Source organism: Acidovorax sp. Root70 (assembly GCF_001428225.1).
In the GTDB taxonomy this organism is placed as follows: Bacteria; Pseudomonadota; Gammaproteobacteria; order Burkholderiales; family Burkholderiaceae_C; genus Acidovorax.
Genome location: NZ_LMHQ01000005.1, coordinates 56269 through 104501, shown reverse-complemented (window position 1 = coordinate 104501; position 48233 = coordinate 56269). Strand labels below are relative to the sequence as shown.

The window sequence follows — 48233 nt, the reverse complement described above, 5'->3', positions numbered from 1 at the left end:
GAACAGGACAGTGAAACGACTTTGCGCCGATGATAGTGCGGGTTCCCGTGTGAAAGTAGGTCATCGTCAGGCTCTTACAGCCCAGAAAACCCCAGTCTCCAAAGGACTGGGGTTTTTTGCTTTGGAGCGCCAGATTCGCCACCGGGCTAGCTCTCAACGCACGCATCGGTTCCTAGCCCTTATCCCTCGCTTGGCACCTCTACTCGCCGCGAGACAATTGAGGCTGGCGAGAAGGCCTTGGCGTCACAATGCAGTCACCTCTCAGTGCTGACGCAAAGCTGCAGCGGAACTTGCCCGGCCGTGATCAAAAGACGACGGCTCCTTCGTCTGATTCATACTCCGCCCGGCACGCGAAATCTTTGAACCCCGGCATGATCAAGAAGCCGCTCCAATTTCCCCTCCATCCACAGATAGTGCAGATGCGCGAGAGCCTCGCCCATGGCGAACGTTATCTGGTGCGTGTCCAGCGCGCGCTGAAACAGGATCGGCAAGGCGTCGGCAGCGCTGAGGGCTTGGTTTTGGGCGGCTTGCATGATTTCCTCAAGGCGCTCGCGGTGATGGGTCTGCAATTGAGCGATGCGCGTGGCCAGGCCCGTAAAGGGTTTTCCGTGCGACGGCAGCACCAGCGTGTTTTCTGGCAACTCCAGATAGCGCAACAGCGAAGTCAGGAAAAGTTGCAGCGGATTGGCTTCTGGCTCACTGGCATGAACGCTGACATTGGTAGAGATGCGCGGAAGCACCATGTCGCCGCTGATGAGCGTGCTCAACTCCGTGCTGAACAAAGCGATGTGTTCGGGGGCGTGGCCGTAGCCACCGATGCAACGCCACGCTCGTCCTCCGATGTCCAAGGTGTCTCCGTCCATCATCCTGCGAAAGCGAGTTGGCAACGCGGGAACCAGGGTCGGGAAATAGGAGGATCGGCCTCGGACATGGGCTAAAAAGGCGGCATCTTGTGCCCCGTGCAGGGCATAAAAGTCGGCCCCCGCTTCTCCGCCAAACCCTTGTGGGTCGTACACGGCGACCCGTGCCACGTTGTAGTCGGTGGCACTGATCCACAAGCGCACGTCCCAGCGCTCGCACAGCCAGTGCGCCAGACCAATGTGGTCTGGATGCATGTGGGTCACGATGACCCGCAGGATAGGCAAGCCCCCTAGGCAATTGACGAATACCTGCTCCCACTGCGCACGGGTGGTAGCGCTGTCGATGCAGCAGTCCACCACGGTCCACCCGTCCACCAGCACACCGCTGGCATCAGTTTGCCGGTCGCGCAGCAACCACAGATTGATGTGATCGAGCGCGAAGGGAAGGCCCATGCGTACCCAGTAAACACCGGGCGCGACCTCGATGGCGTCGCCCTCGGGAGGGAGCGTGTCACCCAGTGGATAGTGGATCTGATGTTCTAGTGGGTTCATGGCAACGATTGGATGGGTTAGCATTGACGTTAACGTAAACGTCATGCGCTCAATGCATTGTAGAGAGCAGCCGCCACCGGGCTGTCTCCTGCGCGAAACCGACTCTGCTGTGTGCAGCACCCACTATGGCCAATACCTACACCATCAGCGATCTCGCCAAAGAGTTCGATCTCACCACCCGGGCAATCCGTTTCTACGAAGACATGGGCTTGTTGCAGCCTGAGCGCACTGGGTCTGCGGGCCGCAACCGGGTGTATAGCGCGCGCGACCGCACGCGGCTGCGCCTGACGCTGCGGGCCAAGCGCCTCGGGCTGTCCCTGACGGAAGCCAAGGAGATCATCGATCTCTATGACAGTCCCCGCGATACGGGCGTGCAACTGCGCAAATTCCTGGACGTGCTGGTCGTTCATCGCAAGCAGCTCGAAGAGCAAATGGCCGATCTCCAGGCCAACCTGGAAGAGGTGCGCGAGCACGAAGAAGAGGCGCGAACGCTGTTGGTCAAGGTGGAAAAGCAAAAGTGATTCATAATTGACGTTTACGTAAACGTAAATCAGGAGAGCACTGTGAGTCTGGCCCCTTTTGAGCCGCGTTGCCTCGACTATGCCGACCGTGTGCGCCACAGCTTTGCGCGCCAGGGGGCCATGCAGACCTTGGGCGCTGCGCTGGGTCTGGTGGCGCCGGGCGCGGTAGATATTGAGTTGCCATGGGCTGCTGCACTGACACAGCAACACGGCTTCCTCCATGCCGGCATGGTCGCTACAGCACTGGATTCGGCGTGCGGATATGCCGGTTTCACCCTGATGGCGGCCGATGCTGCGGTGCTCACCATTGAATTCAAGATCAACTTGCTGGCCCCGGCCAAGGGCGAGCGGTTTCGCATGGAAGGGCGGGTGCTGAAGCCCGGCCGCACCATCACCGTGTGCGAAGGCCGCGCCTTCGCCATCGAGGGCTCCCAAGAAAAACTGGTCGCCACCATGGGTTGCACACTCATGGCAGTGACCGGACGCGACCACATCCAGGGCTGAAGCCCGTCCATTTCATTACCCGTTACGAGGAGACATTCACCATGAGCATTCCCGCCAACCTTCCAGGCCTCAATTTCCAGCTGGGCGAAGACATCGACGCCCTGCGCGATGCCGTGCGCGACTTCGCGCAGTCCGAGATTGCTCCCCGCGCGGCAGAGATCGACCGCAATGACCAGTTCCCCATGGACCTGTGGCGCAAGATGGGTGATCTGGGTGTACTGGGCATCACGGTGCCCGAGCAATATGGTGGCGCCGCCATGGGCTACCTGGCCCACATGGTGGCCATGGAAGAAATCTCGCGCGCCAGCGCCTCGGTGGGCCTGTCCTATGGCGCGCACAGCAACCTGTGCGTGAACCAGATCAACCGCAACGGCAATGAGGCACAAAAGGCCAAGTATCTGTCCAAGCTCATCAGCGGTGAGCACGTGGGCGCGCTGGCCATGAGCGAACCCGGCGCGGGCTCGGACGTGATCAGCATGAAGCTCAAGGCTGAGGACAAGGGCGGCTACTACCTGCTCAATGGCAGCAAGATGTGGATCACCAACGGCCCCGATGCCGACACGCTCGTGGTCTACGCCAAGACCGAGCCTGAAATGGGCGCACGCGGCGTCACGGCCTTCCTCATCGAGAAGGGCATGAAGGGTTTTTCCATCGCGCAAAAACTCGACAAGCTGGGCATGCGCGGCAGCCACACGGGCGAACTGGTGTTCCAGGACGTCGAAGTGCCCGCAGAGAACGTGCTGGGTGGTCTCAACATGGGCGCCAAGGTGCTGATGAGCGGCCTGGACTACGAACGTGCGGTGCTGACCGGCGGCCCGCTGGGCATCATGCAGTCGGTCATGGACAACGTGATCCCTTACATTCACGACCGCAAGCAGTTCGGCCAGAGCATTGGCGAGTTCCAGCTCATCCAGGGCAAGGTGGCCGACATGTACACCGTGCTGCAGGCGGGGCGCTCGTTTGCCTACACTGTGGCCAAGAACCTCGACATGCTGGGCACCGACCATGTGCGCCAGGTTCGCAAGGACTGCGCCAGTGTGATCCTGTGGTGTGCCGAAAAGGCCACCTGGATGGCGGGCGAAGGCGTGCAGATCTATGGTGGCAACGGCTACATCAACGAATACCCGCTGGGCCGCCTGTGGCGCGATGCCAAGTTGTATGAAATCGGCGCGGGCACCAGCGAGATTCGCCGCATGCTGATTGGCCGCGAGCTGTTTGCTGAGACCTGCTGACCTGCCCTTACTGAAAACCTCACAGACCAAAACACCATGCCTTCCTCGATCGACGACCTGTTTGTTCACAATCGCGCCTGGGCAGCCCGGATGGAGAGCGAGCGGCCAGGCTTCTTCACCAACCTGCTGGCGCAGCAGAAGCCCAAGTACATGTGGATCGGCTGCTCCGACAGCCGGGTGCCTGCCAACCAGATCACCGGGTTGGAGCCAGGTGAAGTGTTCGTGCACCGCAATGTGGCCAACGTGGTGGTGCCCACCGACCTCAACTGCCTGTCCACCATCCAGTACGCGGTGGACCAGCTGCGGGTGGAGCACCTGATGGTGGTGGGCCACTACGGCTGCGGCGGTGTGCTGGCTGCGCTGGAGGGCACCCGCGTCGGTTTGGCAGACAACTGGATCCGCCACGTGACCGATGTGCGCGACCGTCACCGCGACCTGATCGCTGCCACCGCGCCTGAATGGCGCCACGACGTGCTGTGCGAGCTCAACGCCATCGAGCAGGTGGTGAACATCGCCCAGACCACCGTGATGCTCGACGCCTGGGGGCGGGGCCAGAAGGTCACGCTGCATGGTTGGTGCTACGGGCTCAAGGACGGGCTCATCAACAACCTGCACATGTCGGTGGACAGCACCGAAGGCCTGGAATCGCTGTACAAGGCAGCGATTGCCGGCGTGGCTGCCACCCGGCGGCAGTAAGTAGGGCGCCCCTGCCCACGCTTGCGACGGTTGCGCTGACAAGGATGCCTGCCACCATGTTCCCGCAACGCCTGGATGCCCCTCAGGCCTATGGCATTGCCAAGGCCATGATGGACGGCTTCAACCGCCACTACCGGCTGTTTCGCACCGAGTCCGCGCGGGCCAAGCACCGCTTTGAAACCGCCGACTGGCATGGCCAGCAGCGGGCGCAGCGCGAGCGCATCGAGTTCTACGACCTGCGGGTGAAGGAATGCGTGCGCCGCCTGGAGAAAGAGTTTGAGGCGGGCGCGCAGCCCATGGACGTGTGGCACCAGGTCAAGCTGCACTACATCGGGCTGCTGGTCAACCACCACCAGCCCGAGCTGGCCGAGACCTTCTTCAACTCGGTCACCACCAAGATCCTGCACCGCACGCATTTCCACAACGACTTCATCTTTGTGCGGCCTGCGGTCAGCACCGAATACATCGAGAACGACGAACCTGCCGCGCGGCCCACCTACCGCGCCTACTACCCGACGCGCGACACGCTGGGAGAAACGTTCCAGGCCATCATCGAGAACTTCCAGCTCCAGCGCGAATTTGCCGACCTGCAGCGCGACACGGCCTGCGTGGTGGCCGCCATGCGTGGGCGCCTCGACAAGGTGCGGCTGCGCACCAACTTCCAGATCCAGGTGCTCACCAGCCTGTTCTTCCGCAACAAGGGCGCCTATGTGGTGGGCAAGATCATCAACGGCTTCCACGAGGTGCCGTTTGCGCTGCCCATTCTGCATGACGACAGCGGCAAGCTGACCATCGACGCGGCCCTGTTTGGCGAAGACGACATGCAGATGCTGTTCAGCTTTGCCCGCGCCTACTTCATGGTGGACATGGAGGTGCCCAGCGCCTATGTGCAGTTTTTGCGCAGCCTCATGCCCCGCAAACCGCGCGCCGAGATCTACAACGCCCTGGGCCTGGCCAAGCAGGGCAAGACGCTGTTCTACCGCGACTTTCTGTACCACCTCAAGCACTCCAGCGACCAGTTCCGCATCGCGCCGGGCATCAAGGGCATGGTGATGCTGGTGTTCGATCTGCCGAGCTTTCCGTTCGTCTTCAAGCTCATCAAGGACTACTTTCCGCACCAGAAGGAAACCACGCGCGAGCAGATCAAGGCCAAGTACCTGCTCGTCAAGCAGCACGACCGCGTGGGCCGCATGGCCGATACGCTGGAGTACAGCGAGGTCGCCTTTCCGCGCGACCGGTTCGACGATGCGCTCATCGCCGAGATCGAGAAGTTCGCCCCCAGTCAGCTCGAAATCAGCGACCGCGACGGCGATGGCCAGACCGAGGTGATCATCAAGCACCTGTACATCGAGCGGCGCATGATCCCGCTCAACATCTACCTTCAAGAGGCTTTTGATACCGGCCTCGCCGACCCGCGCGCGCGCCAACAGATGGAGCACAGCGTCATCGAATACGGCAACGCCATCAAGGACCTCGTGGCCGCCAACATCTTCCCTGGTGACATGCTCTGGAAGAACTTTGGCGTCACGCGCAACGGCAAGGTCGTGTTCTACGACTACGACGAGATCGAATACCTCACCGACTGCAACTTCCGCCGCGTGCCGACGCCGCGCAACGAGGAAGAAGAGATGAGCGGTGAGGTCTGGTACAGCGTGGGCCCGCGCGATGTGTTCCCCGAAACCTTTGGTCCCTTCCTGCTGGGCAACGACGCGGTGCGCGAGGTCTTCATGCAGCACCACGCCGATTTGCTCGACGCCGCGTTCTGGCAGTCGCACAAGGAACGGATTCAGGCGGGCCACATGTTCGATGTGTTCCCTTACGACACGGAGCGGCGCTTTGTGCACGGCGCTGCGGCGGGCTGACCGCTCGCCAAACCCAGGCTTTCACCTCCCACTTTTTCCCTGAACACTTTTCCTCTGACCCTTACCCAGGAGACCTTCCCCATGTCCATCCAAGACCCCATCGTCATCGTCGGCGCCGCACGCACCCCCATGGGCTCGCTGCAGGGCGACTTCTCCAGCCTGGCTGCGCACGACCTGGGCGGCGCAGCGATCAAGGCCGCCATCGAGCGCGCTGGCGTTTCGCCCGACGCCGTGGGCGAAGTGCTGTTCGGCAACTGCCTGATGGCCGGGCAGGGCCAGGCACCCGCACGCCAGGCGGCGTTCAAGGGCGGCCTGCCCAAGGGGGCAGGCGCGGTCACGCTCAGCAAGATGTGCGGCTCCGGCATGAAGGCCGCGATGATGGCGCACGACATGCTGCTGGCGGGCACGCACGACGTGATGGTGGCGGGCGGCATGGAGAGCATGACCAACGCCCCCTACCTGCTGCAAAAAGGCCGGGGCGGTTACCGCCTGGGCCATGACCGCATCTTCGACCACATGATGCTCGACGGCCTGGAAGACGCCTACGAAGCAGGCCGCAGCATGGGCACCTTTGGTGAAGACTGCGCTGCCAAATACAGCTTCACGCGCGAACAGCAGGACGCGTTTGCCACGGCCAGCGTGCAGCGCGCCAAGGCTGCTACCGAATCCGGCGCGTTTGCGGCCGAGATCGTGCCCGTGACCGTCAAGACCCGCGCGGGTGAAACCATGGTCTCGGTGGACGAAGGCCCCGGCAAGGTCAAGCTCGAAAAAATCGCCACCTTAAAGCCAGCGTTCAAGAAGGACGGCACCATCACCGCCGCCTCCAGCTCCAGCATCAACGACGGCGCCGCCGCGCTGGTGATGATGCGCGAGTCCACCGCCAAGAAGCTGGGTGCCAAGCCCCTGGCCCGCATCGTGAGCCACGCCACCCACGCGCAAGAGCCAGAATGGTTTGCCACCGCCCCGCTGGGCGCCACGCAGAAGGCGCTGGCCAAGGCCGGCTGGCAAGTGGGCGACGTGCAGTTGTGGGAGATCAACGAAGCCTTTGCCGTGGTGCCCATGGCGCTGATGAAGGAGCTGGATCTGCCCCACGACAAGGTCAACGTGAACGGCGGCGCCTGCGCGCTGGGCCACCCCATCGGCGCCAGCGGCGCGCGCATCATGGTCACGCTGATGTACGCACTCAAGGCACGCGGCCTGAACAAGGGCCTGGCCACGCTGTGTATCGGCGGGGGCGAGGCCACGGCCGTGGCGCTGGAACTCGTCTGAGGCCGCTGGCTGGAGATGGGATGATCCCCGACTTTGTACAAGGACCGCGATGACCACTCCCTCTCCCGCCATCGGCGCCTTCTGGCGCGCGTTTTCTGATGCCCAGGCATCGCTCCAGGCCCTGCCGCTGCGCGAGCGCGTGGGAGCGGCCAATGTGCTGATGGAGCAGCACCTGGACGGTCTGGCGCTGGAGATGTCTGGTGGCGACGCCGACGCCGTGGTGGACCTCATCGTCACGGCCCATGGCAGCATCGAGAGTTTTCCGCTGCTGGCACAGGTGGTGGCGGCCGCACCCGCGCTGCCGCACTACCGCGTGCGCGCGTTTCGCGAGCGCACAACGCAGCCAGACTTTCCCATCGGCATGGAAGGCTTTGAGCTGGCCACGTCCGACGTGCTGGTGGCGCTGGAGCAGGATGGCGGGCAGGCGGCGCTGGAAATCCGCTTTGGCCGCGAGATCCCCAGCGACTACCAGGACCACGCGCGCAACATGGCGTTCATCATGCTTGACCATGTGCTGGGCGAATACGACTTTGCCGTGAAGGTGGGCGCGGTGGACTTCGTGGGCGACCCGGACGACGCTCACACCCCCTGGGTGCCGCTGAGCCAGCTGCCCCCGGTGTTCGACCGCTACTGGACCGAAACCCTGGGCCACACTGGCCACTTCCCCACGGGCGAGGCCGAGTGGGACGGACTGGAGCTGCAGTTTGACTGCCCCATCGACGAAGACGGCAACGAGCTGCCCGCCGACGACGTGGACGGCGGCGACGCGCCCGAGACCGGCGTGGTCATGGTCAACACCAGCGCCAACGCGGTGGCCATGCGCGCCGACCTGGCCTACGCCCTGACGGTGGACCTGGCGGTGCCCGACAGCGGCACCCTGAGCGCCGTGCAAGACCTGCAGGGCCAGGCCGCCACCGTGCTGCAAGTGCTGCAGCTGGGCATTCTGGTGCTGACGCTGATGCGCGCGGGGCGCCGGCAGGCGCTGTACTACGTGAGCGACGAACAGCTGGCCAAGCAGGCGCTGGCACCCCTGCTGCTGCGCGACGAGGCGGCATCGCTGGAGCTGAAGGTGGCGTACGACCCTGCGTGGTCGGGTTATTTCGAGTACGCCGGCTACCTGTCTGCCTGAGCGTGCGATGTCGCTTTGATTACTCCTGAATTGATAGCTGCTAACGCATGATTTACTAGCGCTTGCGGCACATTGGGCTTGAAAATGAACTCCATACTCGTGATCGGCGCGTCCCGGGGCATCGGCTTGGAGCTGGTGCGCCAGTACACCGACGCCGGGCGCCGCGTGATCGCCACCGTGCGCGACGATGCCGGCCGTGAACGCGTGCTGGCGCTGGGCGCCGAGGCACTCACCGTGGATGTGGCCAACCCCGCCAGCGTGAGCGGCCTGGCATGGCAGCTCGACGGCGAAAAGCTGGACCTGGCGCTCTATGTGGCCGGCGTCATCCGCCGCCCCAACGCGCTCACCCCGCCCACGCAGCAAGACTTTGATGCCGTCATGCACACCAACGTGCTGGGCGCCATGCAGGCCATTCCACAGGTGGCGCCCCTGGTGGCGGACGCGGGCGGCGTGTTTGCGTTTCTGTCGTCCTCCATGTCGCAGATCGGCAGCGTGCCCAACAGCGGCTCGTGGCTGTACCGCACCAGCAAGGCCGCGCTGAACATGGCCGTGGCCGCCGCGCAGCACGATTACCCCGGCGCCACGCTGGTCACCATCGACCCTGGCTGGGTGCAGACCGACATGGGCGGCGGCGGTGCCCCGCTCACGGTGGAGGACAGCGTGCGGGGCCTGCGCAGCACGCTGGCCAGCGTGACCGCTGCCGACAAGGGCCGCCTGCTGCACCACGACGGCCGCCGCGCTGCCCATTGGTAGGCCGCAAGCCGGTAGGCCCCCGAATTTCTGAACAACGACTCTGGAGACACTCCCATGCTGCTGACCCAAGACCAGGAAATGATCCGCGACGCGGTGCGCGACTTTGCACAGACCGAGCTGTGGCCCCACGCCGCGCGCTGGGACAAGGAACACCACTTCCCCAAGGAGGCCCATCAGGGCCTCGCCGCGCTGGGCGCCTACGGCATCTGCGTGCCCGAAGAGTTCGGCGGTGCCAACTTGGACTACGTGACGCTGGCCCTGGTGCTCGAAGAGATCGCTGCTGGGGACGGCGGCACCAGCACCGCCATCAGCGTGACCAACTGCCCCGTCAACGCCATCCTCATGCGCTACGGCAACGCGCAGCAAAAGCGCGACTGGCTCACGCCGCTGGCGCGTGGCGAGATGCTGGGCGCGTTCTGCCTGACCGAGCCGCATGTGGGCTCCGACGCCTCCGCACTGCGCACCACGGCGGTCAAGCAGGGCGACGAATACGTGATCAACGGCGTCAAGCAGTTCATCACCAGCGGCAAGAACGGCCATGTGGCCATCGTCATTGCCGTCACCGACAAGGGCGCGGGCAAGAAGGGCATGAGTGCCTTCCTCGTACCGACCAGCAACCCCGGCTATGTGGTCGCTCGGCTGGAAGACAAGCTGGGCCAGCACAGCAGCGACACGGCACAGATCAACTTTGACAACTGCCGCATCCCGGCCGAGAACCTCATCGGCGCCGAAGGTGAGGGTTACAAGATCGCCCTGGGCGCACTCGAAGGCGGGCGCATCGGCATCGCCGCGCAGAGCGTGGGCATGGCGCGCAGCGCGTTCGATGCAGCGCTGGCGTATTCCAAAGAGCGCGAGAGCTTCGGCACCGCCATCTTCAACCACCAGGCCGTGGGCTTTCGCCTGGCCGACTGCGCCACGCAGATCGAGGCCGCACGCCAGCTCATCTGGCATGCCGCCGCGCTGCGCGATGCGGGCAAGCCCTGCCTGAAGGAAGCCGCCATGGCCAAGCTGTTTGCCAGCGAGATAGCCGAGCGCGTGTGCAGCGCTGCCATCCAGACGCTGGGCGGCTATGGCGTGGTCAACGACTTTCCGGTAGAGCGCATCTACCGCGACGTGCGCGTGTGCCAGATCTACGAAGGCACGAGCGACGTGCAGAAGATCATCATCCAGCGCGCGTTGGCGTAGGACGTCTTTCGGCGCCTCGCTCAGGCGCCCTTGCGCAACTCGCGCTCCAGCAGCGCCAGCCGCTCGGGCTCGGCATGGTGCCGGGCCACAGGCTGCACTGTGGCAAACACGGTGCGCCCCATTTCGGCGCGCCCGCTCCAGGCCAGGGCCAGGCGCCCGGGGCTTTGCGCACCAGCCCCAGAAATTGCTCACACGCCTTGCCCAGGTGGCTGGCGGCTTCGCCCGCGCGGGCCGGGTCACGCAGCGCAATCATGCCCCGCACCCAGTCGATGAATGCTTGCCCGTGGGGTGGCAGCATGGCGGGCTGTAGCATGTCCACGAGGCGCTGCGCTTCGTCGGTGTGGCCCGCGCGGGCCTCACCCAGGGCCAGGTCCATCTGCAGCGTAGGCTCTCCTGGCCGCTGCGCCATCAGGTCGCGCAGGCTGGCGGTAAAGCCCGCATGGTCGCCCGTGGCCAGGGGCAGGGTGTAGATGCGGGCCAAGAATTCGCCTTCGTCCGCCGGGCGCATGGGGTGGATGCGCAGGCGCAGGATGGCGGCGTCCACCCCTTCGGCGCGCGCCTCGAACCAGGCCATGCGCACGGCGGCATCCCAGGCGGGCTGTCGCAAGAACGCATGCCGTTCGGCCGCACGGGCCAGCCGCTGGGCCAGCACGTCCAGACGGGGCAGGTCGCCCGTGGCGTGCGCGTGCAGCATCTGCTGGTACATGCGCTGAAACCGGTGCATGTAGGCAAACACCCCCAGCGGCGCCAGCATGGCCAGTACCAGAATCCCTTGCACCCACGGGCTCCACTGGCGCCACACGGCCAGCGCCACCAGGGCCGCGCACACCAGCAGCCAGGTGCGGTTGTTGCGCAGCAGCTGGCGCAGCGTGGTCCACAGGCCGGGGTTCTCCTGGGCTTCGATCTGGTCGCGCGCCAGCTGGCGCAGCGCCTTCACGTCCAGGGTGCCCAGTGCGTCGTCCGCCATCTCGGTCATCGCACGGGCATACAGCCCCGAGGTGTGCAGCTGCACCTGGGTGAGCGGCGGCTGCTGCAGCGCAGCAATGGCCTGCATGGCTTCTTCGGCCGTCTGGGCATGCACGAAGCCCTCGGTGGGGCGGCCCTGGGCGTCCTGCGCCTGGTACAGCCAGCGGGGCGGCTGGGGCTGGTGGGTGGTCATGGTGTGGCTCCCTCGTGGTGTGGCTTGCCAGCGCGCGCAAGGCGCCGGTCTGTGGCTGCGCATCGTAGGGGGCCGAGCGCTTGCGGCCTGCGACGGCTGGACGGGCGGTGTACCGCGGGCAGACGACCGGTGCCGTGGTGGTGCCCCATGTGGCGGGCCGCGCACCAGCCCGCGTCGCCGCAGCGATCAGCCAGCGCTTTGCAACTGCGCCAGCGTCACAAATTCCAGCGCGCGGGCGTGGGTGCACTCCAGGATCACCGGAGGCGCCACGCCCGCCTCGTAGGCCTCCTTCCAGCGCAGGGCGCACAGGCACCAGCGGTTGTTGGGCCGCAGCCCCGCAAACCGATGCTCCGGCCGGGGCGTGATGAGGTCATTGCCCCGCGCGAGCGAGAAGTCCAGAAACGCCTGCGTCATGCGGGCGCAGATCACGTGCGTGCCGTGGTCATGCTCATCGGTGTTGCAGCAGCCGTCGCGGAAGTAGCCTGTCAGTGGGTCGTAGGAGCAGGGCATCAGCAAGGTGCCCAGAACGTTCAGTGCAGTCATATCGGGTTGCGGTTGGCAGGTGGCAGAAAGCAGATGGATCGATGTTTGTGAAGGGGGTGCTTTGGCAGGGCGTACGGTGGACCGTCGCTCAGTCTCCACCGCCCCGGCGGCGCAGCACCACGGTGATCTGCCCGTTGGTCTCGATGGTGGCGCGCTCCACCTCATGGGCGTGCAGGCAGCCCCCGGCGCGCAGCGCGGCCTCCACGTCCTCGCGGGTCAGCAGCTCCTTGCGCATCAGCGTCTGGTTCAGCTCGCCCTGGTGGATCAGCACCTGGGCCTTGCCGTCCACCCAGCGTCCAATGCGCGGGAAGTGGAACGCCAGCCGCGCCAGCACCACATGCATCAGCATCAGCGTGCTGGCCGAGATCAGCCCGCCCACCAGCGAGTTGTCGCCCGCGTTCATCGAGTTTTGCACGGCGTTCGACAGGATCAGCAGCAGGATCAGATCAAACGGCTCGTACTGCCCCGTCTGCCGTTTGCCCGACAGGCGCATGAACACCAGCAAGAACAGATACACCACCACGCCGCGCAGCACAAACTCCCACCACGGCACGCTCATTTGCCACATTGCAAGGTTCCTTGTTGGATGCTTGGGTAGGAGGCAGTCTACGGCCTGCGGCGCGCCGTCGATTCCCTGAGCGAAAATCCCGCACAGTCCCCCGTGCAGTCCGTCCGCACCGCAGTGGCCGCCCGCGGGCGCCATCTGCCGTCCCCAACGAAAGAACCGATCCATGCAACGCCGCCAATTCACCCAAGCCAGCCTCGCCGGGGCTCTGCTGTGCGCCACTGCGCAACACGCCTGGGCCCTGTCGCTGGGAGACCTGAGCAACGCCGATGCCTCCAGCGGACTCAAGGCGGCGCTGGCCCAGGGCGCGCAAGCGGCGGTGTCGCTGCTGGGCCGCAACGACGGCTTTCTGAGCAACCCCAAGGTGCGCATTGGCCTGCCCGGCTATCTGGACGACGCTGCCAAGGTGATGAAGTCCCTGGGCCAGGGCAAGCGCATCGATGAGCTGGTGGTGTCCATCAACCGTGCCGCCGAGGCGGCCGTTCCCATGGGCAAGGATTTGCTGGTCGGCGCCGTGCAGAGCATGACGGTGACCGACGCCAAGAACATCCTCACCGGGGGCGACAACTCGGTGACGGCCTTTTTTGCCGACAAGACCCGGGCGCCGCTGGGCCAGCGCTTCTTGCCGGTGGTGAACCAGGCCACGGAAAAGGTCGGCCTCACGCAAAAGTACAACGCCTTCGCGGGCAAGGCTGCGAGCTTTGGCCTGCTGAAGGCCGAGGACGCCAACCTGGCGCACTACGTCACCGGCAAGACGCTGGATGGCCTGTACTTCATGATCGGTGAGGAAGAACGCCGCATCCGCCAGGACCCGGCAGGCGCCGGCAGCGCCATCGCACGCAAGGTGTTTGGCGCCTTGCGCTGAGGGGCTGCCGCGATGTCTTTGCCACGGCCCACCGACCCTTGCCCCTGCGGGCGCCTGGCGCCTGCGGGCCCTGGCGGCAGCAAGGGCAAAAGCGCTGCCCCCTTGCCATTCGCCCGCTGTTGCGGCCGTTACCTGGCCGCACCTGGGGTGGATGCCATCGCTGCCCCGGATGCAGAAAGCCTCATGCGGTCGCGCTACACCGCCTTTGTGTGCGAGCGGGCCGACTACCTGCAGACCACCTGGCATGCCAGCACGCGCCCGGCAGCACTCGACTTCGACGCTGGTGCCAGATGGCTGGGCCTGGACGTGCGCCGCCACGTCATCACCGATGCCGACCATGCCGTGGTCGAGTTCGTGGCCCGCTACCGTGTGGGCGGCCGTGCCGTGCGCCTGCACGAGACCAGCCGCTTTGTGCGCGAGGGCGGGCAGTGGTTTTACGTCGATGGAGACCAGCAGGGCTGAAATCCAAGCCAAAACTGCTCCATACGCTAGATAAATATGCCTTGATAGCTATGAAATTTGAAGCAATCCTGTTTGACTGCGATGGTGTGCTGGTGGACAGCGAGCCCATCACCAACGGCGTTCTGCGCGACATGCTGGCCGAGGCCGGGTGGGTGCTGACGCCCGAAGAGTGCATGCGCCTCTTCATCGGCAAGATGGTGCGCAGCGAGGCCGCGCGCATTGAGCACCACACGGGCCGCCCGCTGACCGACGAATGGATGTCGGCCTTCTACGCGCGCCGCAATGCCGCGCTGGAGGCGCAGCTCACCGCCATCGAGCACATCCACGGTGCGGTCGAGCGTGTGCACGCCCACCACGATGGGCGCATTGCCTGCGCCTCGGGGGCTGATCGTTTCAAGGTCGAGATGCAGCTGGCCAAGGTGGGCCTGGCGCCGTACTTCGCGGGCCGCATCTTCAGCGGCCACGAGATGCCCGCCACCAAGCCCGCGCCCGACGTGTACCTGGCCGCTGCTGCTGCGCTGCAGGCCGCGCCCACGCGCTGTGCGGTGGTCGAAGACACGGTGACCGGCGTGACTGCGGGCGTGGCCGCCGGGGCCACCGTGTTTGCCTACGCGCCGCTGGACGATGGCGCCGCGCTGCGGGCCGCGGGAGCGCAGCATGTGTTTTGCAGCATGGCCGAGCTGCCGGGCCTGCTGGGCTGCTGAGCCGGACCGCCATGACCCGCCGCGTCGATGCCTACAGCCTGCGCTTGTTCGCCGCTGTGGCGCAAGAGGGCTCCATCGTGCGAGCTGCGGCGCGCGAGCACATTGCGCCGTCGGCGCTGAGCCGTCGCCTGACGGACCTGGAGCATGCGTTTGGTACGCCGCTGCTGGTGCGCTCGCCGCGCGGCGTGCAGCTGACGGAGGCGGGGCTCCTGGTGTTTGAGCGTGGGCAGCAGATCGACCAGGGGCTGCAGCAGCTCGCACGCGAGGTGCAGTCGCTCGATGGCCGCGTGGCGGGCACGGTGCGTGTGGCGGCCAACACCTCAGCGGTGGTCGGCTTCCTGCCAGAACGGCTCAAGACCCTGCTGGCCCGGCATCCGGCCCTGCATGTTTCGCTCAAGGAGCTGGATACGCCCGAGGTGGTGCGCAGCTGTCTGGACGACCATGCCGACGTGGGCGTTGGGGTGTGCATGGATGTGCCCGCAGGCATGGAGCGCTGGCATTTCGCCAGCGACCCGCTGCTGGTGGTGCTGCCGCGTGGCCACGTGCTGGCCCGGCGCAGTGCCGTGGGTTTTGCCCAGGCCCTCGAGTGGCCACTGATCGGCGTGCGGGCCGGGGGCTCGCTGGACCGCTTCGTGCATGCCCAGGCCCTGGCCGCTGGGCGCAGCCTGCAGATGGCCGTCTCCGTGGGCAGCTTCGACGCCGTGTGCCGCATGGTCGAAGCGGGCCTGGGCATTGCCATCGTGCCCCAGAGCGCGGCGGCCGCCTATGCGGGCAGCCGCCATTTTGTGCGCCGTCCGCTGCAGGAGGACTGGGCCGCCCGTGAGCTGTGCCTGTATGCGCTGCGCAAGACGCCGCGCCTGCGCTCGGTGCAGGCCGTCATCGACAGCTGGAGTGGGCCCGCGGGATAACCCGGATCGCGATTTTTGCGAGACCCCCTGTGCTGCATTGGCGCTTGGCCTGCGTTGGGCGTCGGCCGATCATGCAGGCATGCAAGCCCATGCCAGCTCGGTCCGCTTTGACGGCCGCATCCTTTTTCTCAGCCAGTCCGCCGATGTGATGCAACGGCAGATGGGCGGCGCAGCGCTCACCCCGGGGGCGGCCGGCGCGCTGCGCGACGATGTCTCCACCGACGAGATCACGCCGCTGCCCATCCTCACCCACTACGACGCGCAGCTGGGCCGGTACCCGTACACGGGCTTCAGGGCGGGCGACGGCCTGCCCATCGTGGCCGATGCGGTGCGTCAGGGGGGCTTTCAGGTCACGGTGGCAGGCAAACGTTATGGAAAGGGCTCCTCGCGCGAGCACAGCCCCGCCGCAGAAAAACTGGCGGGCATCCGCCTGGTGGTGGCCGAGAGCTTTGAGCGCATCTACCGCCAGAACGCCGACAACATCGGCCTGTTCACCTCCACCGACTTTGGCCTCATCGAGCGCATCCAGCGTGGCGAGGCCATCGCCATCGACGAACTGGTGGCGGGCCGCGATGCGCTGGCGGCCGCCATCCTGCGCAGTGGCGGGCTGCTGCGTTTTGGCCAGCGCTTCATGCAGGGCGTGGCGCCCGTGGCCGAGGCGGGACAGGGCGGCGCTGCGCCGCGCACGCTGTTCGAGAAGATCATCGCCCGCCACGCATTGGCCACCGAACTGACCGCTGCGCATGCCGCGCCCGGCGACGGCGCCTTTGTGCAGGCCGACTGGCGCTTCATCCACGAGTACTACACCGGCATGGCCGCCCACATGCTGGGCGCGGAGTTCGGTGCATCGCTGGCACTGAACGGGCCCGAGTCCATCGTGGTGTTCGAGGACCACACCTCCTACGTGCACGAAAGCGCGACCCACGTGCGGGCCGGCCTGGTGCCCAACGTGCTCGCCATGTGTGCAGCGCAGCGCGCCTTTGCCCGGCGCTTTGGCCTGCGCATGCACCGCACCCTCACCGAGGACGAGGCCCGCAGGGACGATGGCAGCAACGTCGCAGGCATCTCGCACGCGATGATGGCCGAGCACTACGCGCTGCCCGGCCAGGTGGTGGTGGGCACCGATTCGCACACCCCGCAAAGCGGCGCGCTTGGCTGCGTGGCCTTTGGTGTGGGCACGACGGACATGGCCAATGCCTTTGTGACGGGCGCGGTGCGGCTCACGGTGCCCGAGCAACTGCGCATCGTGCTCGATGGTGCGGTGCCCGCTGGCGTGACGGCCAAGGACATCGTGCTGCACCTGCTGGCGCTGCCGGCCATCCGTGCGGGTGCCGGGTTGGGCAAGGTGTTCGAGTTCTGTGGCCCGGCCGTGGCGGCACTGTCCACTGACGAGCGTGCCACCCTGACCAACATGACGGCCGAGCTGGGTGGCTTTACCGGCATCGTGGCGCCCGATGCCGAAACGGTGCACTTTTTGCGCGAGCGGCGCGGGGTGGATTTCACGATCGAGCCCTGGATGCACAGCGACGCCGGGGCCCGGTACGCGCAAACCATTACGGTGGACTGCACGGCGCTCACGCCCATGCTGGCGCGCCCCGGCGACCCGGGCAATGGTCTGCCGCTGGCCGATCTGGCCGGGGCCGTTACGGTGCACATCGCCTACGGGGGCTCGTGCACGGCGGGCAAGCGCGAGGACTTCGACCTGTACCACGGCGTGCTGCAGTGGGCCGCGCAGCGCGGCCTGCGCGTGGCGCCGCATGTGCAGCTGTTTTTGCAGTTCGGCACCACGGCCGTGCGCGACTACTGTGTGGCGCGCGGTTACATGCCGGTGTTCGAGCAGGTCGGCGCGCGCATGCTTCAGCCGTCTTGCGGGGCGTGCGGCAACTGCGGGCCGGGCTCGTCCACCACCGCCGACCAGGTCACGGTGAGCGCCATCAACCGCAACTTTCCGGGCCGGGGCGGCCCGGGCCCCGTCTGGCTGGCCAGCCCGCCCACGGTGGTGGCCAGCGCAATTGCGGGCGAACTGCTGTCCTTTGCCGATCTGCAGGCCAGGCACCCATGAACAACGACAGGAGACAAACGATGAACCTTTTTCCATTGGCAACCCTGGGTCGACGGGCCCTGCTGCTGACCGCGCTGGCGGCGGCTGGCACCCTGGCCCATGCGCAGGGCGACAAGCCCGTGCGGGTGATCGTTCCGCTCACCACGGGCTCGACCGTGGACACGCTGGCCCGAGCGCTGTCACCGCCGCTGGCGCGTGCGCTGGGCCAGCCGGTGGTGGTGGAGAACATTGCAGGTGCGGGCGGCGTCTCGGGGACGGCCCAGCTGGTGCGCGCGCCCAAGGACGGGCAGACCCTGGCGCTGGTCTCGTCCAACCACGTGATCAACCCGGCCATCTACAAAAGCATGCCCTTCGACACGCTCAAGGACATCACGCCCATCACCGTGGTCGGCACGGTGCCGCTGGTGCTGGTGGCCACCAATGCGCTGCCGGTCAAAAGCCTCAAGGACCTGGTGGCCTATGCCAAAGCCAATCCCGGCAAGGTGGACTACGGCTCGGCTGGCAATGGCAGCGTGCTGCACCTGGCGGCCGAGCTGCTCAAGAGCGAGGGCGGCATCTTCCTCACCCACATCCCCTACAAGGGCACGGGCCCGCTGACCACGGACCTCATTGGCGGGCAGATCCACCTGGCTTTTCTGTCGGTGACGGCCGCCGCACCCCACGTGAAGGCCGGGCGGCTGAAGGCGCTGGGCGTGTCCACCACCCAGCGCTCGCAGGTGCTGCCCGAGGTGCCCACTTTGGCCGAGGCAGGGCTGCCGGGCTACAGCTTTGATGCATGGATCGCCTTGATCGGCCCGGCCGGCCTGCCCAAGGCCCAGGTGCAAAAGCTCTACCAGGACGTGAAGGCCACGCTGGCGCAGAAGGAGGTGCAGGACATCATGGCCGCGCAGGGCATCGCTCCGGTGGGCTCCCCGCCGGAGAGCGCCGAGCCCTTCTTCAAGGCTGAGCTGGCCAAACACGCCGACCTGGTGCGCCGGTCCGGCGCAGTGAAAGACTGACCCGCCGTGCACCGCATCGCCTTCCTGCCCGGCGAGGGCATCGGGCCCGAGGTGCTGGCGCAGGCCCGGCGTGTGCTGGAGGCCCTGCGCGGGCCGGATTTTGACTTTGACGCCGTGGAAGCCCCTGTGGGCGCGGTGGCCTGCGATGCCCACGGCCATCCCTTGCCGCCCCACACGCTGGCAGCAGCCTGCGCGGCCGATGCCGTGCTGTTTGGCGCCGTGGGCGACCCGCACCACGACCATCTGCCGCGCGCGCTGCGGCCCGAGCAGGCCATCCTGGGGCTGCGGCGCGGCATGGGCCTGTATGCCAGTCTGCGCCATATCCAGATCGACGCCACGGTTGCGATGCTGTCGCCGCTCAAGACGCAGCGGGTGCAAGGCGTGGATGTGCTCATCGTGCGCGAACTGGACGGCGACGTGTACACGGCCCTGCCCAAGGGCCAACGGGTGGCCGCCATCGGCCCTTTTGCGGGCGATGCCGAGGGTTTTGACTCCATGCGCTATGCGGCGGGCGAGGTGCGGCGCGTGGCGCATGTGGCCTTTGGTGCGGCACGCGCCCGGCGCGGGCAACTGGCCAGCGTGGACAAGGCCAATGTGCTGGAAACCTCGCGCCTGTGGCGTGAGGTCGTGACCGAAGTGGGCCGCACGCACTACCCGGATGTGCAGCTGCGCCACCTGTACGCCGACAACGCCGCCATGGCCCTGGTGGCCAGCCCCCAGGATTTTGATGTGGTGCTGACGGGCAACCTGTTTGGCGACATCCTCAGCGACCTGGCCTCGGTGCTTACTGGCTCCATCGGCCTACCCGCGTCTGCGCTGCTGGGGGATGGTGAGCCGGGTCGCACCCGGGGGCTCTTTGAGGCGGGGCATGGCACGGCGCTGGACATCGCGGGTACAGACCGCGCCAACCCCATCGGCTGCATCCGCGCGGCCGCCCTGCTGCTGCGGCACGCCTTGGCGCGGCCAGACCTGGCAGACCGGGTGGAGCAGGCTGTTCGCCGGGCGCTCGCCAGCGGGTGGCGTACGGCCGACATTGCAGATGCTGCAACACCAGAAAACCTGCGCGTTGGCACCCGCGCCATGGGCTCTGCCGTACTGCAGCACCTGCGCGAAAGCGCCGAGGTGCCGGGCACCTCCCTGTCATTGCTCTGAGCCTAGTTCGCAGCCCGGCAAGGTCCACGCGTGCGTTCAGGGCTGCGTATCGGGCGCGGGGGTGGTGGGCACCCCTTGCTCCTCTGCCGCCCTTACCTGCACCTCCATGGCTCGCTGGTAGGCAGGCCGTGACTGCAGCCGCTGCCAATAGGCCTGGGTGGCCAGCCCAAACTGTGTGTTCAAGCCCAGGTGCTGCGCGAGCAGCAGTGCATACCCGACAGCCACGTCTGCGGCCGTGAATCGGCCTGCGCACAGGTATTCGCTGTGCGCCACCGCCGCTTCCACGGCCCGCAGCCGTGCCAGAAACCAGCGGCTGTAGTCCTCCACCACCTGCGGTTGCTTGCGCGCATCGGGCTCAAAGCGCCCATAGCGCAGCACCAGCGTCTGCGGAAAGGTCAGCGTGGCATCGCTCATGTGCAGCCAGTTCAGGTAAGCGCCGTACGCCGGGTGCGTAGGTGCCACGTCCAGCCCCGCGTCGGGGTGTGTGCCCGCGAGGTACTGGCACATCGCGGCCGATTCGGTCATGCGCACCTCGTTCGGTGCAGTGCCCTGCACCAGCAGCGGCACCGTGCCCAGCGGGTTCTCATCCAGAAACCACCGGGCCTTGGCGCGCGGTGGGAAGGGCAGCATGTGGAGCTGGTAAGGCAGCTGCAGCTCTTCGAGCATCCACAGAGGGCGGAAGGAACGGGCGCTGACGCAGTGGTGCAGATGGAGCATGGGGAGGGTTTGAACGGTTGAGGGCTGCCCGCAGCTTAGCCGGTAACAAGGTGCTGCCCAGACGGCGCGTCACCCGGCGGCTGGCCGGCGTGCAGCTCATCGAGGCAATAGTGGATTTCAATGGTCGAGTGGACGATTTCCTCGTGCACCGACAAGCGTTCGCGCACCCCTGCCGGTGTGAGCTGGTGATCGTGGGTGACCACAGTCATCGCGCATGAATACACCTGCTTGCCCACCCGCCAGACATGCAGGTCGGTGATCTTTGTGTCGCCCGAATCCGGCGCTGTTTCCACCACCTCGCGAATCTCGTCGACCACTGGGTGGTCCATCTCGCGGTCCAGCAGCACCTTGCCTGTATCGGCGATGAGGCCCTTGGCCCAGACCGCGACCAGCACCGCGCCGACCACGCCCATCACGGGGTCGAGCCACGACCAGCCGAAGATCCAGCCGCCTACAAGCGCTGCGATTGCCAGCACCGATGTCGCGGCGTCGGCGATCACATGGAGATAGGCCGACTTGAGGTTGAGGTCGTGGTGGTGGCCACCGTGGCTGTGTCCATGGTCGTGCCCGTGGTGGTCATGTGCATGCCCGTGTTGGTGGCCGTGCCCATGGTGATGCGCCTTGCCCAGAATCAGTGCGCAGACCACGTTGACCACCAGCCCGAGAAGGGCGATCACGATGGCCTCCTTGTACCGGATCGGCTGCGGCGAGACGATGCGCTCCACCGAACCGACCAGCATCATGGCTGCCACACCCAGCAGGAAAATGGCGCTGGCAAAGCCGCTCAGGATCTCGATCTTCCAGGTGCCAAAGGCAAAGCGCGGATCTCGCGCATATCGCCGGGCGGTCCCATAAGCCACGGCCGACAGGCCAATCGCCACTGCGTGGGAGCTCATGTGCCAGCCGTCTGCCAGCAGCGCCATCGAGTTGAACCACCATCCGGCGGCTATCTCGATCACCATGGTGACGGCGGTGATCCACATCACCACGCGCGTGCTGCGTTCAGCGGCGTCGTTGCCGGTGTCGAACACATGGTCGTGGACCCAGCGGGAAAGATTTTCGGTATGCACAGTCGTTCTCACTTGATGTAGGCACGCAAAACATCGACCAATTCATGGGCGCCCTGCGCGCGCTCGGCGTCGCTGGCGATCTCTGGACTGGCGATATGGGTGTACACATGCTGTTCAAGCACCTCCGTCATCAGCCCACCCATGGCGCCGCGCACGGCTGCAATCTGGTGAAGGATGTCTGCGCACCCTTTTTCTGCATCGAGCGCGCGCTCCAGGGCTTCGACCTGCCCCCGGATGCGACGCACCCGAGCCAGCAGTTTGGATTTTTGTTGGATGGTGTGACTCATCGGGGTTCGAAAAATGACATAGGGGGGTAGGGTATTATAAATGCAGCTTTGCGAGTATCCCGAAATGGGGGGATGCCGGAGATGGCGGCGTTCTGGAGCAAAGCCCCCCTGCTTTTTGCCCCTACACCCGCACCGCCCTCCGAAACTCCGCTGGCGATTGTCCCGTCCACCCCCGGAACGCCCGGATAAAACTTTTCTCGTTCTCAAACCCCGCGGCCTCGGCCACCTGCTTGATGGGCCGCTGCGTGCGGTGCAGCAGCTCCACCGCGCGGGTGCGGCGCACCTCGTCTTTCAGGCCCTGCAGCGTGGCGCCTTCTTCCTTCAACTGCCGGTGCAGCGTGCGCGGCGACACGTGCAGCAGCGCGGCCAGTGATTCGGCGCTGTGCTGGGGCAGGGCGTGGGCGGGCTGGCCGAGCAGGGGCGCGGCCAGCAACTGGCGCACGCGCTGCACCAGCAGGCGGTCCCGGCGGTAGTGCAGCACCGTCAGGGGCAGGGCGTGCTGCAGCATCTGGCGCAGGGCCTGTTCGTCGCGGCGCAGGGGCAGGTGCAGGTAGCGGGCGTCGAAGTGAATGGCGGTGCGCGGTGCATGGAAGGTGACGGGGCCACGGAACAGCACGGCATACGCATCGGCATGCGGCGGGGCATCAAACGCAAATTCGGCAGCGATGAGGGGGATGCGCGAGTCCACCATCCAGCAGGCCAGGCCATGGGCATTGCGCAGCACCGACACCAGGCAGAACTCGCGCAGTGCACCCAGGTCGCGGGCTTCGGTGATGGCCAGGGTGGCGGTGTCGCCGCTGGTGGTGAGGTGCAGCGCAATGTCGTCCGCCAGCAAACCGTGGTGGCGGCACCAGCGGGCCAGGGCCACCTGCAGCGTGGGCGAGCTGATGCTCGCGCGCGCCAGCATGCCGTAGCTGCCCCAGGGCAGTCGGCGGCTGAACCAGCCCAGGGCTTCGTCGTCCAGCTCTTGCATGGCGGCGTCGGAGATCTGCTCCATCTGCCAGGCGGTGATGTGTGCCCTGTCATCTTGCAGCAGTTGCGGCGCAATCTGTGCCTGGGCCAGGGCGCGTTCGGGGCTCATGCCGCGCCGTTCATAGGCCAGAGCGATGGCCCGCACGAAGGCGATGGGCGTGGCGGCAGGGGCTGTGGCGGGCGCGGACAAGTGGTTGGCGGGTTGGATGGACGGTTTCACGCTGCAGAGTGTGCCAGCCGTGGCACGATTTGCAACCATTGTGGCAACCCGGCCGGGGCGTGGGCTCCTATGCTTGCACATCGCCCGCCATGCGCGCAGGGCCGGATGACAGAGGAGACAACCCCGTGACGAGTGCAGCCGCAACACAATCCGCACCGCTGGTAGACAGCTACGCCCGTGGCGCTACCGATGTTCCCCTGATCGAGCAGACCATCGGCGCCTTCTTTGCCGACATGGTGGCCCGCCAGCCCGAGCGCGAGGCGCTGGTCAGCGTGCACCAGGGCCGCCGCTACACCTACGCCCAGTTGCAGACCGAAGCCCATCGCCTGGCCAGCGCGCTGCTGGGCATGGGACTCACCCCCGGCGACCGCGTGGGCATCTGGTCGCACAACAATGCCGAATGGGTGTTGATGCAGCTGGCCACCGCACAGGTGGGCCTGGTGCTGGTCAACATCAACCCGGCCTACCGTACGTCCGAAGTCGAATACGCGCTCAACAAGGTGGGCTGCAAGCTGCTGGTGACCATGGCCCGCTTCAAGACCAGCGACTACCTGGGCATGCTGCGCGAGTTGGCGCCCGAATGGCACCACCAGCAGCCGGGGCAACTGGGCTCTGTGAAGCTGCCCCATCTGAACACGGTGGTGTGGATCGATGAGGCGGGGCAGGGCGCCGACGAGCCCGGCCTGATGCGCTTTACCGACCTGCTGGCACGCGGCAACGCGGCCGACCCGCGCCTTGCACCCATTGCAGCGACGCTGAAGGCCACCGACCCCATCAACATCCAGTTCACCAGCGGCACCACGGGTTTCCCCAAGGGGGCCACGCTCACGCACCGCAACATTTTGAACAACGGCTTTTTCATTGGCGAGTGCATGAAGCTCACGCCCGAAGACCGTTTGTGCATCCCCGTGCCGCTGTACCACTGCTTTGGCATGGTGCTGGGCAATCTGGCCTGCCTCACGCATGGCTCTGCCATCGTGTATCCCAACGACGGGTTTGACCCGATCACGGTGCTGCAGACGGTGCAGGACGAGCGCTGCACCGGCCTGCATGGCGTGCCCACCATGTTCATTGCCGAGCTGGACCATCCGCGTTTTGCCGAGTTCAACCTGAGCACGCTGCGCACCGGCATCATGGCGGGCTCGCCGTGCCCCACCGAGGTGATGAAACGCGTGGTGGAGCAGATGAACCTGCGCGAGATCACCATTGCCTACGGCATGACCGAGACCAGCCCCGTGAGCTGCCAGAGCAGCACCGATACGCCGCTGGACAAGCGCGTATCGACCGTGGGTCAGGTGCAACCGCACCTAGAGGTGAAGATCGTGGACCCCGACACCGGCGCCATCGTTTCCGTCGGCCAGCGCGGCGAGTTCTGCACCAAGGGCTACTCCGTCATGCACGGCTACTGGGGCGACGATGCCAAGACCCGCGAGGCGATTGATGAAGGCGGCTGGATGCACACCGGCGATCTGGCCACCATGGACGCCGAGGGCTATGTGAACATCGTCGGCCGCATCAAGGACATGGTGATCCGTGGCGGCGAGAACATCTACCCGCGCGAGATTGAAGAGTTTTTGTACCGCCACCCCCAGGTGCAGGACGTGCAGGTGGTGGGCGTGCCCGACCAGAAGTACGGCGAAGAACTCTGCGCCTGGATCATCGCCAAGCCCGGCACCCAGCCCACCGAAGACGACATCCGTGCCTTCTGCAAGGGCCAGATTGCGCACTACAAGGTGCCGCGCTACATCCGCTTTGTCACCAGCTTCCCGATGACGGTGACGGGCAAGATCCAGAAGTTCAAGATCCGCGACGAGATGAAGGACCAGCTGGGTCTGGAAGAACAGAAAACCGCTTGAAAGAGCAAGACCGTATGACCATTCTCGACACCCAACTCAACGCCCGCTCGGCGGACTTTCTGGCCAATGCCGCCGCCATGCGCACGCTGGTGGATGACCTGCGCGCCCAGCTCAACAAGGTCGCTCAGGGCGGTGGGGAAGCCGCCCGCGCCAAGCACACTGCACGCGGCAAGCTGCTGCCGCGTGAGCGCGTGCAGATGCTGCTGGACCCCGGCACGCCGTTCCTCGAACTCGCGCCGCTGGCCGCGCTGAACATGTACAACAACGATGCGCCTTGCTCGGGGCTCATCGCGGGCATTGGCCGCGTGAGTGGCGTGGACTGCATGATCGTGTGCAACGACGCCACGGTGAAGGGCGGCACCTACTACCCGCTCACCGTCAAGAAGCACCTGCGCGCACAAGAGGTGGCGCAGCAGAACCATCTGCCCTGCATCTACCTGGTGGACTCGGGCGGTGCCAACCTGCCGAACCAGGACGAGGTCTTTCCTGACCGCGATCACTTCGGCCGCATCTTCTTCAACCAGGCCAACATGAGCGCCATGGGCATCAGCCAGATCGCGGTGGTCATGGGCAGTTGCACTGCGGGCGGCGCCTATGTGCCCGCAATGAGCGACGAGTCCATCATCGTGAAGAACCAGGGCACCATCTTTTTGGGCGGTCCGCCGCTGGTGAAAGCCGCCACCGGCGAGGTGGTGACGGCCGAGGACCTGGGCGGCGGCGATGTGCACACCCGCCTGTCGGGTGTGGCCGACCATCTGGCGCAGAACGACATGCATGCGCTGCAGCTGGCACGCAATGCCGTGCGCAATTTGAATAAAAACAAGCCGCAGGCGCCCGCAGATCATGCGCCAACAGCTCCTAAATTTGCAGCAGAAGAGCTGTATGGTGTGATCCCGGTGGACACGCGCAAGCCGTTTGATGTGCGCGAGATCATTGCGCGCATCGTGGACGGCAGCGAGTTCGATGAGTTCAAGGCGCGCTACGGCACTACGCTGGTCACGGGCTTCGCGCGCATCGAAGGCATGGCCGTGGGCATCATCGCCAACAACGGCATCCTGTTCAGCGAGTCGGCCCTCAAGGGCGCGCACTTCATCGAGCTGTGCTGCCAGCGCAAGATTCCGCTGGTGTTCCTGCAGAACATCACCGGCTTCATGGTGGGCCGCAAGTACGAGAACGAAGGCATTGCCCGCAACGGCGCCAAGATGGTGACGGCCGTGGCCACGGCGAGCGTGCCCAAGTTCACCATCATCATCGGCGGCAGCTTTGGCGCAGGCAACTACGGTATGTGCGGCCGTGCGTACAGCCCCCGCTTCTTGTGGATGTGGCCCAACGCACGCATCAGCGTGATGGGCGGCGAGCAGGCCGCTGGCGTGCTGGCCACGGTGAAGCGCGACGGCATCGAAGCCAAGGGCGGGCAGTGGACCATGGAGGAGGAAGAAGCCTTCAAGGCCCCCATCCGCCGCCAGTACGAAGACCAGGGCCACCCCTACTACGCCACGGCACGCCTGTGGGACGACGGCGTGATCGACCCCGCCGACACCCGCCGCGTGCTGGCGCTGGGGCTGGCCGCCACGCGCAATGCACCCATCGAAGACACCAAGTTCGGCCTGTTCCGGATGTAACCCGCCAGAGCCAGAACCAGGAGCTGCGATGGACGCTGTTGCCCACTTCACCCAGCTGGCACGCTACAACGTGTGGGCCACGGCGCGCGTGCTTGATGCCGTGCGGGCGCTGCCGGACGGTGACTACCGGCGCGATGTGGGCCTGTTTTTCAAAAGCATCCACGGCACGCTCAACCACCTGCTGGTGGGCGAGCACCATCTGTGGTTCGTGCGCTTTGCCGAAGGCATCTCGCCCAAGGTGGCGCTGGACGCCGAACTGGAGAGCGACCGTGCGCGGCTGGATGCCCGACTGCGGGAAGGGGCCGCCCGCTGGGCACCGCTGATCGCGTCGTTCTCTCCTGACCGCTGGAACGACAACCTCGACTACACCACGATGCGTGGCACCGCGGCATCGCTGCCGTTTGCGGCCACGCTGGCCCATGTTTTCAACCACGGTACGCACCACCGGGGCCAGATCACCGCCGCATTGACCGCGCTGGGCCAGCCTTGCCCCGAGCTGGACCTCGTCTACTTTCTGCAAAACCCGTCCAAGCCATGAGCAGCCAGAATCTTTCCATCACCCATACCGGCGCGGTGGCGCGCATCACGCTCACGCAGCCCGAGATTCGTAACGCGTTCAGCGACGAGGTCATTGCCGAGATCACCGCCGCCTTCATCGATGTGGGCGGGCGCGCCGATGTGCGCGCTGTGGTGCTGGCGGCCGAGGGGCCTGCTTTCTGTGCAGGCGCCAACCTCAACTGGATGCGCCGCATGGCCGACTACACGCAGGGCGAAAACATCGCCGACGCGGACAAGCTGGCCGAGATGCTGCGCGTGATCTATGAATGCCCCAAGCCCACCATCGCCCGCGTGCAGGGCGACGTGTACGCCGGCGGCATGGGCCTGGTGGCCGCGTGTGACATGGCGGTGGCGGTGGACACGGCGGGCTTCTGCCTCAGCGAAGTGAAGTTGGGGCTCATCCCCGCCACCATCAGCCCTTATGTGATCCGCGCCATGGGCGCGCGCGCTGCGCACCGTTACTTCCTCACCGCCGAGCGTTTTGGCGCGGCTGAGGCGCTGCGCATTGGCTTTGTGCACGAGGTGGTGGCTGCCGACCAGCTCGATGCCAAGATGGATGAACTGCTCAAGGCCCTCACCAGCGCCAGCCCCAACGCCGTGCGCGTTTGCAAGAAGCTGGTGATGGATGTGGCCGAGCGCGAGATCAACGCGGGCCTGATCGCCGCCACGGTGCAGGGCATTGCCGACATCCGCGCCAGCGATGAAGGCAAGGAAGGCGTGCAGTCGTTCCTCAACAAGCGCAAGCCGAACTGGCTGGGCTGACCGGTACCAGTAGGCCATGGACACCCTCTGGTTCAACATCGTGCAGTGGCTCCACACGCTGGGGTTGCATGTCGATGGCGGCACCGCGCGGGCCGTGGGTGATGCGGCGGCAACGGCCACTGCGCGGCTCGACATGCCCAGCCTGCTGGCCCTGGCGGCCGCCTTGGGCTGGGCCAGCGGGTTCCGGCTGTATGCCGTGGTGTTTCTGGTCGGCATGATGGGGGTGCTGGGCTGGATGCCCCTGCCGCCCGGCCTGGCCATGTTGCAGCACCCGCTGGTGCTGATGGTCAGCGGCTGCATGCTGATGGTGGAGTTTTTTGCCGACAAGGTGCCCTGGGTGGACAGCGCCTGGGATGCGGTGCATGCCTTCATCCGCGTACCCGCAGGGGCCGCATTGGCGTACGGCGTCTTTGGCGCCGACAACGCCACGATGGCGGTGGTGGCGGGGCTGCTGGGGGGCTCTCTCTCTGCCACCGCTCTGGCCACCAAGATGACCACGCGGGCTGCGGTCAACACCTCGCCCGAGCCGTTTTCCAACTGGGGCCTGTCGTTCTTTGAAGACGGCCTGGTGGTGGCCGTGGTGTGGATGGCCACGCAGCACCCGGTGGCCTTTGGCATCGCGCTGGTGGTGATGGTGGCGGTGTCGGTGCTGCTGCTGGTGGTGCTGTTCAAGTTTCTGCGCGCCGTGGTGCGGCGCTTGTCTTCTTTCTTTTCTGGTTCTGCCAAGGTGGCTTAAACATGTTCAAAAAGATCCTCATTGCAAACCGTGGCGAGATAGCTTGCCGTGTCGCGGCCACCGCCAAACGCCTGGGCGTAAAGACCGTCGCCGTGTACTCCGATGCCGACGCCAGCGCCAAGCATGTCGCCGTGTGCGACGAGGCCGTGCACATCGGCGGTAGTGCACCCAAGGACAGCTACCTGCGCTGGGAGCGCATCATCGACGCGGCCAAGGCCACGGGCGCGCAGGCCATCCACCCGGGCTACGGCTTTCTGAGCGAGAACGAAGACTTCGCCAAGGCCTGTGCCGACGCGGGCCTGGTCTTCATCGGCCCGCCCGCCAGTGCGATCAATGCGATGGGGCTCAAGGCCGAGTCCAAGCGCCTCATGGAGCAGGCCCAGGTGCCCCTGGTGCCCGGCTACCACGGTGCGGACCAGGACCCAGCCATGTTGCAACGCGAGGCCGACCGCATTGGTTACCCCGTGCTCATCAAGGCCAGCGCAGGCGGCGGCGGCAAGGGCATGCGCGCGGTGGACAAGGCCGAGGACTTCGCTGCGGCACTCGACTCCTGCAAGCGCGAAGCCATCAACAGCTTTGGCGACGACGCGGTGCTGGTGGAGAAATACGTGCAGCGTCCCCGCCACATCGAGATCCAGGTGTTTGGCGACACGCACGGCAACTGCGTGTACCTGTTCGAGCGCGACTGCTCGGTGCAGCGCCGCCACCAGAAGGTGCTGGAGGAAGCCCCCGCCCCCGGCATGACACCCGAGCTGCGCGCCCGCATGGGCGAGGCCGCTGTGGCTGCCGCACGCGCCGTAAATTACGTGGGCGCGGGCACGGTGGAGTTCATCGTCGAGCAGCCCGGCGGCTACGACGCGCCCGAGCAGATGAAGTTCTACTTCATGGAGATGAACACCCGCCTGCAGGTGGAGCACCCCGTGACCGAGGCCATCACCGGCCTGGACCTGGTGGAGTGGCAGCTGCGCGTGGCTTCCGGCGAGCCGCTGCCTTTGAGGCAGGAAGACCTGCGCATCACCGGCCATGCCATCGAGGCGCGTATCTGCGCCGAAAACCCCGACAACAACTTCCTGCCCGCCACGGGCGCGCTCAATGTGTACGCTCTGCCGGAGTGCGTGACGTTTGAAAGAGCGAATGTGAGCGACACAGGTGTCGCGGTCCGCGTCGATTCCGGCGTGCGCCAGGGCGACGCGATCAGCCCGTTCTACGACTCCATGGTGGCCAAGCTCATCGTGCATGGCGACACGCGCGAGCAAGCCCTGGCGCGCTTGGACGAAGCGCTGGCCCAGACCCATATCGTGGGTCTGGCGACCAACGTGCAGTTCCTGCGCCGCGTGGCGAAGACGGCTGCATTCGCGCAGGCCAAGCTCGACACCGCGCTGATCCCGCGCGAGCAGGCTGTGCTGTTCCACCAGGAGCCGGTCGGCCTGCCGCTGGCTGCGGCTGCCGCCATTGCCCAGACCCTGTTGCAAGAGCGTGCCAGCGAAGCCGCCGACCCGTTCAGCCGCCGCGATGGCTTCCACACCCATGGTGTGGTGCAGCGCCGGTTCGAGTTCGATTTTGGTGGTGCACATGCCAAGGCCTGGCTGACGTACGAGCGTGGTGGCAGCCTGCATTTGGCAGTCGGAGAGGGCGACGCTGCCGTGGCCGGTCCGCTGGTGTTTGCGGCCATTCCCGGCGGCATTGAGCTGCAGTTTGCCGGCCAGCGCACACGCGCCGCCGTGTATGCGCAGGGCGAGGTGGACCATGTCTTCACCCCGCTAGGCGCCACGCAGATCACTTCCATCGACCTGCTGGCCCACGCGGGAGAGGCAGCGGCCGAAGGCGGGCGCCTGACTGCCCCGATGCCCGGCAAGGTCGTGTCGTTTGCCGTGAAGGCGGGCGATGCCGTGACCAAGGGCCAGCCGCTGGCGGTGATGGAAGCCATGAAGATGGAGCACACGATTGCAGCGCCCGCTGATGGCGTGGTGCAGGAGCTGCTGTACGCACCCGGCGACCAGGTGACCGAAGGGGCAGAGCTGCTCAAGCTCGTGGTGGCCGAGAAGGCGTAAGCCCCATCGGGGCACCCCGTGGGTGACAGCACGGGGTGCCCAATGCGGCTACGCTCAGGGCCCATGAAAATCACCTTTTGTTGTACCGATGCCAAGCCTGAGCCCTGGCTCCAGGGCTTTTCCGCCGCGCTGCCCAGCGCTGAGATTTCTGTGTGGCAGCCTGGCGCTCCCCAAGCCGACTACGCCGTGGTCTGGGCCCCGCCCCAGCAGTTCATGGACGAGCAGCCCGCGCTGAAGGCCCTGTTCAACATCGGTGCGGGGGTGGATGCCCTGCTCAAGCTGCGCCTGCCGCCCCAGGCCTTGGTGGTGCGGCTGGACGATGCGGGCATGGCCGTGCAGATGGCCGAATATGTGTGCCATGCGGTCATCCGCTACTTCCGCGAGTTTGACGGCTACGAGGCCGACACGGCCGCCGGGCGCTGGGGCTACCGCAAGCCGCGCCTGCGCAGCGACTACCCCATCGGCGTGATGGGCCTGGGCGTGCTGGGCGAGCGTGTGGCCCAGGCGCTGGCACAGTTTGACTTTCCGATCAACGGCTGGAGCCGCAGCCCCAAGGCCATCGAGGGTGTGCGCGCGTTTGCGGGGGCGAGCCAGTTCAACGATTTTCTGGCTGCGAGCCGCGTGCTGGTCAATCTGCTGCCCCTCACGCCCGACACCACCGACGTGATCAACAAGGACACGCTGGCCCGGCTGCAGCCCGGCGCCTACGTCATCAACGTGGCGCGCGGAGCGCATCTGGTGGACGAGGATTTGCTGGCCGCCATCGACAGCGGCCATGTGGCGGGCGCGACACTCGATGTGTTCCGCACCGAGCCGCTGCCTGCGGGTCACCCGTTCTGGACGCACCCCCGCATCACCGTCACGCCGCACACCTCGGCGCGCACGTTGCGCGATGAAAGCATCGCCCAGATCGCACGCAAGATGGTGGCACTGGAGCGGGGCGAGGCCGTGGCCGGGGTGGTGAACCCAGGGCGCGGCTACTAAGAGGCTGAGAGTCTTTTATCCATGCCTGCCTTGCACGCCAAAACGCCCCGGTTCTTCGTTGCAAATGCTCGCCATAGCCCGAGCTATGGCTGTGCTTTGCGCCTCGATCCGAGGCGTTTTCGCGCGTCTTTCGGGCTTGGCTAAAAAACTCTCAGCCTCTGAGCCGCGCCAGCGCGCTGTTGCACGGTGTGGCGGTCAGTCCACCGTCACGCCCGCATCGCGCACCAGCTTACCCAGGCGCTGCGCGTCGGCCTTGATCAGTGCGCCAAAGTCGGCGGCGTTGCCCGCCACCACCGGCGTACCGATGGCTTCCCATTTGGTGCGGAAGGCGGGGTCCTTGAAGATCGCGTTGACCGTGGCATTGAGCTTGTCGATGGTGGCTTGCGGGGTGCCCGCGCGCACGGCAATGCCGTGCCAGCCGGTGATCTGGTAACCCGCAATGCCGGCCTCGGCCATCGTGGGTACGTTGGGCAGGACCTTGGCGCGCTCGCTGGACGTGACCGCCAGCGGGATCAGCTTGCCCGCCTGGATGTGGGGCAGCGAGCTGCCGACGATGTCGAACATCACGTTCACCTGCCCGCCGATCAGGTCGTTGAGCGCGGGGCCTGCGCCGCGGTAAGGGATGTGTCCCATCTTCACGCCTGCCATGGTGTTGAACAGCTCGCCCGCCAGGTGCTGCGGTGTGCCGTTACCGGCCGACGCAAAGCTCAGCACCGGATTGCCCGCCTTGGCCAGCGCCAGGAATTCGGCCAGGGTCTTGACGCCGAGCGAGGGGTGCACTTCCAGCACCAGCGGAAAGGCCGACAGCTGGATCACTGGCGCCAGATCGGTCAGCGGGTTGAACGGCATGCTCGCGTAGAGCGAGGGGTTGACAGCCATCGGCCCGCTGGCCGCCAGCAGCAGCGTGTGCCCGTCAGCAGGGGCCTGCTTGGCCACCTCGGCACTGCCGGTGTTGCCACCAGCGCCGCCTTTGTTGTCCACCACCACGGGCACGCCCAGGCGGCTTTGCAGCTCGGGCTGGAGCATGCGGGCCATCAGGTCGGTGGGGCCGCCGGGCGGGTAGGGCACCACAAAGCGGATGGTCTTGCTGGGGAATGCGGTAGCGGCCGACTGTGCCGCGGCCTGCCCCGCCAGGCCCAGGGCCAGGGGGACGGCCAAGGCTGCGTGCAGCACGGTGCGCCGGTTGGTGCGGGGCGTGGACGAAGAAATGGGGCGGTGGTGCATGTCTGTCTCCTGTGGGGATGGATAAGGCCCGTCTGCTGCGGGTTGATGTCGATGGCTGAGGTGAAATGGGGCTCTCAGGGCGCGCCAAAGCGCTGCCGAATGTCGGCGGCGGAGGCCAGCGGGCGGCCCAGTGCCTGAGCCGCTTCTATCGCTTGGCGCACCAGTGCGGCGTTGTCGGGCGCAACGCTGCCGTCCTTGCACAGCAGGTTGTTTTCAAACCCCACACGTGCGTGGCCACCAAACACTGCGGCGGCTGCTACGCAGGCGTTCTCGGTGGCCCCAAAGGCGCACACCGCCCAGGGCTCGTTCCCCTCATGGGCGTTCAGAAACGGCAGCAGGTCGCGCGGGCTGGAGGTCTGGCCCGCGCTGTAGCGACCCAGCACAAACAGCAGGAACCACGGTGCATCCGGCACCACGCCACTGGCGCGCAAGGCCTGCCAGCGGCGCAGGTCGGCCACGTCGTACAGGATGACCTGCACCATGGTCTGGCGCTGGGCCAGGCCGGTGAAAAAGCGCTGCAGCCCGGCTTCGCCGACCTCGGGTTTGTCCACCTCGCGCAGGCCGATGGAGACGGCCTCGGGCTGCAGCGCTTCGACCATGGCGATCTGCGCCGGGGCCTGGTAAACGCCAGCGGCTTCGCTGGTGATCTGGATGACCATGGCATCGCCCACAGCCTGGCGCACCACGCGCTGGGCCTCGCGGTAGCCCTCCACATCCAGACTGTGGCGGCCTTGTGCGTCGCGGATGTGCATGTGCAGCATGGCCGCGCCCGCATCCAGGCAGGCCTTGGCCGTGGTCGCCAGCGTGGCGGGGGTGATGGGCACGGCCGGGTGGTCAGCGGGCTGTTTGTACGCGCCGTTGGGGGCCACGGTCACGATCAGTGAGTCGGCCCACTGGCTGGCAATAGCAGGTGAGGCGGGCGATGCAGTCATGAACGATCTCCGGTATGGGGGGCGGCGTCGATAGGGGGCTCGATGGTGGGCAGCTCGCTGGCCAGCAACGCCAGGCCCTCGCGCAGCAGCGTGTCGTAGCGCGTGCGTTCGGCTTGCTTGCGGTCTTCGGGCCAGTCAAAAAAGCCCTTGCCGGTCTTCATGCCGAGCTGGCCTTGGGCCACCTTGTCGCGCAGGGCCTGAGCGGGTACATCGGTGTTGGACAGCGTGGGGTACATGGTGGCGGCAGCGGCGGTGTGCACCTCAATGCCCGCATGGTCACGCTGCAGCACCGGCCCCGCCGCCAGAAAGCGGAACCCAAAGCCAAAGCGCACGGCGGCGTCCACGTCCTCCGGCGAGGCAATGCCTTCGTCGATGAGCGCAAACGCCTCGCGCGACAGCGCATGCTGCATGCGGTTGGCCAGAAAGCCCGGCTTGTCCTTTTTGACCAGCACCGGCACGCTGCCGCAGCCGCGCATGAAGGCATGCAGCCAGGTGCCCAGGGCCGGGTCGCTGCGCTCGCCCAGCACCACCTCCACCAGCGGCACCAAGTGGGCGGGCATGAAGAAGTGCAGCCCCAGCATGCGCTGCGCCGTGGCCAGGCCCTGGGCAATGGCGCTGATGGGAAAGCCCGAGCTGTTGCTGGCCAGCACGGCGTTGGCGGGCGCTATGGCTTCCAGCTCCGCAAACAGTTGCTGCTTGGCGGCCAGCTGCTCGGTGATGCATTCAACCACCAGCACCACGCCGGTCCAGTCCACCTCCTGCAGCGAGGCGCACACCTGCACCGGGCCTGCATGGTGGGCCTGGCCTGCGGCGGCCAGCTCCTGGGCGATGTGGGGCAGCAGCCGGTTGCGGCGCTCGGTGTGCGGGTCTACCACCGTAACGTTGGCGCCCCCGCGCGACAGGACCACGGCCACATCGGCCCCCATGGTGCCTCCACCCACCACCACGGTGCGTGCGTTGCGAGGCGAACTTGTTTCCATCGTGTCTCCTGTTTCTTGCTGAGCGTGCTTGCGTGCAATGCAGTCTAGGGAGTCTGCATTGCGCGGTCCAGACGTCTTTTTCGATAGACTGATCGGCTATGAAGATCAATTGGTCCGCCCGCGAGGTGGATGTGTTCCTGTCGCTGGCCGAGACGCTGAGCTTTCGGCGCACAGCCTTGCAGATGCACCTGTCGCAATCGGCGGTGTCCGGCACGGTGGCGCGGCTGGAGGAGATGCTGGACGTGCGCCTGTTCGAGCGCACTACGCGCACCGTGCAGCTCACGCTGGCGGGTGAGGTGTTTGCAGAGCAGGCGCGTTTTCTGCGCCACCAGATGGATGAAACCGTGCGCCGCGTGCAGGAGGTGGCGCAGCTGCAGGTGGGCCGCGTGGCGCTGGCGGCGCTGCCGTCGCTGGCCGCCGGGGCGGTGCCACGGGCCTTTGCCCGGTTTGCCGCGCAGCACCCGGGCGTGCAGATGGAGCTGATCGACAGCTTGGCGGGCCCTGCGTTTGACATGGTGCGCGCCGGGCGTGTGGACTTCGCCCTCACGGCCGCCAACCCCGCCTATGCCGACCTGGACTACACCCCGCTGGTGTCCGACCGGTTCGTGCTGCTGATGCCGCGCACGCACCCGCTGGCCCGTGGGCGGGGCGCCGTAGCGTGGGCCGACGTGGCCGAGTTGCCCCACATCTCGATGCCCGCAGGCACCAGCGTGCGGCAGTACGCGCAAGAGGCGTTGCTGACGCACCGCATCCGTTTTGAACCCCGCTACGAGGTGGAGCACCTGGCCACCATTGCGGCCATGGTGGCGGCGGGGCTGGGGGTGAGCGCGCTGCCCGAGCTGGCCGCCCAGGTGGTGCGCAGGCCCGAGGTGGTGACGCGCGCGCTCAAGGCCCCCGTGCTGCACCGGCCCATCGGGCTGATCACGCTGCGCGGGCGGCCGCTGTCGCTGGCGGCGCAGGCCATGGTGGCCCTGCTGCGGCAAGAGGTGGAAAACGCCGAGGAGCAGAGCGGCTGATGGCGCGTCCGGCGAGTGGTCTGGCACGATATGGGGTGGCCCTGCAGCGGCGCTGGCGAGACAATGGCGGAATTCCTTGATTCACCCTTGGTAGCCCCATGAGCATTCCCTCCCGCGTCCGCCTCATCGACGTTGGTCCCCGCGACGGCCTGCAGAACGAAAAGACCCCGGTGCCCGCCGCCGTCAAGATCGAGCTGGTGCACCGCCTGCAGCAGGCGGGCCTGCAAGAGATCGAAGTCACCAGCTACGTCAGCCCCAAGTGGGTGCCGCAGATGGCCGACAACCACGAGGTGATGAGCGGCATCACCCGCCAGGGCGGTGTGGCGTATTCGGTGCTCACGCCCAACCTCAAGGGCTTTGAGGCGGCCGTGTTGGACAAGCCCGACGAGATCGTCGTCTTCGGATCGGCCAGCGAGGCCTTCAGCCAGCGCAACATCAACTGCAGCATTGCCGAGAGCATTGAGCGCTTTGCCCCGGTGGTAGAGGCCGCATTGGCCGCAGGCATCCGTGTGCGCGGCGCCATGAGCTGCACCGTGGGCTGCCCGTACGAAGGCGATATCGCCCCCGAACGCGTGGCGTACCTGGCGGGCCTGCTCAAGGGCATTGGCGTGCAGCGCGTGGATGTAGCCGACACCATTGGCGTGGGCACGCCGCGCAAGGTGCAGAAGGCGCTGGAGGCCACGTTGCAGCACTTTGGCATCGACGAAGTCTCTGGCCACTTCCACGACACCTACGGCCAGGCGCTGTCGAACACGCTGGCCGCGCTGGAGCTGGGCGTGTGGAACTTCCAGTCATCCGTGGCTGGGCTGGGCGGCTGCCCCTATGCCAAGGGCGCTACGGGCAATGTGGCCACCGAGGACGTGGTGTACATGCTGCAGGGCATGGGCATCGAGACCGGCATCGATCTGGACCTGCTCATCGATGCAGGGGCCTACATCAGTGGTTTTCTGGACCGCAAGCCCAACTCGCGTGCGGCCAATGCCTTGTTGACCAAGCGCGCGGGCTGACCGTTGATCTAGGGCCCGTTAGCAGGCCCTAGCTCCACCCGGCCGCCGTCAACCGGCGTCCGGGGTGCCGCCCAGCACCTTCCAGAGCGTCACGCGGTTGACCTGCTCGGCCTGGCGCAGGCCGATCAGGGTCTGCTGCGCCGCATACAGGCTGCGCTGTGCATCCAGCACCGTAAGGTAGTTATCCACCCCGGCCTTGAAACGCGCCTCCGACAGGTCGAACGCCTTTTGGGTGGAGGCCACCAGCCGCGTCTGCGCGGCGATGCGCTCGTCCCATTGCGCGCGGTCGGCCAGCACATCGGCGGTCTCGCGGAACGCGGTCTGCACGGCTTTCTCGTACTGGGCCACCGCGATGCGCTGGTTGGCCTCGGCCACCTGCACATTGGCCCGATTGCGGCCTGCGTCGAAGATCGGGAGTCTGACCAGGGGCACAAAGCTCCAGGTGCCGCTGCCTGCGCCAAACAAACCGTCCAGCTCGCGGCTGCCGGTGCCCAGGTTGGCCGTGAGGCTGATGGTGGGGAACAGGGCCGCCCGTGCTGCGCCGATGTTCGCCTCGGTGGCGCGCAGGGCGTTTTCGGCGGCCTGCACATCGGGGCGGGCGAGCAGCACGCTGGAGGCCAGCGGCACGGGCACGGGCTGCAAGGCCGCCGGGGCCTGCGCCTCTGCGCGTAGCGTGCTGGCAGTGGGCCAGAGGGCGGCGGGCACCGGGCCTCCCACCAGCAATTGCAGGGCGTTGCGGTCGCGCTCCACCTGCGCCAGGTAGGTCGCCACGTCGCCCCGCGCCGAGTCCACCGTGGTCTGCGCCTGGGCCAGCACCAGGCCCGACGTTGAGCCAATGGCATGGATGCGTTGGGTCAGCGCATAGGCTTTTTCTCGGCTGGCCAGGGTGTCGCGCGCCAATTGCAGCCGGGCCTCATCGGCGGCCAGCGTGAGCCAGGCGTTGGCCACATCCGCGACTAGGCCCGTCTGAATGTTGCGCTGGTTCTGCTGGCTCTGCAGGAACTGCTGCATCGCTGCCTCGTTGAGGTTGCGCACGCGGCCCCAGAAGTCGATCTCATAACTGGCAAACCCTAGTTGCGCCGTGTACTGCGTGGCGACCTGTGCGGGCGCGGTGGCGCTGCTCATGCCGGCGGCGGTGCGTGCGCGGCTGGCCTGAGCCTGCGCCGTGACGCTGGGCAACAGGTCGGCGCGGGTGATGCCGTACTGTGCTCGGGCCCGTTCGATGGTCTCGACGGCCACCCGCAGGTCGCGGTTGTTAGATAGCGCCAGAGCGATGACATCACGCAGCGGCTGGGCCTGGACCCAGCCCAGCGCTGCTGCCGCCTGCAGGCTCGCGTCGCTGGCTACGGCGGGCGGGCCGCTGGTGGCGCCCACGGTGTCCGGCACCGGCAGGGCGGGGGTCTGGTGTGTGGGCGCCAGGTTACAGCCTGCGAGCAGTGCGGCAGCGGCCAGGGCCGCCGTCATGGCGGCAAGGGTGGTGGGCCGACGCTCGCGGCCAGGCGACAAGGGTGGGCGCGTCATGCTGAGGCCTCCTGTGTGGGGTGCGGTGGGGTGGTGGCTGGGGGCGGCGGGGCGTTGTCCTCGCTGCGCGACCGGCTCTTGAACCAGCGGCGAATCAGCAGGAAGAACACCGGCACCAGGAAGATGCCCAGCACGGTGGAAGCCAGCATGCCGCCCAGCACGGCGGTGCCGATGGCCACCCGCCCGCCAGCGCCCGCGCCCGTGCCGATGGCCAGCGGAATCACCCCGAAGCCAAACGCAAGGGAGGTCATCAGGATGGGCCGCAGCCGCAGGCGCACGGCCGCCACGATGGCATCGAACAGGTTCTTGCCCTGCTCCTGCAGCTGCACCGCAAACTCGACGATCAGGATCGCGTTTTTCGACGCCAGCCCCACCGTGGTCAACAGCCCCACCTGAAAGTACACGTCGTTGGTCAGGCCCCGGGTGTAGGTGGCTGCCAGGGCCCCCACCACGCCCAGCGGCACGGCGAGGATCACCGACAGGGGTACCGTCCAGCTCTCATACAGGGCGGCCAGGCACAGGAACACGAACAGGATCGAGATCGCGTACAGCATGGGGGCCTGGGCACCCGACTGGCGCTCTTGCAGCGAAGCGCCCGTCCATTCGTAGCCGATGCCCGGGGGCAGCGTGCGCAGGATGTCTTCCACGATCCGCATGGCATCGCCGGAGCTTACGCCCGGTGCCGCGCGGCCTTCAAGTTCGTAGGCCGGGTTGCCGTTGTAGCGCATCAGCTGGGGCGAGCCGTAGGCCCAGTAGCTGGTCGAGAACGCGCCGAACGGCACCATCTCGCCCTTGCTGTTGCGCACGCTCCAGCGGGCCACGTCCTGCGGCAGCATGCGCGCAGGGGCGTCGCCCTGGATGTACACGCGCTTGACCCGCTCGTTGTTCAGGAAGTCGTTCACGTAGGTGCCGCCGATGGCGCTGGACAGCACGCTGTTGATGTCGTTGTAGGACAGCCCGAGCGCGGCAGCCTTGCGGTCGTCGATCTCCAGGCGCAGCTCGCTGGCATCCTCCAGGTTGGTCATGCGCAGATTGGTCAGCTCGGACCGCTTGCGCGCTTCGGTCAGGAAGGTGTTGGTCGCCGCCAGCAGCGCCTGGTGGCCCAGGCCGTTCATGTCCTTGATCACAAAGTTGAAGCCCGAGCTGGAGCCCAGCCCCCGCACGGCCGGTGGCATGACGACCAGCACCCGCGCATCGCGAATGGAGGCCAGGTCGCGCGTGGCCTTGTAGGCGATCTGCGCGGCCGCCTGGTTGGCCAGTGGGCGGTCGCCCCAGGGCTTCAGGCGCACAAAGCCGCGTGCCGAGGCCTGGTCGCCGTTGATGCCCGAGACCTGGTAGAAGCTCAGCACATCGGGTTGCTGCGAGAAGTAGTCGCGCACCTGGTCCAGCACGCTCTGCAGCCGCGCGTCGGCGGCGCCTGAGGGCAGGTTCACGTTCACATACAGAAAGCCCTGATCTTCGTCGGGAAGGAACGAAGTGGGCAGGCGTGCCATGAGCAGCCACACCACGCCACACACCGCCAGGAAGATCAGCACCATGCGCTTGGTGCGGCGCAGCGTGTAGGCCACCGTGCCTTGGTAACGCGAGGCGGTGGCGTCGAAATGGTGATTGAACCAGCGGAAGAACCGATCGTTCAGACCCAGCAGGCCGCGGCGGATGGGCCGGTCGTGCCCGGCCGAGGCAGCCGCAGGCTTGAGCAGCGTGGCGCACAGCGCCGGCGTCAGTGTGAGCGCCACGAACACCGACAGCGCCATGGCTGCCACGATGGTGATGGAAAACTGCCGGTAAATCACGCCGGTCGAGCCGCCAAAGAACGCCATGGGCACAAACACCGCAGACAGCGTGACCCCGATGCCCACCAGGGCGGGCGTGATTTCGCGCATGGACTGGCGGGTGGCCTCCTTGGCCGACTGGCCGGTCTCGTGCATCACCCGCTCGACGTTCTCGACCACCACGATCGCATCGTCCACCAGCAGGCCAATGGCCAGCACCATGGCAAACATGGTCAGCGTGTTGATCGAGTAGCCCGCCAGCGACAGCACGCCGAAGGTGCCCAGCAGCACGACCGGCACGGCAATGGCTGGGATCAGGGTGGCGCGGAAGTTCTGCAAGAACACGAACATCACGATCACCACCAGGAGCATGGCTTCGGCCAGGGCGCTGACCACTTCCTTGATCGAGGCGCGCACGAAGGGCGTGGAGTCCGAGCTCACGAAGTAGTCGATCTGGTTGGGGAAGTAGGGTTTGAGCTCGGCCAGCTTGGCAGCGATGGCGTCGGCCACCTGCATGGCGTTGGCGCCGTCGGCCAGCACGATGCCCATGCCCGCACCGGGCATGCCGTTGAGCTTGGCCTTCACAGTCAGGTTCTCTGCACCCAGCTCCACGCGCGCCACGTCCTTGACGGTGACCACCGACCCGTCCAGCGCCGACTTGAGCACGATGGCCTCGAACTGCGCCACGGTCTTGAGCTTGGTGCGGGCCGTAATGGTGGCGTTCAGCTGCTGGTCGTTCACCGCCGGCAGAGCACCCAGCTGGCCGGCAGACACCTGGGCGTTCTGGGCATTGAGCGCGTTGACCAGGTCCGACGGCATCAGCGCGTACTTCTCCATCTTGGCCGGGTCCATCCAGATGCGCATGGCGTAGTTGGTGCCGAACACCGTGACATCACCGACCCCGTCGATGCGGCCGATCACGTCCACCAGGCTGCTGGTCAGGAAGTCGCCGATGTCCACGGCGCTCATCGACGGGTCCTTGGAGAAGAAGCTGTAGGTGACCAAGAAGTCCTGCCCGCCCTTGTTCACGAACACGCCCCGGCTCTTGACCGCGTCGGGCAGGCGGTTGGTGGCGGCCTGCAGCTTGTTCTGCACCTGCACCTGCGCCACGTCGATGTTGGTGCCAGGCGCGAAGGTCAGCGTGGTGCGCGAGCGGCCCGAGGCGTCCGAGGTCGAACTCATGTAGAGCATGTTGTCGATGCCCTTGAGCTGCTGCTCGATGATCTGCGTCACCGAGTTCTCGACCGTCTCGGCCGATGCCCCGGTGTACTGCGAGCCGATGGTCACGCGCGGTGGGGCGATGTTGGGGTATTGCTCCAGTGGCAGCGTGACGATGGACAGCGCGCCGCCCAGCATGATGATGATGGCGATGACCCAGGCAAAGATGGGCCGGTTGATGAAGAACTGAGCCATGTGCCGCGTCCTTCGTGCTCAGCGGGAGGCCGCTGGGGCGGGGGTCGAGGCGGGTGAGGCCGCTGCGGTGGGCGGTGCGTCAGCGCCCTGCGGGGCCTTGCGGCCCTTGGCCGGGGCTTTGAGGTCCACTTCCGCCGGGCGTACCTTGTCGCCGGGCTTGACCCGCTGGAAGCCCTCGACCACCACGCGTTCTCCTGCAGCCAGTCCGCCCTGCAGCAGCCATTGGTTGCCCACGGCGCGGTCGATGCTCACGGGACGCTTCTCCACCACATCGCCCTCTTTGACCACCAGCACGCTGGGCTTGCCGGTGAGGTCGCGGGTCACTGCCTGCTGGGGCACCAGCAGGGCTTCGGGCGCCAGACCGGTGGGCAGCAGCGCCTGCACGTACATGCCGGGCATCAGCGTGCCCTTGGGGTTGGGTACGACGGCCCGCAGCGTGACGGTGCCGGTGGTGGCGTTGACGATCACGCCCGCAAATTGCAGCTGGCCGCGCTGTGGGTATTCGGTGCCGTCATCCAGGCGGATGCGCACCGGGATCTTGTCGCCCCCGACCTTCTGGAAGCGTCCTGCGTCCCAGTCGCGCTGCAACTGCATCAACTCGGTCGTGGACTGGGTGAAGTCCACATACATCGGGTCGAGCTGGACGATGGAGGTCAGCGCGTCGGCCTGGTTGGCCGTGACCAGCGCCCCGGGCGTTATGGTGGACAGGCTGATGCGCCCGCTGATCGGGGCCTCGATGCGGCTGTACTTGAGGTTGATGCGCGCCGTGGCCAGGTTGGCCTGGGCCACGGCCACGTCGGAGCGCGACTGGGCGGCGGCGGCCTGGCTTTCTTCAAAAGCCTGCTGGCTGATGGCGTCGATCTTCACCAGCTCGGCGTTGCGCCGGGCCGTGGCCTCCTGGGTGCGCGCGGTGGCCTCGGCCTTGGCGAGGGCAGCCTGGGTGCTGGCCTCTGTGGCCCGCAGCGAGGCGTCGTCGATCTGGTACAGCGGCTGGCCCTGGCGCACCAGCGCCCCTTCGGTGAACAGGCGCTTTTGCAGGATGCCCGACACCTGGGGCCGCACCTCGGCCGTGAGCGACGCGCGGGTGCGGCCTGGCAGGGTGGCTTCAAGTTGCTGGCTTTGCTGCTGGAGCGTGACCACGCCCACTTCGGGAGCAGCCTTGGCCGGCGCGGGCGCTTCGCTCGGTTTGCTGCAGCCCGCCAGGGTGCCTGCAATCAGCAGCAGTCCCAGCAACGCGCCCCGGTGCCGCAGAGCCCCGAGGGTGGGGTGGGCGGCGCGGCCTGGAACCGTATCGGCAGGGGAGGGTGCAGGCAGGCTCGGGCACAGCGGGGGCAACGCGGCATCGTTCATGGGCGTGAGGGGCGTGGGGTTGGGGATGTTTGGAGCATTGTGGGGGCCGCACATTTCCTGTTTGTAAAGTGGCTTGTTTTGGCCCGTGTGCCGGAGCGTAGCGCAGGGACATGCCGACCCCGGCCCGGCGGGGGCCCCAACGCGCGGCAAAATGGAGGGAGACCCGACCGAATCACGTCCCCTTGTGGACCCGCTGGAGACCAATGCGCATGTGTGGAGCCGAACTGAAGAACCTGCCCGAGGGCGTACAGCGTGTGGCCGCCGAGCTGCTGCGGCGCGGGCACCCGCACACGCCGCAGATGCTGGACGACGCCGCACGCACCGCGCAGCAGGCCGCCGACGCGCTGGGCATTCTGGTGGGGCAGGTGGCCAAGAGCATCATCTTTCGGCGCAAGAGCGACGATGCAGCGGTGCTGGTGGTCACCTCGGGCGACCGCCGCGTGGACGAAAAGAAGGTGGAAGCCCATGTGGGCGGCAAGATCGGCCGTGCCGATGCCGAGTTCGTCAAGTCGCGCACCGGCTTCTCGATTGGCGGCGTGTCGCCCGTGGCGCATGCCACACCGCCCGTCACGCTCATCGACCAGGACCTGCTCCGCTTTGACGTGGTGTGGGCCGCAGCAGGCCACCCGCATGGCGTGTTCCCCCTGCACCCCACCGACCTGCAGCGCCTGACGGGCGCACCCGTGGTGGACGTGGTGCAAGCGCCTGTGGCGGATGCCTCAGTGCCCCAGGTGGTCGCATGAATGCTATTGATTTGCTAGCTGCCAAGGCAATAGACACTGGCACTACCGGCCAATTTGACCCCAAAAGCACGGAGCCGGTGCCCTCGCCCTGCATTTCGGTGTGCCGCATGACGCCCGACCGCAGCCACTGTGAAGGCTGCTTTCGCACGCTGGATGAAATCCGCGCCTGGTCGCGCGCCGACGCCCCGCAGCGTCGCGCCATCTGGGCACAGCTGCTGCAACGTGCGGGCATTGCCTGGCCCGTGCCGGAGACTGAAGCATGAAGCGCATCACGTTCTACCTGGACTTCATTTCGCCCTATGCCTGGTTGGCGTTCGAGCGCTTGCCCGAGGTGCTCGAAGGGCTGACCTACAGCGTGACCTACCAGCCCGTGCTGCTGGGCGCCCTGTTGCAGCAGCACGGCAACCCCGGCCCCGCGGGCATTGCCCCCAAGCGCGACTGGACCTACCGCCACGTGACGTGGCTGGGCCATGCGCAGGGCACGCCGCTGCAGATGCCTGCGCGCCACCCGTTCAACCCGCTGCCCCTGCTGCGCCAGGCCCTGGCCTGCAGTGACGACGGCAGCATCAACCGCTACGTGGCGGGCACGGTGCTGCGCCATGTGTGGCAGGGCGGTGGTGACGCGCTGGACCCGACGCGTCTGGCCGCGCTGGCCGAGGCGTTGGCGGAACAGGTGCGCCCCGGGCAGGACGTGAACAGCGACGGCCCCAAGGCCCTGCTGCGCGCCAACACCGAGGCCGCGCAGGCAGCCGGCGTGTTCGGCGTGCCCGCGTTCGGGGTGGACGGCAAGCTCTTCTGGGGGCTCGACGGCCTGCCCATGCTGCGCGCCTACCTCGATGGCGATGCCTGGTTCGACGGCCCGGCCTGGGATGCTGTCAGCCAGCTCCCATCGGGTTTACCCGGCAAGCCTTGAGCAATTTCCGGATGCTGAAAGGGGTGCTGCGGGTTTCACCCTAAGTTGTCAGAGAGCGGTCAGTTTGATGAAAGCTCTTGTTGGTTTCGTGTCAGAGGGTGGTCAGTGCCATCCAAAACAATGGCCTCAGCCCGCCGCAGTGCGGTCTGTAACACCAATAGGAGACACACACCATGGCAACTGTTCATCCCGCACCGCGGCCGATGTCGCCCGAAGAGAGGAAGGTCATCTTCGCTTCGTCGCTCGGCACCGTTTTCGAGTGGTACGACTTTTACCTGTACGGCTCGCTCGCAGCCATCATCGCCAAGCAGTTCTTCAGCGGTCTGGATGCCGGCTCGGCGTTCATCTTCGCGCTGCTGGCGTTTGCGGCGGGTTTCATTGTTCGACCCTTCGGCGCCATCTTCTTCGGCCGCCTGGGCGACATGATCGGTCGCAAGTACACGTTCCTGGTCACCATCCTGATCATGGGCCTGTCCACGTTCATCGTGGGTATCTTGCCGACGTACGCATCCATCGGTGTGGCCGCTCCCGTCATCCTGATTGCGCTGCGCCTGCTGCAAGGCCTGGCACTGGGCGGTGAGTACGGCGGTGCCGCCACCTATGTGGCCGAGCACGCTCCGCACGGCAAGCGCGGTGCCTACACCGCCTGGATCCAGACCACGGCCACGCTGGGTCTGTTCCTGTCGCTGATGGTGATTCTGGGCACCCGTACCATCCTGGGCGAAGAAGCCTTTGCCGACTGGGGCTGGCGTGTTCCGTTCATCGTGTCGATCCTGTTGCTGGCCATCTCGGTCTGGATCCGCCTGTCGATGAACGAATCGCCTGCCTTCCAGAAGATGAAGGCCGAGGGCAAGACCTCCAAGGCACCGCTGACAGAATCCTTCGGCCAGTGGAAGAACCTGAAGATCGTGATCCTGGCGCTGGTGGGCCTCACGGCCGGCCAGGCTGTGGTGTGGTACTCGGGCCAGTTCTATGCGCTGTTCTTCCTGACGCAGGCGCTGAAGGTCGATGGCGCCACCGCCAACATCTTTGTGGCCGTTTCGCTGCTGATCGGCACGCCCTTTTTCATCGTGTTCGGTTCGCTGTCGGACAAGATCGGCCGCAAGCCCATCATCCTGGCGGGCTGCCTGCTGGCCGCACTGACGTACTTCCCCGTGTTCGGTGCACTGACCAAGGCGGCCAACCCCGCCCTGGCTGAAGCCCAGGCCAAGAACAAGGTGGTGATCACCGCCGACCCTGCCGAATGCTCGTTCCAGTTCAACCCCACGGGCACCACCAAGTTCACCAGCTCGTGCGACATCGCCAAGCAGGTGCTGGCTGGCGCTTCGGTGAGCTATGAAAACGCTGTGGCTCCCGCCGGTACGGTGGCAACCATCAAGATTGGCGAAACCGCGATCCCCTCGTACACCAGCAAGGGCCTGAGCGCTGACGAAGCCAAGAAGAAAGACGCCGAGTTCAAGAAGCTCGTGGCCGACGACCTGAAGGCCGCTGGCTACCCCACCAAGGCAGACCCAGCCCGCATCGACAAGGTGATGGTCACCATCATCCTGACCTACCTGGTGCTGCTGGTGACCATGGTGTACGGCCCCATCGCCGCCATGCTGGTCGAGATGTTCCCCACCCGCATCCGCTACACGTCCATGTCCCTGCCGTACCACATCGGTAACGGCTGGTTCGGCGGCCTGCTGCCCACCACGGCGTTTGCCATCGTGGCCCAGACCGGCAACATGTACAACGGCCTGTGGTACCCCATCATCATCGCCGGTGCCACGGTGGTGATCGGTGGCCTGTTCATCAAGGAAACCAAGGACGTTGACATCTACGCCAACGACTGATCCTTACTGACCGGTGTACAGGGCCCGCCCCGCAAGGGTCGGGCCCTGTGTTCCATCAAGGGGCTTGTGCCGCGCACCAGTACAACCCACAACCTGCGCGTCAGCCAGGCCCCTTGATTGAACAAACCCATCCCAGGAGAAATTGATATGTGGAAGATTATTGTTGGCTTCGTCTTGTTTGCCGCCTTGTCGATGTACGTGATCATCACGGCCGGCGACAAGGCCGACATGGGCGGTGAAAAGCACGGGGCCGATGCCGTGCACGCCCCCGAGGCCCCTGCGAGCGCGGCGGCACCTGCGGCGGCACCTGCACCTGCTGCGGCTCCTGCATCGCCTGCCAGCGCGCAATAAGCACGTTGCCCGGCATGACAAAGGCCCTGCCAGCAATCGCTGGCAGGGCCTTTTTTTATGGTGTCCGGGGGGTGTTGGCCTGTGCCGTGTCAGCGCTTGAAGCGACCGTCGGTGCCGATGATGGACAGGTCCGAGAAGTCTAGCCCGCTGTGGTCGGTAGGGCTGTAGCTCAGCTCCATGCCGCCCAGATCCCACTTCCTGATACTTTCCAACCCCATGAGGAGTTTGGCGCTGTCGGGCTTGGCGCCTGCACGTTTGAGGCCTTCCACGAGTACCTTGGCGCTCACAAAACCCTCCAGCATGGCGGGCGTCAGGTCGCCGATATTCTTGGCCTTGGCCAGGTCGATGGCCTCCTTGACCACGGGGTAGTTGAGCGAGCGCTCCGACGGGAACACCTGCGTCACCACCACGCCCCGGGCCTGGTCGCCCAGGGCCTTCACAAACCCGCCCGACGCGTTGTTGGACAGCGTGACGATCTGGCCGGCAACGCCCGCAGCGCGCAAGGCCTTGATGCCATCGACCACCGCAGCGCCGGTGCCGATGAAGATCACGGCCTGGGGCTGCTTGCCGGCCACGCGCGGCGCGATGGCGCTGTAGTCGGGCTTGGCGCGGTCAAACTTCTCGATGAACAGCGCTTCGATGTTGTTGGCCTTGAAGCCGGCCTGGGCGCCCGCCAGGCCGTCCGCGCCAAACGTGTCGTCCACATGCACCACGCCAATGCGCTGGATGCCCAGCGTGTGCAGGTGCGAAATGGCCTTGGTCACCTCGCGCTGGTAGGGCGCGCGCACGTTGAACACGTATTTACTCACCGGCTGGTGCAGCGCAATCGCTCCGGTGGACGGGCCCACCAGCGGCACGCCATGCTGCTCCAGCACCGGGATGATGCCCTGTGTGTGGGGCGTGCCACGGGTCATGAACAGGCCGATCACGCCCTTTTGTTCGATCAGCGTGCGGGTGTTGTCCAGGGTCAGCTTGGGGTCGAACTTGTCGTCCAGCGACAGCACCTCCACCTTCTGCCCGCCCACACCGCCCTTGGCGTTGACGTGGTCGATGTAAAGGGCTGCACCCTGCATGGATTCGGCCACCGTGGCGGCGGCCGAGCCGGTGATGCCCACCGTCTGGCCGATCAGAATCTGTGCGTGGGCGGAACCGATGCCCAGGGCGGCAGCCAGGGCGCAGAGCGCACCGGCCAGGCCAGTTTTCTTCATGGGGTTGTCTCCTGCGTGTGGAGCGCCCGAGTGTAGGCACGCTCCAGCGCGGGACAACTGTAAAAACGCGTAGGTATAGGGATGTCCTGCATAACTCCCTGCGGTCGGTGGCAGCGCCGCCTCGGGCGGTTCGCAGCGTTGCTTTTCTTGCC

45 protein-coding genes are annotated in these 48233 nt (G+C 66.4%); 30 read left to right on the top strand and 15 right to left on the bottom strand.

The features are described from left to right. Positions 1 to 332 precede the first annotated feature (332 nt). Positions 333 to 1412 (bottom strand): MBL fold metallo-hydrolase, encoded by a 1080-nt coding sequence (locus ASD94_RS04195; protein ID WP_056639094.1) that lies wholly within the window; start codon positions 1410 to 1412, stop codon positions 333 to 335. 125 nt (positions 1413 to 1537) lie between these two features. Between ASD94_RS04195 and ASD94_RS04190 the strand changes: the two genes are divergently transcribed. The 9 genes from ASD94_RS04190 to ASD94_RS04150 all read left to right on the top strand — a co-directional run bounded on the left by ASD94_RS04190 (position 1538) and on the right by ASD94_RS04150 (position 10563). Further along, positions 1538 to 1933, top strand: coding sequence for a MerR family DNA-binding transcriptional regulator (locus tag ASD94_RS04190; protein ID WP_056639065.1), 396 nt, complete (start codon positions 1538 to 1540; stop codon positions 1931 to 1933). A gap of 120 nt (positions 1934 to 2053) precedes the next feature. Next, complete coding sequence (locus ASD94_RS04185) at positions 2054 to 2437, top strand: PaaI family thioesterase (protein WP_369818025.1); 384 nt, start codon at positions 2054 to 2056, stop codon at positions 2435 to 2437. A 41-nt stretch (positions 2438 to 2478) separates the two neighbouring features. Further along, positions 2479 to 3669, top strand: coding sequence for an isovaleryl-CoA dehydrogenase (locus ASD94_RS04180; RefSeq protein ID WP_056639059.1), 1191 nt, complete (start codon positions 2479 to 2481; stop codon positions 3667 to 3669). Positions 3670 to 3705: 36 nt separating this feature from the next. Further along, entirely contained in the window at positions 3706 to 4365 is a 660-nt protein-coding gene (gene can / locus ASD94_RS04175; RefSeq protein WP_056639056.1) for a carbonate dehydratase, read from the top strand. Between the two features lie 56 nt (positions 4366 to 4421). After that, positions 4422 to 6227 carry a bifunctional isocitrate dehydrogenase kinase/phosphatase gene (aceK, locus tag ASD94_RS04170; RefSeq protein ID WP_056639091.1) on the top strand — a complete coding sequence of 602 codons (1806 nt, stop codon included), beginning with the start codon at positions 4422 to 4424 and terminating at the stop codon, positions 6225 to 6227. Positions 6228 to 6308: 81 nt separating this feature from the next. Continuing rightward, positions 6309 to 7496, top strand: a complete 1188-nt coding sequence (locus tag ASD94_RS04165; protein ID WP_056639053.1) for an acetyl-CoA C-acyltransferase — start codon at positions 6309 to 6311, stop codon at positions 7494 to 7496. Between the two features lie 49 nt (positions 7497 to 7545). Beyond that, positions 7546 to 8625, top strand: coding sequence for a hypothetical protein (locus tag ASD94_RS04160; RefSeq protein ID WP_056639050.1), 1080 nt, complete (start codon positions 7546 to 7548; stop codon positions 8623 to 8625). A gap of 84 nt (positions 8626 to 8709) precedes the next feature. Continuing rightward, entirely contained in the window at positions 8710 to 9378 is a 669-nt protein-coding gene (locus ASD94_RS04155) for an SDR family oxidoreductase (protein ID WP_056639048.1), read from the top strand. Positions 9379 to 9432: 54 nt separating this feature from the next. After that, positions 9433 to 10563: an acyl-CoA dehydrogenase family protein gene (locus ASD94_RS04150; protein WP_056639045.1), complete on the top strand. Its 1131-nt coding sequence runs from the start codon at positions 9433 to 9435 to the stop codon at positions 10561 to 10563. Here ASD94_RS04150 and ASD94_RS04145 read toward each other — a convergent pair. The 3 genes from ASD94_RS04145 to ASD94_RS04135 all read right to left on the bottom strand — a co-directional run bounded on the left by ASD94_RS04145 (position 10541) and on the right by ASD94_RS04135 (position 12833). Beyond that, complete coding sequence (locus ASD94_RS04145) at positions 10541 to 11722, bottom strand: hypothetical protein (RefSeq protein WP_056639042.1); 1182 nt, start codon at positions 11720 to 11722, stop codon at positions 10541 to 10543. The genes ASD94_RS04150 and ASD94_RS04145 overlap by 23 nt on opposite strands. Positions 11723 to 11908: 186 nt before the next feature. After that, a complete protein-coding gene (locus tag ASD94_RS04140; RefSeq protein ID WP_056639038.1) occupies positions 11909 to 12265 on the bottom strand; it encodes a DUF2237 family protein in 357 nt (118 codons plus the stop codon). An 88-nt stretch (positions 12266 to 12353) separates the two neighbouring features. Next, entirely contained in the window at positions 12354 to 12833 is a 480-nt protein-coding gene (locus ASD94_RS04135; protein ID WP_056639036.1) for a DUF421 domain-containing protein, read from the bottom strand. A gap of 163 nt (positions 12834 to 12996) precedes the next feature. Here ASD94_RS04135 and ASD94_RS04130 point away from each other — a divergent pair, with 163 nt between their 5' ends. From ASD94_RS04130 to leuB, 7 genes are all read left to right on the top strand, one after another. Beyond that, positions 12997 to 13695, top strand: coding sequence for a DUF4197 domain-containing protein (locus tag ASD94_RS04130; protein ID WP_056639033.1), 699 nt, complete (start codon positions 12997 to 12999; stop codon positions 13693 to 13695). A 12-nt stretch (positions 13696 to 13707) separates the two neighbouring features. Further along, the gene (locus ASD94_RS04125) at positions 13708 to 14157 is read left to right on the top strand and encodes a YchJ family protein (RefSeq protein WP_056639030.1); all 450 of its coding nucleotides are present in this window, start codon (positions 13708 to 13710) and stop codon (positions 14155 to 14157) included. Positions 14158 to 14207: 50 nt separating this feature from the next. Continuing rightward, positions 14208 to 14861: an HAD family phosphatase gene (locus tag ASD94_RS04120; protein ID WP_056639027.1), complete on the top strand. Its 654-nt coding sequence runs from the start codon at positions 14208 to 14210 to the stop codon at positions 14859 to 14861. Positions 14862 to 14872: 11 nt separating this feature from the next. Beyond that, positions 14873 to 15769 carry a LysR family transcriptional regulator gene (locus tag ASD94_RS04115; protein ID WP_056639025.1) on the top strand — a complete coding sequence of 299 codons (897 nt, stop codon included), beginning with the start codon at positions 14873 to 14875 and terminating at the stop codon, positions 15767 to 15769. A gap of 79 nt (positions 15770 to 15848) precedes the next feature. Next, the gene (locus tag ASD94_RS04110) at positions 15849 to 17831 is read left to right on the top strand and encodes an aconitase family protein (RefSeq protein ID WP_056639088.1); all 1983 of its coding nucleotides are present in this window, start codon (positions 15849 to 15851) and stop codon (positions 17829 to 17831) included. Positions 17832 to 17851: 20 nt separating this feature from the next. Beyond that, positions 17852 to 18829 carry a tripartite tricarboxylate transporter substrate binding protein gene (locus ASD94_RS04105; RefSeq protein ID WP_056639023.1) on the top strand — a complete coding sequence of 326 codons (978 nt, stop codon included), beginning with the start codon at positions 17852 to 17854 and terminating at the stop codon, positions 18827 to 18829. Between the two features lie 6 nt (positions 18830 to 18835). Beyond that, on the top strand, positions 18836 to 19981 hold the full coding sequence (leuB, locus tag ASD94_RS04100; RefSeq protein ID WP_056639020.1) for a 3-isopropylmalate dehydrogenase: 1146 nt from the start codon (positions 18836 to 18838) through the stop codon (positions 19979 to 19981). A gap of 36 nt (positions 19982 to 20017) precedes the next feature. On the opposite strand, the gene ASD94_RS04095 is transcribed toward leuB, so the two are convergent. The 4 genes from ASD94_RS04095 to ASD94_RS04080 all read right to left on the bottom strand — a co-directional run bounded on the left by ASD94_RS04095 (position 20018) and on the right by ASD94_RS04080 (position 23286). Then, positions 20018 to 20698: a glutathione S-transferase family protein gene (locus tag ASD94_RS04095; protein WP_056639017.1), complete on the bottom strand. Its 681-nt coding sequence runs from the start codon at positions 20696 to 20698 to the stop codon at positions 20018 to 20020. A gap of 35 nt (positions 20699 to 20733) precedes the next feature. Continuing rightward, positions 20734 to 21768, bottom strand: coding sequence for a CDF family Co(II)/Ni(II) efflux transporter DmeF (dmeF, locus tag ASD94_RS04090; RefSeq protein WP_056639014.1), 1035 nt, complete (start codon positions 21766 to 21768; stop codon positions 20734 to 20736). 8 nt (positions 21769 to 21776) lie between these two features. Then, positions 21777 to 22055 carry a metal/formaldehyde-sensitive transcriptional repressor gene (locus tag ASD94_RS04085; protein WP_056639011.1) on the bottom strand — a complete coding sequence of 93 codons (279 nt, stop codon included), beginning with the start codon at positions 22053 to 22055 and terminating at the stop codon, positions 21777 to 21779. 121 nt (positions 22056 to 22176) lie between these two features. Beyond that, on the bottom strand, positions 22177 to 23286 hold the full coding sequence (locus ASD94_RS04080; RefSeq protein ID WP_235510561.1) for an AraC family transcriptional regulator: 1110 nt from the start codon (positions 23284 to 23286) through the stop codon (positions 22177 to 22179). Between the two features lie 86 nt (positions 23287 to 23372). On the opposite strand from ASD94_RS04080, the gene ASD94_RS04075 reads away from it, so the two are divergent. From ASD94_RS04075 to ASD94_RS04045, 7 genes are all read left to right on the top strand, one after another. Beyond that, entirely contained in the window at positions 23373 to 25103 is a 1731-nt protein-coding gene (locus ASD94_RS04075) for an AMP-binding protein (protein ID WP_200954180.1), read from the top strand. Between the two features lie 14 nt (positions 25104 to 25117). Then, the gene (locus tag ASD94_RS04070; RefSeq protein WP_056639008.1) at positions 25118 to 26725 is read left to right on the top strand and encodes a carboxyl transferase domain-containing protein; all 1608 of its coding nucleotides are present in this window, start codon (positions 25118 to 25120) and stop codon (positions 26723 to 26725) included. 28 nt (positions 26726 to 26753) lie between these two features. After that, positions 26754 to 27263, top strand: coding sequence for a DinB family protein (locus ASD94_RS04065; RefSeq protein WP_056639005.1), 510 nt, complete (start codon positions 26754 to 26756; stop codon positions 27261 to 27263). Next, a complete protein-coding gene (locus ASD94_RS04060) occupies positions 27260 to 28045 on the top strand; it encodes an enoyl-CoA hydratase/isomerase family protein (RefSeq protein ID WP_056639001.1) in 786 nt (261 codons plus the stop codon). The genes ASD94_RS04065 and ASD94_RS04060 overlap by 4 nt, the downstream gene beginning before the upstream one ends. 16 nt (positions 28046 to 28061) lie before the next feature. After that, positions 28062 to 28781 carry a DUF4126 domain-containing protein gene (locus tag ASD94_RS04055; RefSeq protein ID WP_056638998.1) on the top strand — a complete coding sequence of 240 codons (720 nt, stop codon included), beginning with the start codon at positions 28062 to 28064 and terminating at the stop codon, positions 28779 to 28781. A 2-nt stretch (positions 28782 to 28783) separates the two neighbouring features. Beyond that, on the top strand, positions 28784 to 30832 hold the full coding sequence (locus ASD94_RS04050; protein ID WP_056638995.1) for an acetyl/propionyl/methylcrotonyl-CoA carboxylase subunit alpha: 2049 nt from the start codon (positions 28784 to 28786) through the stop codon (positions 30830 to 30832). Positions 30833 to 30895: 63 nt separating this feature from the next. After that, on the top strand, positions 30896 to 31816 hold the full coding sequence (locus ASD94_RS04045) for a glyoxylate/hydroxypyruvate reductase A (RefSeq protein WP_056638992.1): 921 nt from the start codon (positions 30896 to 30898) through the stop codon (positions 31814 to 31816). A gap of 195 nt (positions 31817 to 32011) precedes the next feature. Here ASD94_RS04045 and ASD94_RS04040 read toward each other — a convergent pair whose 3' ends face one another. The 3 genes from ASD94_RS04040 to ASD94_RS04030 form a co-directional block, all read right to left on the bottom strand. Continuing rightward, the gene (locus ASD94_RS04040) at positions 32012 to 33040 is read right to left on the bottom strand and encodes a tripartite tricarboxylate transporter substrate binding protein (protein ID WP_056638988.1); all 1029 of its coding nucleotides are present in this window, start codon (positions 33038 to 33040) and stop codon (positions 32012 to 32014) included. A 74-nt stretch (positions 33041 to 33114) separates the two neighbouring features. Beyond that, entirely contained in the window at positions 33115 to 33972 is an 858-nt protein-coding gene (locus ASD94_RS04035; RefSeq protein WP_056638986.1) for a 3-keto-5-aminohexanoate cleavage protein, read from the bottom strand. After that, positions 33969 to 34952: a 3-hydroxyacyl-CoA dehydrogenase family protein gene (locus ASD94_RS04030; RefSeq protein WP_056638983.1), complete on the bottom strand. Its 984-nt coding sequence runs from the start codon at positions 34950 to 34952 to the stop codon at positions 33969 to 33971. Before ASD94_RS04030 ends, ASD94_RS04035 begins: the two co-directional genes overlap by 4 nt. Positions 34953 to 35050: 98 nt before the next feature. Between ASD94_RS04030 and ASD94_RS04025 the strand changes: the two genes are divergently transcribed. Next, a complete protein-coding gene (locus ASD94_RS04025) occupies positions 35051 to 35968 on the top strand; it encodes a LysR family transcriptional regulator (protein ID WP_056638980.1) in 918 nt (305 codons plus the stop codon). Positions 35969 to 36066: 98 nt separating this feature from the next. After that, complete coding sequence (locus ASD94_RS04020; protein WP_056638977.1) at positions 36067 to 36975, top strand: hydroxymethylglutaryl-CoA lyase; 909 nt, start codon at positions 36067 to 36069, stop codon at positions 36973 to 36975. Between the two features lie 48 nt (positions 36976 to 37023). Here the strand turns inward: ASD94_RS04020 and ASD94_RS04015 are convergent, their stop codons facing one another. Genes ASD94_RS04015 through ASD94_RS04005 form a run of 3 tightly spaced genes read right to left on the bottom strand, consistent with a single transcriptional unit; the run spans position 37024 to position 43031 of the window. Beyond that, positions 37024 to 38496, bottom strand: coding sequence for an efflux transporter outer membrane subunit (locus ASD94_RS04015; protein WP_056638974.1), 1473 nt, complete (start codon positions 38494 to 38496; stop codon positions 37024 to 37026). Next, on the bottom strand, positions 38493 to 41681 hold the full coding sequence (locus tag ASD94_RS04010; RefSeq protein WP_056638971.1) for an efflux RND transporter permease subunit: 3189 nt from the start codon (positions 41679 to 41681) through the stop codon (positions 38493 to 38495). Before ASD94_RS04010 ends, ASD94_RS04015 begins: the two co-directional genes overlap by 4 nt. A gap of 18 nt (positions 41682 to 41699) precedes the next feature. Further along, positions 41700 to 43031 carry an efflux RND transporter periplasmic adaptor subunit gene (locus ASD94_RS04005; protein ID WP_056639079.1) on the bottom strand — a complete coding sequence of 444 codons (1332 nt, stop codon included), beginning with the start codon at positions 43029 to 43031 and terminating at the stop codon, positions 41700 to 41702. 209 nt (positions 43032 to 43240) lie between these two features. Here ASD94_RS04005 and ASD94_RS04000 point away from each other — a divergent pair, with 209 nt between their 5' ends. The 5 genes from ASD94_RS04000 (at position 43241) to ASD94_RS03980 (ending at position 46873) form a co-directional block, all read left to right on the top strand. Continuing rightward, positions 43241 to 43774: a YbaK/EbsC family protein gene (locus tag ASD94_RS04000; protein WP_056639077.1), complete on the top strand. Its 534-nt coding sequence runs from the start codon at positions 43241 to 43243 to the stop codon at positions 43772 to 43774. Then, on the top strand, positions 43771 to 44037 hold the full coding sequence (locus tag ASD94_RS03995) for a DUF1289 domain-containing protein (protein ID WP_056638968.1): 267 nt from the start codon (positions 43771 to 43773) through the stop codon (positions 44035 to 44037). Before ASD94_RS04000 ends, ASD94_RS03995 begins: the two co-directional genes overlap by 4 nt. Further along, complete coding sequence (locus tag ASD94_RS03990; protein WP_015015745.1) at positions 44034 to 44687, top strand: 2-hydroxychromene-2-carboxylate isomerase; 654 nt, start codon at positions 44034 to 44036, stop codon at positions 44685 to 44687. Before ASD94_RS03995 ends, ASD94_RS03990 begins: the two co-directional genes overlap by 4 nt. Before the next feature lie 173 nt (positions 44688 to 44860). Further along, the gene (locus tag ASD94_RS03985; RefSeq protein WP_056638965.1) at positions 44861 to 46522 is read left to right on the top strand and encodes an MFS transporter; all 1662 of its coding nucleotides are present in this window, start codon (positions 44861 to 44863) and stop codon (positions 46520 to 46522) included. A 147-nt stretch (positions 46523 to 46669) separates the two neighbouring features. Further along, entirely contained in the window at positions 46670 to 46873 is a 204-nt protein-coding gene (locus ASD94_RS03980) for a hypothetical protein (RefSeq protein WP_056638962.1), read from the top strand. An 89-nt stretch (positions 46874 to 46962) separates the two neighbouring features. Here the strand turns inward: ASD94_RS03980 and ASD94_RS03975 are convergent, their stop codons facing one another. After that, entirely contained in the window at positions 46963 to 48081 is a 1119-nt protein-coding gene (locus tag ASD94_RS03975) for an ABC transporter substrate-binding protein (RefSeq protein ID WP_056638959.1), read from the bottom strand. Positions 48082 to 48233: the final 152 nt, after the last annotated feature.

Excerpts from the sequence above, each read along its gene's own strand:
- ASD94_RS04190 (WP_056639065.1), top strand. The coding sequence starts at position 1,538 with ATGGCCAATACCTACACCATCAGCGATCTCGCCAAAGAGTTCGATCTC.
- ASD94_RS04085 (WP_056639011.1), bottom strand. The coding sequence starts at position 22,055 with ATGAGTCACACCATCCAACAAAAATCCAAACTGCTGGCTCGGGTGCGT.
- ASD94_RS04050 (WP_056638995.1), top strand. The coding sequence starts at position 28,784 with ATGTTCAAAAAGATCCTCATTGCAAACCGTGGCGAGATAGCTTGCCGT.
- ASD94_RS04070 (WP_056639008.1), top strand. The coding sequence starts at position 25,118 with ATGACCATTCTCGACACCCAACTCAACGCCCGCTCGGCGGACTTTCTG.
- ASD94_RS04180 (WP_056639059.1), top strand. The coding sequence starts at position 2,479 with ATGAGCATTCCCGCCAACCTTCCAGGCCTCAATTTCCAGCTGGGCGAA.
- ASD94_RS04055 (WP_056638998.1), top strand. The coding sequence starts at position 28,062 with ATGGACACCCTCTGGTTCAACATCGTGCAGTGGCTCCACACGCTGGGG.
- ASD94_RS04010 (WP_056638971.1), bottom strand. The coding sequence starts at position 41,681 with ATGGCTCAGTTCTTCATCAACCGGCCCATCTTTGCCTGGGTCATCGCC.
- ASD94_RS04005 (WP_056639079.1), bottom strand. The coding sequence starts at position 43,031 with ATGAACGATGCCGCGTTGCCCCCGCTGTGCCCGAGCCTGCCTGCACCC.
- can (WP_056639056.1), top strand. The coding sequence starts at position 3,706 with ATGCCTTCCTCGATCGACGACCTGTTTGTTCACAATCGCGCCTGGGCA.
- ASD94_RS03985 (WP_056638965.1), top strand. The coding sequence starts at position 44,861 with ATGGCAACTGTTCATCCCGCACCGCGGCCGATGTCGCCCGAAGAGAGG.
- ASD94_RS04150 (WP_056639045.1), top strand. The coding sequence starts at position 9,433 with ATGCTGCTGACCCAAGACCAGGAAATGATCCGCGACGCGGTGCGCGAC.
- ASD94_RS04060 (WP_056639001.1), top strand. The coding sequence starts at position 27,260 with ATGAGCAGCCAGAATCTTTCCATCACCCATACCGGCGCGGTGGCGCGC.
- ASD94_RS04015 (WP_056638974.1), bottom strand. The coding sequence starts at position 38,496 with ATGACGCGCCCACCCTTGTCGCCTGGCCGCGAGCGTCGGCCCACCACC.
- ASD94_RS04120 (WP_056639027.1), top strand. The coding sequence starts at position 14,208 with ATGAAATTTGAAGCAATCCTGTTTGACTGCGATGGTGTGCTGGTGGAC.
- ASD94_RS04145 (WP_056639042.1), bottom strand. The coding sequence starts at position 11,722 with ATGACCACCCACCAGCCCCAGCCGCCCCGCTGGCTGTACCAGGCGCAG.
- ASD94_RS04105 (WP_056639023.1), top strand. The coding sequence starts at position 17,852 with ATGAACCTTTTTCCATTGGCAACCCTGGGTCGACGGGCCCTGCTGCTG.
- ASD94_RS04195 (WP_056639094.1), bottom strand. The coding sequence starts at position 1,412 with ATGAACCCACTAGAACATCAGATCCACTATCCACTGGGTGACACGCTC.
- ASD94_RS04110 (WP_056639088.1), top strand. The coding sequence starts at position 15,849 with ATGCAAGCCCATGCCAGCTCGGTCCGCTTTGACGGCCGCATCCTTTTT.
- ASD94_RS03975 (WP_056638959.1), bottom strand. The coding sequence starts at position 48,081 with ATGAAGAAAACTGGCCTGGCCGGTGCGCTCTGCGCCCTGGCTGCCGCC.
- ASD94_RS03980 (WP_056638962.1), top strand. The coding sequence starts at position 46,670 with ATGTGGAAGATTATTGTTGGCTTCGTCTTGTTTGCCGCCTTGTCGATG.
- ASD94_RS04115 (WP_056639025.1), top strand. The coding sequence starts at position 14,873 with ATGACCCGCCGCGTCGATGCCTACAGCCTGCGCTTGTTCGCCGCTGTG.
- ASD94_RS03995 (WP_056638968.1), top strand. The coding sequence starts at position 43,771 with ATGAATGCTATTGATTTGCTAGCTGCCAAGGCAATAGACACTGGCACT.
- ASD94_RS04165 (WP_056639053.1), top strand. The coding sequence starts at position 6,309 with ATGTCCATCCAAGACCCCATCGTCATCGTCGGCGCCGCACGCACCCCC.
- ASD94_RS04030 (WP_056638983.1), bottom strand. The coding sequence starts at position 34,952 with ATGGAAACAAGTTCGCCTCGCAACGCACGCACCGTGGTGGTGGGTGGA.
- ASD94_RS04095 (WP_056639017.1), bottom strand. The coding sequence starts at position 20,698 with ATGCTCCATCTGCACCACTGCGTCAGCGCCCGTTCCTTCCGCCCTCTG.
- ASD94_RS04130 (WP_056639033.1), top strand. The coding sequence starts at position 12,997 with ATGCAACGCCGCCAATTCACCCAAGCCAGCCTCGCCGGGGCTCTGCTG.
- ASD94_RS04125 (WP_056639030.1), top strand. The coding sequence starts at position 13,708 with ATGTCTTTGCCACGGCCCACCGACCCTTGCCCCTGCGGGCGCCTGGCG.
- ASD94_RS04140 (WP_056639038.1), bottom strand. The coding sequence starts at position 12,265 with ATGACTGCACTGAACGTTCTGGGCACCTTGCTGATGCCCTGCTCCTAC.
- ASD94_RS04155 (WP_056639048.1), top strand. The coding sequence starts at position 8,710 with ATGAACTCCATACTCGTGATCGGCGCGTCCCGGGGCATCGGCTTGGAG.
- ASD94_RS04135 (WP_056639036.1), bottom strand. The coding sequence starts at position 12,833 with ATGTGGCAAATGAGCGTGCCGTGGTGGGAGTTTGTGCTGCGCGGCGTG.
- ASD94_RS03990 (WP_015015745.1), top strand. The coding sequence starts at position 44,034 with ATGAAGCGCATCACGTTCTACCTGGACTTCATTTCGCCCTATGCCTGG.
- ASD94_RS04065 (WP_056639005.1), top strand. The coding sequence starts at position 26,754 with ATGGACGCTGTTGCCCACTTCACCCAGCTGGCACGCTACAACGTGTGG.
- aceK (WP_056639091.1), top strand. The coding sequence starts at position 4,422 with ATGTTCCCGCAACGCCTGGATGCCCCTCAGGCCTATGGCATTGCCAAG.
- ASD94_RS04080 (WP_235510561.1), bottom strand. The coding sequence starts at position 23,286 with ATGGTTGCAAATCGTGCCACGGCTGGCACACTCTGCAGCGTGAAACCG.
- ASD94_RS04025 (WP_056638980.1), top strand. The coding sequence starts at position 35,051 with ATGAAGATCAATTGGTCCGCCCGCGAGGTGGATGTGTTCCTGTCGCTG.
- ASD94_RS04160 (WP_056639050.1), top strand. The coding sequence starts at position 7,546 with ATGACCACTCCCTCTCCCGCCATCGGCGCCTTCTGGCGCGCGTTTTCT.
- ASD94_RS04000 (WP_056639077.1), top strand. The coding sequence starts at position 43,241 with ATGTGTGGAGCCGAACTGAAGAACCTGCCCGAGGGCGTACAGCGTGTG.
- ASD94_RS04040 (WP_056638988.1), bottom strand. The coding sequence starts at position 33,040 with ATGCACCACCGCCCCATTTCTTCGTCCACGCCCCGCACCAACCGGCGC.
- ASD94_RS04045 (WP_056638992.1), top strand. The coding sequence starts at position 30,896 with ATGAAAATCACCTTTTGTTGTACCGATGCCAAGCCTGAGCCCTGGCTC.
- ASD94_RS04020 (WP_056638977.1), top strand. The coding sequence starts at position 36,067 with ATGAGCATTCCCTCCCGCGTCCGCCTCATCGACGTTGGTCCCCGCGAC.
- ASD94_RS04035 (WP_056638986.1), bottom strand. The coding sequence starts at position 33,972 with ATGACTGCATCGCCCGCCTCACCTGCTATTGCCAGCCAGTGGGCCGAC.
- ASD94_RS04185 (WP_369818025.1), top strand. The coding sequence starts at position 2,054 with ATGCAGACCTTGGGCGCTGCGCTGGGTCTGGTGGCGCCGGGCGCGGTA.